Source organism: Streptomyces morookaense (genome assembly GCF_013030945.1).
Classification (GTDB): Bacteria; Actinomycetota; Actinomycetes; order Streptomycetales; family Streptomycetaceae; genus Streptomyces; species Streptomyces morookaensis.
The window spans coordinates 57672-113252 of the sequence record NZ_JABBXF010000046.1; the positions used below are offsets into that span (position 1 = coordinate 57672).

A 55581-nucleotide genomic window follows, 5' to 3' on the forward strand; every position below is an offset into this window, starting at 1 on the left:
CGGGAAACGCCCCCGAGTCGGACGTCTGCCAGAAGGCGTACGTGGACCAGCCGCTGGGCAGGGGGTGTGGAGTACCGGTCCAGCTGCCGATCCAGATCAGGTTGGTGGCGGCGAAGGCGGAGGAGTTGCCGGTGCACTGCGACCACCACGACGTGTTGGTGTTGATCACCGGGTGGCGGCCGGTGCGGCGCCGGTATTCGTTGTCGAACGAGGCGATCCAGCGCACTGTCGCACCCGGACTGACCCCGTAGCAGGTCGGCAGGCCCGGCGTCGCCTCGATGTCCAGGACACCGGGGAGGGTCCTGCCGTCGGGCTGCCAGGCGCCTCCGTGGTCGATGAAGTAGTCGGCTTGGGTGCGGCCGGAGGATGTGTCCGGCCTGGCGAAATGGTAGGCGCCGCGGATCAGGCCGGCCTCTGCTGCTCCGGCGTATTGCGCGGAGAACCGGGAGCTGGTGTACGAGGTGCCCTCGGTGGCCTTGATGTAGGCGAAGGAGGCTCCGTCGGCGGCGACGGAGGACCAGTCCACGGTTTCCTGGTAGGCGCTGACGTCGAGGCCGCGCACAGGGGTACCTGCAGCCTGCCGCGATGGCAGTCCTGGGGCCCGATCGGTGCCATGCGCTTGGCGGGCAGGGCCGTCGAGGCCGGTCTGTGCGGTCGGCGTAGCGAACGTCGCCGTCGCCGATGCCGAATCCGGGACGGTAAGCAGGGCGGCGGCGACGGCAGTTGCCGCGGTCAGTGCACCGCGCGCCGCCCGCCTTCCGCGTCGAGCACTGCAAGACGCTTCCTGAGGCTGTCGGGGATTTCTCGGTTTCCATGCCATCTGCGCAGATCCTTCCCTCGTCCGGCAATTGCGGGGGTGATGGTGAGCGGCACAGCGGGCCCGAAGCGCAACGGATACGGCCCGACCGTGCCCTCGCCGGGTGGGCCGGCGACACCCCCGTCGCCGCCGGTCCACCGCCTTTCTCCGCGGTCCGTGTGCACCGTCGGAGTGCTGACCGCCGTCACAGCGTCGTGGGCCCGCTCGTTGTTGCGCACCCCCGGGCCATGCCGTGCAACAAACCTCCCGGCAGCCGGTCGTGGGAGTCGGCTGGCCGAAAAAATGCTGTCCGGATATGCGACCGGTGCATGACGGTGCCAAGGTGTCCGTCCAAAAGCGTGCTGACCCTTGGGGGTTGGGATGGGACGTCGTGAGGGTCCGCTGGATCCGGGGGCCGGCCCCGTGCAACGCTTCGCGTTCGAGTTGCGCAAGCTGCGCCAGGAGGCGGGAGGGCCGACCTACCGGCTCATGGCGCAGCGCACCGAGTACTCGGTCGCCACCTTGTCGAGAGCGGCCGCAGGTGACCAATTTCCGTCCCTGGCCGTGGTATTGGCCTACGTGCGGGCATGCGGCGCAGACGCCGGGGAATGGGAGCAGCGCTGGCACGCGGTGGCCCGGGAAGTGGCCGGCGAGCCGGCGGATGCCGACGATGCGGACGCCCCCTACCGGGGCCTGGCCCGCTTCGAACCCGGTGACCGGGATCTGTTCTTCGGGCGCGACCAACTCGTGATGCAACTCGCCGAGCGCGTGCGCACCCACCGTATGGTCGCGGTGGTGGGAGCCTCCGGCAGCGGCAAGTCCTCCTTGCTGCGCGCGGGACTCATCCCCACCCTCCGGAGCCAAGCTTCCCCGGGGTGTCTGCTGGCGGCCATCCGCATCCTCACCCCCGGGCCGCGCCCGCTGACCACCCATGCCGACGCGATGACGTCAGGTGAAGGCCCCGGTGACACGGTCGTCATAGTGGACCAGTTCGAGGAGCTGTTCACGCTGTGCGCAGATCCGGCCGAGCGGGCGGCTTTCCTCGACCTGCTGATGACCGCGGTGAGACCGGACAGCAGACTGCGGGTGGTGATAGCGGTACGGGCGGACTTCTTCGGCCGCTGCGCCGAGCACCGTCCTCTCGCCACCGCGCTCAGGGACGCCACCTTCCTCCTCGACCCCATGGGGCCGGCCGAACTCCGCGAAGCAATCGTCAAGCCGGCCGCAGCCGCCGGCCTGATCGTCGAGCGCGCCTTGACCGCGCAGATCGTCGAAGACGTCGCCGAGGAACCCGGCGGGCTGCCGCTGATGTCCCACGCCCTGCTGGAAACCTGGCGCCGTCGCAAGGGCCGCACCCTCACCCTGGCCGCCTACCAGGCGGCAGGCGGTGTCCACGGTGCCCTCACCCGCACCGCCGAGGAGACGTACACCCGGCTCACCCCGGAGCAGGCCGAGGCCGCCCGGCGGATCCTGCTGCGACTGATCACCCCCGGCGAAGGCGCCCAGGACACCAGCCGTCCCGCCGACCGTGCCGAACTGCAGGCGCAGAACACCACCGACCAGCCCCCGGACGCGGCCTCGGTGCTGGAACAACTGGCCCGCGCACGGCTGATCACACTCGACGGCGACATGGTGCACCTGGCCCACGAAGCTCTGATCACCGCTTGGCCGCGACTCCAGTCCTGGATCGACGACGCCCGCGACCGCCTGCGTGCCCACCGTCAGCTCACCGAAGCCGCCCGCACCTGGAACGCTCTCGACCGGGACCCCGGGGCCCTGTACCGCGGCACACGACTGGCCGCGGCCGAGGAGTGCTTCACCGGGTACCGCGCGGACCTCATCCCGGTCGAGTGTTCGTTCCTCGATGCCAGCATTGCCGCCCGCGAGCAGGAACGACGGGCGGCGGCCCGCACCACCCGGCGTATCAGGGTGCTGCTGGCCGCGCTGTCCGCGCTGCTGCTGCTCGCGTCGACGGCCGCCGTCATCGCGTACCAGCAGCGCGGATTGGCGCGCGCCGACCGCGACCGGGCGGTGGCCGAGCAGATGGTGGCCGAGGCGGGCCAGCTCAATGCGACCGATCCGTCGCTGGCGGCCCGCATGTATGTGGCGGCTCACCGAATGCGCTCGGACCCCGCAGCCACCGCAGGTCTCTTGGACACCCAGAACAGCGCACTGTCCGCTCTCTTGTCCGGACACACCCAGGCTGTGTACGCAGTGGCGTTCTCGCCGGACGGCCACATCCTCGCCACGGGTGCCGGTGACGGCACGATCCGGTTGTGGAACCTGGCCGACCCCGGGCGTCCCGTCCCGCTGGGCAGGCCTCTGACCGGCCACACCGACTGGGTGTACTGGCTGCAGTTCTCGCCGGACGGCCGGACCTTGGCCAGCGCGAGCCGCGACCGCACGGCGCGACTGTGGGACGTCCGTGACCCGCTGTACCCGAGGGCCCTCGGCAGACCGCTGACCGGACACACCGACTTCGTGTTCTCCGTGTCGTACAGCCGTGACGGACGCACTCTGGCCACCGCGAGCCAGGACCGCACCGTGCGGCTGTGGGACGTCTCCGACCCCGCACACGCACAGGCGCTGGGCCGGCCACTCACCGGGGCGGGCGACCCCGTCTCCTCGGCCGCCGTCAGCCCCGACGGCCGGACCGTGGCGGCCCCCAGTCACGATCACACGATCCGTCTCTGGAACATCACCGACCGGACACACCCGGATTTGTGGCGACAGCCGCTGGACAACCCCGACGTCGTCTACGCGGTCGCGTTCCGCCCCGACAGCCGGCTCATGGCCAGCGTGGGCAACGACCAGAAGGTGCGGTTGTGGGACGTCTCCGACCCCGCACAGGCGAAGGCGCTGGGCGAGCCGTTGACCGGCCACAGCGGCACCCTGCTCGCGGTGGCCTTCTCACCGGACGGGCGGACTCTGGCCACCGGAGGCGCAGACCACACCATCCGCTTCTGGGACGTCTCCGACCCTTTGCATCCGGCCGCCCTCGGACAACCGCTCGTCGGCCACGCAGGGTTCATCAACTGGTTGGCATTCAGCCCGGACGGGGCGTCGCTGGCCAGTGTGAGCGACGACTACACCGTGCGCCTGTGGCATCTCCCGCGCACCGTTCTGGCCGGCCACCTCGGCCACCTCACCAGCATCGCTTTCAGCCCCGACAACCGGACGCTGGCCGGCGCCGGTGACGGGACGGTACGGCTGTGGGACGTCCGCGATCCCGCGCGCGCCAGGCAGTTGAGCCGGCTGCCGGACGAGCACGCCGTCCTCCGGGTTCTGTTCCGCCCGGACGGCCGCCTGCTGGCGAGCGCCGCCGGTGACGGCACCGTACGGCTGTGGGACGTCGCCGATGTGAACCGCCCGCGGCCGGACGGCGCGGTCCGCACCGGTGCCGCCGACCCGGTCGGTGTGCTGGCTTTCGCCGCAGGCGGGCGCGTGCTGGTCACCGGAGGCCCGGAGCACAGCCTGCGGCTGTGGAACGTCACCGATCCCACGCGCCCCGCCGCCCTCGGCCCGCCGCTGACCGGCCATATCAGCCTCGTCCACTGGGCGGGCGTCAGCCCGGACGGTCACACCCTGGCCAGCACCAGCGAGGACGACAAGGTACGTCTGTGGGACCTCCGCGACCCGGCGCATCCGAGGGCGCTGCCGGACATCCGCACTAGCGACACCGGCGGCACCCAGTGGGGCGCGTTCAGCCCCGACGGAAAGCTCCTGGCCACCGCCGGCATGGGCCACGACGTGCGTGTATGGAACATCTCCACCCCCACCCGCGCCACAGAGCTCGGTAAACCGCTGACCGGCCACACCACCGCAGTGACCTGGGTGGGCTTCAGCCCGGACGGCCGCACTCTGGCCGCCGCCGGCGACGACCGGAGCGTCCTGCTGTGGAACATGACCGACCCGGCCCGTCCGGCCCCGTGGGGCAAGGCACTTACCGCCGGACACACCGACAGCATCGAGACGGCCGCCTACCGCCCGGACGGACAACTCCTGGCCACCGCAGGCCCCGACGGCATGATCGGGCTCACCCCCCTGGAACCCGGCCAGGCAATCCAGCGGATCTGCACCAGCACCGCCGGCCTGCTCACCCGGGAGCGATGGCCCGACTACGTACCCGAACTCCCTTACGCCCCACCCTGTCGCGACTGATAAGGAAACCGCGCATCACCCCCCGGCCTGGCCATTCTTGAGAGCCCAGTCGGCAGCCGGTCAGCTCCCTGTGGCGTTCCGCTGGGCCGTTGGGGACGCCGACCGAGCCTTGGGCCCTCGGCCAATTCCGCGGGTCCCCGCGTGCTCGGGGGTTTTGTTGCACGCTGCTGAACGGGGGTGCGCAACAACGCGTCGGCTCGGAACCTGAGACCTGCCTCGCCGGACAGCTCACGGGGGACGGCGCAGGCCATCGGGATCACTTCCCGCATCCGGGCCCGACGCATGTTTCGCTCGGGCGCCGATCGTCTTCTACCGGAGGTAAGCGTGTCGTTGCTCTCCCGCGCCGCGGTGCTCACCGGCGCGGCCCTGATCGGTGGCGGACTGATCGCCGCCGCCCCGGCCGCCACCGCCGCCCCGGCCCAGGCCCAGCACTTCCACTGCAAGAGCTCTGACGAGCCCCAGATCTCGGTCGGTGCCACCGGGCCCGCCGTGGAGAAGGCCCAGTGCGAGCTCAACAGCGTCCTGGACCGGCACGTCACCGCCGACGGCAAATTCGGCCCGAAGACCGAGAGTGCCACCATCGCCTTCCAGGGGTGCGCCGGCCTCAGCACCGACGGCATCATCGGTCCCGACACCTGGGGCGCTCTCGACCTCTGGTGGTGGAACGACATCGACTGCCACAAGTGAGCGATCGGTGCCGGGGCCGAAGGCCAACCGTGCTTTCGGCCCCGGCACCGGCCACCTCCCTGTCGGAGCCGCCATGCCCTACGCACGGCTCATCACCACTCGTGCCCGAGGAGTCGGATCAAGACCTCACACCGACGCGCCCTGCTGCTTCTCCTCGGTGGAGTCGCCGATACACCGTCGTCGGCCGCCGCACCGGCCCCCATACCCGCTGCGGCAGTCACCCCCTACTCCACCTGCAACTTCTACTCCGGCGACGAACCAGTGAAGCCAGGAAAGACCTACAACGACGGGCGGGTGCTCGAAGCGCAGTGCCTGACCAACACGAAACCAGCTACTTCCCACTTCTCGCCATGGACGGTATCTACGGCCCCACAACCATCCACGCGGTGAAGGTGATCCAACAGCACGCCGATCTCCCCTCCACCGGAATCGTGGACCACAAAACCTGGGGGCCCTGCGAGTCGGCGTCGAGTGGTAGATCAATACGCCATCGGGCGCCTGGAGGCGAGGCGGCGCGGCACACGGCAAACCGCCCTCTCCGGCGAGGCGGACCGCCTCGCCTCGGCCCGTCCCCAAGACCGAGCGAATTACGGGAAGTTGCAGGGACCTCCTCCCTTATCGACTGTCATAATGCGCAACCGAATAAGGGGGTCGACCATGTCGATCGCGCTTGCGGAGTTGATCGGACAACTGCGTACGGAACTGACCGAGGCAATGCACGCCGGACAGGACACGGACCTCCGGTTCGAGGTGGGCCGCGTCGAACTCGAACTGACCGTCGCGGTGGACAAGGAAGCCGCACCCGGAGCGAAAGTCCGGTTCTGGGTCGTGGAGTTGGGCGCCGAGGCAAAGAGGTCCTCGAACACCACCCAGCGGATCACGCTCGAGCTGGTTCCCCGCAGCACCGACCGGCCCGGCCAGTCGCCGTTGATCTCCGGCGCGGGACTGCCCGGCGAGCGCTGAGCACCGCGCGGCGCACGGCAGGCGGCCCGCCCCGCATTCGCCTTCGCACCGCGAGGAGCCACCCATGCCCTGGCCGATGAGGGGCCTGCAGTGGAAGCAGGCCGTGGAAGTGATCGTCACCCGCGAGGACGGCGGCGACCGGCGCGGTTCCGGGTATCTCGTGCGCCCCGGCATGTTCCTCACCGCCGCCCATGTCGTGGCGGCGGCCCGCCGGGTCCGGGTCCGCTCCGAGGAGGGGGGAACCCTCCGGTGGGCCGCGGACACCGATGTCGCCTGGTCCGGCGAGGAGATCGACGTCGCCCTCCTCGTGCTGCGCGAAACACCCGAGGCGGCCGGGCGCCTGTGCCCCGCCGCCTTCGGTGCGGTACGCAAACGCGACGCGGGCCTGGCGTGCAGTGCCCTCGGCTTCCCGCTGTTCAAGGTCCGCCAGAGCCCCAGGGGCCCGTACCGGGACTCCTTCCACGCGATGGGCACCGTCGCCCTGCTCACCGGGCAGCGCGAGGGCGTCCTGGAACTGCGCGTCCAACAACCGGAACCGGCCGCGGACCCCCGGCGGATGCCCTGGCAGGGCATGTCCGGCGCGGCGGTCTGGGCACACAGACGGATCATCGGCGTCATCGTCGCGCACCACCAGGCCGAGGGTGTTGGCACCCTCACCGCCAGCCGAGCCGACCGGTGGGCGCAGCGGGTGGACGCGGCGGGGCTCGCCGCACTGCGCGCCGTGGGGCTGCGTCCCCGGCTGCGGCCGGCGGCCCCGGCCTGGCGGAACCGCACGGTGGCGATCGCCGCATCGGGTGCGGTGCTGGCCGCCGGGGTGGCGGTCAGCTGGCCGGAGAACAGACCCACACCGCTCCACTTCCGCATCACCGGCTCGTGCACCCGGACCGGTCAGGTGCTGACCAACCGCTCCAGCGGCTTCACCCCAGGCGGCGACTACACCGACGAGATCATCGGCCCCGACGGCAAAACACCACCGGGTGTCATCACCAAGGAGACCGCCAACGGCGACGGATCGCTGAAATGGTTCTGGCCCTGCTCCAGCACCGACCAGCAAGGCACCTACCGGGTACGGGTGACCGACAACACCACCCACCGACGCACCGACTGGGTCACCTTCCGGATCGGTGACGTGGCGCCGTACACCTGCCGCTTCCGGCACGACGGCGCCCTCTGGTACGCGGGGATCAGCGACACCCGCGACGCCGCCCTCGACATGGGATCCCGCGGCTCGGAGGTAGCCGAGGCCCAGTGCCTGCTCAAGCGCCTCGGGTACCAGCTGGGCCCCGGCGAGGTCGACGGCTGGTACGGCGCGCACACCCGACAGGCCGTCATGGCGGTGCAGCAGAAGGGCCGTCAGCCCGTCGACGGGCTGACCGGAGCAGCCACCTGGCACCTGCTACGCACGGCAGCACCGGACCGGGACCCATCAGCTACGCCGCCCGGAGACCGGGAGTGAGACCTCCTACCGCTCTTCCCGCCGAACGCTCGCCGCTTCACCACCGCGTTCCTGCAAGGGTGCGGATCCTCTCAAGGGAATCGTTGAGTCGGCGGAACGCTCATAGGGATGTGTTCGGGGCTGCTCATCTCTACCGTGGCGGTGGAGGAGAGGTGGCGGATGGGCTCGCTGTTCGAGGAGTTGGAGGCCCGGGAGGCGGCTGCCCGGGTGCGGGTGGAGGAGCTTGAGGGCGCGCTCGCTGAGTTGACCGGACTGTTGGAGGAGGCCCGGGCGGGCCTGGAGCGATTGCAGGTTGCCCGGGAGGCGGTCGCCGAGGTGATGGCCGAGATGTCGGCGGACGCAGCAGGGGCGCCGGAGGAGGAGCTCGGGGTGGCGAACGAGGCTCGCGAGCCGTCGCCGTACGCGGGTGCGGAACGGCGGGTGATAGGCGTGCTGGCCGTGCCGAAGTGGCAACCGGCATGGACGTAAGCGTGCTGCCTCGGGTGTACCAGGACATCGTGGAGGTCATCTCGGACGCCCCGGGGCCGGTACGGGCGAAGCAGATCGTGCCGAGGATCGGGCTTCCCGTACAGACCGGGAAGATTGAAAGTACGCGTTCGAAGCTGAAACGGCTGGTCGAGCGGGGCTGGCTGGACGAGGAGGGACCGGGGCTGTTCACTCCGGCTTGGCGCAGGACGCCCGCATCACCCAACTCCTCGTAGTGGAGGGGCTCTTCTCTCTACAGTCGTAGGTGCCAACCAAATCGACGCAGTACGAGAAGAGCCCCAGGGCTGGAACCGTACGCCGTCAATGACGATGCTGACCCCTTTGCCCGCTCCCTCAGTGCCTTCGAATCGCTGACTGCGTGTTTCTAATCCGTCGTGCGTCAGCCAGTGTTGGTGCGGGCATTCACGGTTGCGCGCGGTGCTGCTGAAGGCGTGAGCATCAGCAGCGAGCGCCCGGTAAGCGTCGAGCAGATTTGCGGGCTGCCCCACGATTGAGAGCGGACGTTCGGTGCTCCCCGCTACTGGCATCACAGTGTGTGGCGCCACCAGTAGCGCCCGACTATGAGTTCCTCAAGTGCCCGGAGCCTGTCCGTAGCCAGCTGCTGGAAGGCATCGGGGTTTTCGAGCGCGACACAGAGGTCGGAGGCGAGGTAGGTCGCTTCGCGAACCTCGCAATCTGCCCGGAGGGTTTCCAGAGAGGTCGTCGTCGCATGGGCGATGACGTCGAGAACGGTCTCCGTGTGCGGGCCGCTGAACCGGGTCAGGAAGAACCAGTCGTCGGCCGGTTCGCCAAAGCGGGCCCACTCGAAGTCCAGCAGGGCCGTCACGCTCAGATCCTGCACGAGCCAGTTGTCCCAGTGGCAGTCCGCGTGAACCGGGACGGCTGCTTGTGCGTGCAGCGGCGCGCGCTTCGCGATCGCCATCAGACCGTCGAGCAGACGGCGAGGTATGGATTCGTGCCGGTCGAGGACGGCGAGCCTGTCGATCTCAGCGAAGAGTGCAGCCTGGCTGGTGAACCCGCCGTGGTCGAGGGGTTCTCGCAGTGTCTGTTCGGTGGGGCCCGCAGGCATCCAGTTGTGCAGCCGGTCGAGCCATTGGACTGCTTCCTCCGCCAAGGAGCGTGCTGTCACGCTGTCCACGCCGGGCATGCCCATGCCGGGAGCCGTCCCCGGTATGCGGGTGTAGCAGGCGTAGCGAACGTCGCGCGTCCCCAGCTGGTAGAGCCCGCTGTCGAGCAGAGGGGCCGTGAGGCCGGTGGGCAGGTGGGGTGCGAGTGCGATCTCCCGGTTCAGCCGGGAGTGGTCGGCGGCATCAATGATCTTCACGACGACGTCCGAGCCGACGTAAACATGGTGGGAGCTGCTCTCAGCGGTGGCCATGGGGCCGGGGTCGCGGCCCAGGGCCGCAGCGGCGATCGCGCGAGTGGCATCGTGGGCCTGTCGCAAGTCGGTCATGGGTCCTCCAGGCGTAGACGGTGATCTTGCCGGTGGGGTCAGTCGACGCGGTTGCGGACACCGTTGGTATCGGCGTGCGAAGCCAGAAGATCACGCAGTGGCCGCAGGTCGCAGCGTAGTTTCTGCTCGTCGGCAGGATGCGTTCGAGGGCCTGATGGATCGGATTGCCGCCGCAGCGGACTTGTTCGGCGCCTTCCTTCGCTTCGCCATCGGCGACGCGGAGGAAGAGGAGGAGTGAGGGGTGGTCAGCCGTCGGCCGGTGCCGGTTTCCTCGGCCAGCTCGGGGTGACGCCTTTCCGGGCCAGGCGCCTGGTCATGAGGGTGATCGCGGCCCAGGTGATCAGGGTCTCGGAGTGCTGGACGAGGCGTTCGTAGTCCCGCGCGTGCCGGCGGGCGTGCATCATCCAGGCCAGCGACCTTTCGGCAACCCAACGGCGGGGCAGGATCACGAAGCCGGAGGCGTCCTTGGGCCGGGAGACGGTCTTCATGGTGAGGCGGAGGTGTTGCTTCGCCCAGGCGACGAGCTTCCCGGCGTATGCGGAGTCGGCCCAGACGATGGTGATTTCCGGGTGCATTATCCGGAGCCGGAAGAGGACTTCCTTGGCCGCGGCGGAGTCGTGCAGATCGGCGGGGGTGACCATGACCAGCAGCGGCAGCCCCCGGGTGTCCACCACGAGATGCCGTTTCCTCCCGTTGATCTTTTTCCCCGGATCGTAGCCCCGGGTGGCCCGGCTGACGGTCTCCGCAGCCTTCACCGACTGCGAGTCGATGATGGTGGCCACGGCCCTGGGGCCCTTGCCCATCTCGCGGCGGATCCGGCCAGCGAGGGCGTCGCGGATCTGCCCGACGATCCCGCGTGCGGCCCACCTCGCCATGAACCCCCAGACCGTCCGCCAGGGCGGGAAGTCCGCAGGCGGGCTCGCCATTTGCAGCCGGTGTCCAGGACGTAGCGGATCGCGTCGACGATCTCCCGGCGGGGGTGCTTCTCCGACCGTCCGCCGGTGGGCGTCTCGCAGGCTGGCGGCGGGAGGAGGGGCTCGATCAGCGCCCATTCGGTGTCGGTGGTGTCCGAGGGGTAGCGGCGGCGATCCCGTCGGTGACCTGCGGCGGGGGCAGCCCGGCGGCGCTGGGCGGCCCCCGCGGGGAGGGGAAGGGAGGAGTTCAGGAGCTGGCGATGAGGTCGAGGGTGGACTCGATGGAGTTGAGCTGGGCGACGATGTGCCGCACCCACTTGTCGTTCGGGTGGGCGGCGGCGTGCGGGGCGACGGTGCCGGTGATGAACCGGCGGAACTCGGTCAGCTTCTCGCCCACCACGGCCCGCTCGTAGGTCTCCAGGACATCGCGTTCGGCGCCGAGCAGATAGCCGGCCTCGCGGGACCAGGCCAGCGGCGGCCAGCCCTTCTCCGCGGCCTGGTCGCACAGGGCGGCGAGCCCGTCGCGGACCTGGCGGGCGGACAGGTGTCCCCGTACTCGTCCGAGTGCGCCATCAAGTACGGAGGTAAGTGCACCAGTCTCAGTAGGTGTTCTCTTCCTTGTCGTGACGACGGTCCAGCGACCCTGGGGCGTTCGTATTTCAGAGTGCGCCGGTGGTCGGGCGGATAGGCTCGGTCAGGTGATTGAGACTGAACGGCTCTTGCTGCGGCGTCTGCGGGCTGAGGACGTCGATGCGCTCGTCGCGCTCCATGGGGATAAGCGGGTGAACCGGTTCGTCAGCACCTATTCGCATCAACAGGCGTTGGAACGGCTGGCCTCGGACAAGCAGCAGTGGACGGAGCGCGGTCACGGGCTGTTCGCCGTCGAGCTGAAGTCCAGCGGTGAGTTCATCGGCCGGGTCGGGCTGAACTACTGGGAGATCCTCGGCGAAGTGGAACTCGGCTGGATTCTGAAGGCCGAGGCATGGGGCCACGGCTATGCGACCGAAGCGGCCGGTGCATGTCTGGAATGGGGTTTCGCGACCTTGGACGCGGACCACTTCATCGCCATGATCGGTCACGGGAACACCGCCTCGGTGCGGGTGGCGGAGCGGCTCGGCTTCACCCCTCTGCGCAAGGACGTGCTGTTCGGTCACCCGTGCACGGTGTACTCCGTGGATCAGCTGGCCTGAAAGGTCGTCCGCATCAGGTCAAAAGCAAGGTCAGGCCACGTCGGTGTCTCGTTCGATGGCCTGGAGTCGGTTCTTGAGGCGGTAGCTGTTGCCGTTGATCGGGACGACTTCGCAGTGGTGAAGGAGGCGATCGAGGATGGCGGTGGCCAGGACCTCGTCGCCGAAGACCTGGCCCCATTCACTGAAGGTTTTGTTCGAGGTCAGGATAATCGAGCCCTTTCCGTAGCGCTTGGAGATCACCTGGAAGACCAGGTTTGCTTCGGCTCGCTCGAGGGGCTGGTATCCCACTTCGTCGACCACAAGAACGCCCGGCCGAAGGTAGGTTGTGAGTTTGCTGGTCAGACGCCCAGCGCTTTCAGCGGCTTTGAGGTTGCGGACCATGTCGTGCGTGTCAGCGATTCGACCCCGGCCTCGGCGCTGCCGCCGGCGAGGTCACCGTCGGCAAGCGCCCGCAGAGCCTTCGCGCTGAGCTCGACGAAACGGACGCGTTTGGAGACGGAGAGAGGTTCGTGATTCATCGCGGAGATGTTCACCCCAGCACCGCAGGGCTGTCCATCGCTTTACGGCCTCGGCGGACGTGACGATCACCGTCGGGCAGTGACGTGAGCAGGGCCGCACGAATGCCGTGCCCGAACCTGTCCTCATCCGCGACACCGCTCGCCAATCCCCCACCAGCCGAGCCAGCAGATCAGCACGACTGAAACTCAAATTCCCCCGAGACCGTAAGCTGGACCCGAAGAGTCCATCTACTCATCCGGAGTGAACTTCCCGGTGATCTCCGTGAGCGTGATGGCCCCTGGCCCGATCGCCACTCCCAGGTACCGGCTGGACGTCCGCATGTACTCCTGGTGCCCACCTACGTGCACTGCCAACGTCCACAGGTAATCGCGCACGTCCTCACGCTCGCCCAAGGGTCCCTTAAGGATCTCCTCCCGCGCGGAGATGAACCGGCGGAGCCGTTCCACAGCCATAGCAGCCATGGAGTCGACCGCCTCTTGCACCCCGGCGCCTTCCCGCCGGAACAGCCAGAACGAGTTGAAGGAGTTCTGTCCATCCCCTCCGAGTGTGGAGGGGATGGACATCGGTGGGCCCCAGCCGGACCGCGTCCAGGACTTGTGTCCAGGACGTGCGGTCCGGGGTGAGCGCGGCGACGAATGAGTACGGCCAGCCCCACGTGGTCCGATGAGCGGCCGTTGCGGCCGTGGACCAGGCAGAACAGCCGATCCGGCGAGCAGGCGGCGTCCGAGCGCAGCCATGGGGAGACGTCGACCGTGAGCACGATCCGCCCGTCGAACCGCAGAAGCGGCAGGGATATCAGCAGGTCACGTAAGGCATCAGCGTCGAGCCGGCCGTGGTTCAAGGCCCCGTACAGAGAGCCATAACCGCGCTGATGCTCGGCAAGCAGCGACAGCTCCACCGGCGTCCGCGTCGGCCCGTCCGCGCATAGCAGCGTGTCGGCCAGCTCGAAGAACGCATCCGCCCGCGCGGACAGACACCCGTAGAAGGCCGTCCGAAAGCGTGACAGCTCTGCGAACGCATCCCGTCCACCGGGCTGCTGCAGCACACTCATCCCACGGCCTTCCTTGTGAACTCCTGTATCTCGTCGCAGAGTTCAGGATCACGAGGAAGGCCGCCCTCATACCCTGCAATCACACCAAAGAGTGACCACATGACCAGTGAAGGCTCTGGTTGTTTCGGCTGCGTGGGGCGAGTGGTTCGCAGGTGCCCACAAGGAGGCCCATACGGGTGAAATGCGTGCTTGACCGGTGTTGTGCGTTGACGAATGGTGCTCCTCTGGCTCTAGCAACGGCATATGTGGCCGTGCTGGAGAAAGGGGTCGTCATGCCTCGGACGCTGATGACGACAAGGGCCAGGATCGCCGTAGTAGCAGCAACGAGTATCGCCGGGCTGCTGTTCTCCCGAGGGGCCGCTTTCGCGGACAACCCAGGCGACTGGGGGTTCACCCTCAACGAGGAGGTCCAGCCGGGCAGCACAACCGAGTTCTACCCAACCCTCGCGTGTGACCCGGGGGACTCCTCCACGGCTGGGTGCACCTACAGCAAGGACATGCAGTTCACCGTGACGACGTCCCACGACGCGACGATGACCATGGTGTCCAACAGCTCCCCGCTGCTGGACCGCGGCACAGGTACACCGGTGGGAACTTGCACGGTGGCCAATGCCACGGAAATCGTATGCGTGCCCAACACCAGCGGCTCAGTCAACGACGGTGATGCGCTGATCACCGACGACGCCGTGGATCTCGATGTACCGGACTCCGACTGCAACGAAGACGTCGTCGCATTCGAGTGGCTCTACCAGGGCACTGACGAGGGCGATGACCCCTCGGCGGTCTACACGTCGGGGTGCTGAACCGGAGTCTCATGAGCCGGTCTTGTGCTGTCCGACGGGTCCATCACTCGACCCATCGGACAGACCTTAGTCGCGGTGGACAGCGGCCGACGCGTGCTTGAGGCCGGCGTCTTCCTCGGCGGCGATGTCCTCGCGGTAAGACGCGGGCGACCATCGCGGCCGCGAGCTTGGCGGCCTCCTTGACGATGCCGCACTGCTCGGCGCACCGTTCAGCCTGCGCCTTCATGCGGACCGCGGAGTCGGCCAGGTCCGCGATCAGGCCGGTGACCTCGGTGGAGATGTTGTGGTCGCCGACCAGGTCGGCGACCGACGTGGGTAATCCGTCAAGCGATCCGAGACGCTGATCGAACGCGACCGAAACAGACGGCAGCGATCACAACCCTCAATACAGAGAGTGACCACCCGGTGTTAAGGAACAAGCTAACTGATCGTTTCAAAATGAGTTCGGTGTGGCGGCTGGGAGTTGAGGGAGTCGTCCGGCAAGGTCTGCCGAATGGCTGACGCTCTTGTACCCGACGACCTGTGGGAGCGGATAGCGCCGCTGCTCCCGGCCCAGCCGCCGCGGCGGCACCGGTTCCCCGGCCGGAAGCCGGTGGATGACCGGGTCGCCCTGGCCGGCATCATGTACATACCGCGCAAAGGCGTGACCTGGGCGGACGTGCCTGCCGAACGGATCGGCTGCAGCGGGGTGACCTGCTGGCGGCGGCTGCGGGACTGGACCGAGGCAGGAGTCTGGCCCCGGCTCCACGAAGCCCTCCTGACCGAGCTCCGCAGAGCCGGGCTCCTCGACATGGACGACTGCTCGATCGACGGCTCCCACGTCAGGGCGCTCAAAGGGGGGCTCACACCGGCCCCTCGCCGGTCGACCGAGGCCGGCCCGGCTCCAAGCACCATGTGATCGTCGACCGGCACGGCACCCCGCTCTCCGTCACGTTGACCGCCGGGAACCGGCACGACGTCACCCAGCTCATGCCCCTGCTGGACGCCGTGCCCCGCATCCGCGGCAGGCGAGGCCGTCCCCGCCACCACCCCCAGCGCCTGTTCGCCGACCGCGGCTACGACTTCGACAAATACCGCCGCCTGATCCGCAAGCGCGGTATCACCCCGAAGATCGCTCGCCGCGGCATCGCACACGGCTCAGGTCTCGGCAAGACCCGCTGGGTGGTAGAGCGCGCCTTCGCCTGGCTGCACCAGTTCAAACGCCTGCGCATCCGCTACGAGATACGCGCCGACCTCCACCAAGGGCTTCTTCAACTCGCCTGCACCATCATCTGCTTGAGACGACTACGCACCGCATTCTGAAACGATCAGAAGGCTTGGACACAGCGACATCCTTTCCACCTGCCCTACAGGGCAAGCCAGTTCAGATGTCACCCGATCGTGCAGCAGACCCCTCAGTCAGTGTGCGCACCGCTTGGAGGGCACCGCTTGCTGCGCCCGGAACCGCGCCCGTCCTGATTGAAGTGCGTCACTGGAAACGCGTATCGGTGCGTGGGTCGGGGACGGCGACCATGGTGAGTCGGGCGGTACGGCCGGCTTGTCGGCAGGTGTGGCGCCGGAGTGCTGTGAGTGGTGCGAGGCGGCGGGCGAGTGACATTCGGGAGTCGGGGGTATGGTGGCGGGCGCCGATGGTGGCCGGGCGGGGCAGGAAGGCGTTGCCGAAGCGCACCAGGGCGGGGCGGTTCGCGCGGGCGAGGCCGGTGTGGAGTTCGTGCAGGATGTGTGCGGCGAGAGCACGCTGGGCGTCTGCGGCCTTGTGTGGTCCGTGGAGGTGAGCGTGCAGCCGGAGGGTGTTGAAGGAGTCGTCACGGACGTCCTGTTCGTAGCCGACGCAGTCCGCGACGACTTCGTCCCGCGCGAAGACGTGCCGGGCCAGGCTCATGAACTCCTCGTCGACTGACAGGTCTGCCAGACGCAGTGCGAAGCGCAGCAGCAGGCGGATGTGTGCCGAGCGGCTGTAGCAGGTCTCGCGGATGAGCTCGGCGGTCAGCGGCAGACGGCCCTGCATGATGCGGGTCTCGGTCTGTGCGTACCGGACGAGAGTGTCGAGTTCGGTATCGATGGCTGTGTCGTGGGACAGGCCGTAGGCGGCCAGGATGGCGTCGATCCCTTCCCGGCCGCCGCCTTTCGGGCCGGCTCCGCCGCGCTGGTGTTCCTCCAGGTCGCCGTCGGTGCGGTAGACCAGTGCCTCGAAGTGGTGGAGGACGGGAACAAGTTGGGCCGCAGCCCGCTGCGGGTAGCCGAGGCGTTCCAGCAGTTCCGTGCAGGCCCCTGCGACCCGGCAGGCTTTGAGCTGGTGCTGGAAGGTGACCGCGGTCTCGTTCCAGTGTTGCTGGTCCAGGTGTTCCAGCGGTGTCTGAGCTGTTGCACGGGCTTGCCTGATGAGGAGTCGGGTGCGCTGCGATGTCGGCGTGATGGTCACGTGAGTCTCCTCGGTGAGCGGGACTGTTCCGGTGAAGTCCGCGCCTGCGGCGCTGTGCGGGCGCTGTGGTGCCTGGTGTCCGTGTGACGCACCACGCCCTGGCATCGGCCCCCCAACCCCTTGAAGCTACACGGCAGTTAGCGGGAAAAGCGGCGGGAGGATGTACGGGTTTCCCCAGTAGTGGCCATGAAAATCTCGTCTCGAACGTCGCCACAACCGGCACTCAAAGTCCGGACGGGCAACCATGGATTCGAAAGGAGTTTCGCCAATGGAGCGGCGGGACAGCGAACAGAACGAGGCGTACGAGACGCCGCAGTTGGTGGAGGTCGGCGGGTTCGCCGACCTCACCCTGGGCAGCGGCCACCAGCACAGTGAGTCCTACGGCTACTACGACTGAGGATGCGCGTGCCCACCGACGTCTCGTTCGTAGTCTTCCCCGACAGTGACGGCAGCCAGGCCGCCGCGCGACGGTTGTGCGACGCGCCCGGCGTACAGCTGGTCAGCCACGCGTCGGGCAGACCGTGGATAGTCGGCCGCTGGCCGGTCGGCGGACTGACCGTCGCCGCCGCGGGACGGGCACGGGTGGCGCTGGCCGGGCACAGCCCGGCCGACGCCGACCACCTCGACCGGGTCGTACGGCAACGCCCGGACCTGTCCGCCGTGGATGCCCTGGCCCGGACGGTGCGCGGCAGCGCTCATCTCGCCGCCTCGGCCGGCGGGAAGGTGCGGGTGCAGGGCACGGCGTCCGGCGTGCGCCGTGTCTTCCACAGCCGCCTCGACGGCGTCACCGTCGCAGCGGACCGGCCCGATACGCTCGCCAGGCTGATCGGAGCGGACATCGACGACGAGCTGCTGGCCTTGCGCCTGCTCGCGCCTACGGCGTCCTACCTGCTGAACGAACGGCCCGTATGGCGCAAGGTGCACCAGGTGACCCCCGGCCACTGCCTCGTCCTCGATGCCGAAGGCCGCGCCCGTACCACCCGATGGTGGACACCACCCGCCGCCGACCGGTCGCTGGAAGACGGAGCCCCGGCCGTGCGGGACGCGCTGGTGGATGCCGTGCACTACAGGGTGAAGGACGCGGGCGCGGCCAGCACCGACCTGTCGGGCGGCATGGACTCGGGCGCCGTGGCCCACTTGGCCGCGGACAAGGCCGCATCGCTGACCACCATCCGCACCCCGCAGCTCGACCGCGGCGGTGACGACGCGCTGTGGGCCCGGCGCCTGACCGATCAACTGCCCGACGCGGAACACCTCCTGCTGGAGTACGAGCAGGCCCCCACCATGTTCGCCGGGCTCGACACCGGCGAAGGGATGACCGTCCCCGCCGGACCTCCGCACTGGGTACGCTCCGGGGCCCGGTTCGCCGACGTGTGCCGGCAGGCCGCGGACCGCGGATCGCGTCTGCATCTGTGCGGCCACGGCGGGGACGAGATCTTCGTCCCGCCCGCGAGCCACCTGCATTCGCTGGTGCGCTCACACCCCCGGCTGGCCGTGCGCGCGGTCCGGGGCCGCCGGGCGATGACCAGATGGCCTTTGGGCGCCACTTGGCGGGCGCTGGCCGATTCCCGCGACTTCCCGTCCTGGCTCGCCCACTGCGCGAACCGCCTCGACGCCCCGCCCGCCTCGCCGTTCGCTCCGCAGACCGGCTGGACACCCATGCTCCGCATACCCCCCTGGGCCACGCCCAAGGCGGCCGACGCGGCACGCGAGCTGCTGCTGCGCACGGCGGGGGAGCACCCGGAGCCCCTGGCCCCCGGGCGAGGCACACACGAGACCCTGGACAGGATCCATCTGGCGGGAGCCGCGGTCCACTACGCCGAACGGCTCATGGCCGCCCACGGCATCCGCTTCGCTGCGCCCTACCTCGACGACCGCGTGATCGAGGCCGCACTGGCAGTGCGGCCGCACGAACGCGGCACCCCCGACCGCTACAAGCCTCTGCTCGCCCACGCCATGCGCGGTCTGGTCCCCGACACGATGCTGCAACGAACCACCAAGGGCGCCTACGACGAGGACACCTATGACGGCCTTCGCCGCCACCGCCGCACACTGCTGAGCCTCTTCGAGGGCTCGCGGCTGGCCCGGCTCGGTCTGGTCGACGACGCGGCCGTACGGAACGTGCTGCGCACCTCCCACCCCACCGTCGTGCCACTCAGGGACCTGGAACCGACCCTGGCGTGCGAAGTCTGGCTGCGCTCCCGCGCCGCCCAGGAGCGATCCCCAGGAACCGCACCGGCCGCCGACGACCTCGAAGGAATCCTGTGACCTTCAGCTTGCACCCCCATGTCACCGCCACTGAAACCGAACACGGCACCGTGCTGCTCGACCAGCGCCGCGGCCGCTATTTCCAGCTCAACCCCACCGGAGCGCGAGTGCTGCAGCTGATGCTCAACGGCGCCTCCCACGAACACGCCGCCCGTGAACTGAGCGAGCAGTACGGCATCAGCGGGCAGCAGGCCCAGGCCGATGTGACCGCGCTGCTCACCGCCCTGCACACGGCAAAGCTGACCAAGCGATGAGCACGCCCGTCGCCCTGGGAAAGCGCGCCGCGCCTGCCTTGCGCCGCCGCCTCGCCGCGCACCTCGCCGTCGCTGCTGCCCGGCTGCTGGCCATGCTGCCGCCCGCACGCATCCGCACCGTCCTGCTCATCGCCCGCATGGGCGCCGCACCGGCACACACACGACAGGCACAGGCCGCCCGCGACGATGTCGTCGCTGTCAGCACGCTCTGCGCCGGGCAGGGCTGCCTGCAACGGTCCCTGGCCACCGCACTGCTGTGCAGGCTCGGTGGTACCTGGCCCACTTGGTGCACCGGGGTACGAACCGCTCCCTTCCGCGCCCACGCGTGGGTGGAGGCCGACGGACAGCCGGTCGGCGAGCCCGATCCGCCCGGCTACTACACGCCCACCCTCAGCGTCCCGCACCGGGCACACCGGTGACGGCCGTCACCGGCCGGCCACAGCCCGCACACCGCTGCGCGACCCGCGAACTCCCGCCGCCCGCACGCCCGCTGACCGGACCGGCACGTGAGGACTGATCCGACTGTGCAGCACCTTCGCATCGGCCAGGACCTTCTCCGAGGACGCAGGGCGCGGCGGAAATTCGCCGCAGCAGTGATCCTCGCTCTCGTGGCGACCGCGGCCGGCCTGGCCGCGCCGCTGCTCGTGAAGGAGGTCATCAGCTCCTACTCCCGGGGCGGTTCGATCACCGCCCCGGCGGTCCTGGTGGGCGGCGCCGCACTGGGAAGCACGGCCGGCTCAGCAGCATCCGGCTACCTGCTGGCCCGACTGGGCGAAGACATGCTCTTCCGGATCCGGCAGCGCGTCATGGCCCATGCCCTGCGCCTTCCGGTGAGTACCGTGCGGTCCTTGGGGACGGGAGACCTGGTGGCCAGGATCACCTCCGATGCCATGCTGCTGCGCGCGGTCGTCGACACCGGAGTGGTGCAACTGCCGCTGGCCGCCCTCACGGTGGCCTTCACGCTCCTGGTGATGGCGACACTCGACTGGATTCTGGTCCTGGTCACCGCCGGGTCCTTCGTCGTGGCCGGCATCGCCGTCGCGTTCGTCCTCAAAGGGGTCAGACGCAGCACCGCCGACCAGCAGGAGGCCGTCGGCGTCCTCGCCCAGCAGTTCACCGCCCACCTGTCCGCCCTGACCACCATCAAGGCACATCGATCGGAACAGCACGCGGCGGACCGCCTCGGCGATGAAGCGGCCGCTGTGCAAGCCACCTCGCTGCGCGCTGCCAGGCTCGAGTCCTTGATCGCCCCCGTCATGGGCCTGGGACAGCAGGTGGCCCTCGTATCGGTGATCACCAGCGGTGGCTTCCGGCTCGCCGGCACACAGCTGACCACTCCCGACTTCGCCGCGTTCCTGCTGTACTTGCTGCAACTCGTCCAGCCCGCCTTGGTCATCGCCACCGGGATGGGACGCCTGCAGGCCGGCCTGGCCGCCCGCGCCCGGCTCAATGATGTGCTCGCCCTGCCCCAGGAGGGCGACGGCGCGGTGACCGCGGCAGCCGTGCAGAGGCAGGACGAGGCGGCAATCGTCTTCGACAAGGTCGCCTTCGCCTATGCCGGCGAACCCGTCCTGCACCACCTGTCGTTCACCGTTCCGCGCACCGGCCTGACGGCGCTGGTCGGGCCGTCGGGCGCGGGAAAAAGCACCAGCCTCGCCCTCATCGTGCGGTTCATGCACCCCACCGAAGGCACCATCCGCGTACTCGGACGGGACGTCCGGGAGTGGACCCTTGATGAACTACGGCACCGCATCGCCTACGTGGACCAGCAGTTCGGTCTTCTGGAAGGCACCGTCCGCCACAACCTCCAGCTTGGCCGGCACCAGCCGTTCGACGACTCCTCACTGACCGCCGTGCTGGAGACCGTAGGGCTCCTGGAAGACATCCAGGCCCTGCCGCACGGGCTGGAAACCGTCCTGGGCCGCGACAACGACCTGTCCGGGGGCCAACGCCAGCGCATGGCCCTGGCGCGCGCCCTGCTCTCGGACGCCGAGATCATTCTTTTCGACGAGCCCACCTCGCAGTTGGACAGCATCAACGAAAAGCGTCTGCGCGCGGTCATGGACCGGCTTGCAGCCGACCGCACGGTGGTCATCGTTGCCCATCGGCTCTCGACCGTGCAGCACGCGCATCACATCGTGATGATCGCCGACGGCACAGCGACCGCCTCCGGCACCCACCGCGAACTCCTGGACCGGTCCCCCCTGTACCGGGAACTGGTGGCGAGCCAAGCCCTGGCGAGCGGATGAGACAACGGCCCCGGGGTCGACATGTCGGCGCCTGCCGGTGGTCGGTGCGTGGTCATCGCGGCCGCTCCTTCAGACGGGTTTGGCCCTCGCAGCCCGGTTCGTCCCATCCAGTGGAGAGGGGAGAAAACTCTGGTCTCTGCCCGCAGGCCCGGGCACTGCCGCCGCCCGGACGGTGGTCTACCCACAGGTTGAAGTGACCTAGGTCACTATGGCGGATTTCAGCAGGAATCCATTCCGCCGCCCTACGCTCATCGGGCGCACAGGAGATCCACAAATAACACAGAGTCAGCACAGAAGGCGGTCATGACCAGAACCACAAGAAGAGCCGCGAAAGCCCTCGCCGCACCGGCCATCGCCCTGAGCCTCTTAGCGGCCGCCCTGTCCGCCGCCCCGGCAAGCGCCGCAACCGACGACTACACCTTCACCAACCCCAACGGCACCCTCAACGCCACCGGCAACTACGACACGAACCAGATATCCGTCACCCCCGATGGCACCAACTACACCAACTGGCGCCTGATCAAACTCGACAAACCAGGCGAGTTCAACATCGCCAACACTTCCTCCGGCAAGTGCATATACGCCACCCAGCCCGCCACCCAGCAGTCCTGCGGCAAGGACGGCGAGCAATGGCACTTCCGCCCCATCGACGGCAAGCCCGACACCTTCGCCATCGCCCGCCGCGACGACGCCGCCGGCACCGAGTACTGCATGGACAACCGTGGCGGCCTGCACCTGTGGGGCATCCTCGCCCAGCCCAACACCTGCAACGGCGCCCCCACCCAGGAATGGAAACTTCCCGCGTCCAAGGCCACCGAGGCCCGCGCCCTGGCCACCGACTACTACGCGGCCCTGTGCGCCAGAGACACCTCCACCTGCTCATGGACCGAGAAGTCCGAGGGTGAGCCCCAAGCACTGCCCCGCGTCAAGGCCTCCTCGGTCTGGTACAACGGCACCGGAGACAGGGCCAGCCAGCTCTTCACCGTCATTTACCACTCCGGCTGGTCACAGACCCTCAGCTCCTCCATCGGCACGAGCGTCGGCGTCTCCGTACCCCTTCAGGCCATGGTCTCCGCCCAGCTGACGGCAGGCGTCACCTACACCTCCGACTCGACCACCGTCAACGGCATCGTCGCCACCGTCCCGGACAAGCACTACGCCTGGGTCGACTTCGCAGCCGTCGGCAAGAAGGTAACCGGCACCTGGACCTTCAACACCGGCAGTCAGCCCTGGACCACCGACGCAACGGTGACCGTTCCCGTCGTCGACTCGCAGGCGGGCTCCACCATGTACGCGATCAGCACCAGCGCCACCCCGCCCACCGGCAATACCAGTCCGGCACGCGAGCCCGCCGCGCAGACCCTGGCCACCACCACCAGCGCGAAGCTCAGCCTCCCGGCCGGAACCCACCTCACCACCACCGCGGACAGCGCCGTGGTCGCCGACGCCCAGGGCCGCCCCGTCATGCGGATGCACCCGGGCACCGTGACCGACACCCACGGCACCCGGCACGCCTACAAGCTCGAGCTGTCCGCCGACGGCAGCACCCTCACCCAGACCATCGAAGGCGCCACCGGCGAGACCCTCGAGGGAAGTGAGACACTCCCCACCGTCACCATGGGGCCCGGTACCTTCCCCGTTACCACCCGCTCGGCCATGCGACCCATGCGCTCCGACGGGGATCTGCGCAAGGACTGCGCCAAGGCCAACGGGCACACCTGCTCGGACAAGGAGTTCGACGACTTCAAGAAGTCCCGAGACTGGACGAAATGCGTGGGCCAGTGGACCATCGGCACCGGCATCGCCGGAGCGGTCACGGGTGGCCTGGGTGCCGGCGTCGGCGCGATCCCCGGAGGCATCCTCGGAGTGATCGGCGGAGGCACCGCTGGCCTGGTCGTGTGCAGCTTCTGACGTCAGCCTCTCCACCTTGAAGGACCGAGCCTGCGGATAACGCCCCCACCAGGTGCGGGGCATACAGGACGCGGCCCGCGCGCTCACCCCACCGTGGGAGTGAGTGCGCACCGATGCGATGGGACGGCGCGTTTCTCCTTGGCACGGGCCGTGGTCAAAGGGAAACCCAGATGCGCGGCATTGTCGCTGGCGATGCCGCGCACTCCCGCACGATGTCGGGCACTCCTACCCCGTGGAGTCCACGTGGATGCTGGGCATCGCCGGTGCGCACCACCGCATCGGGTGCGCGGCATCGGGTGCAGTCAGTGGCCGGCCTCCCGGCCACGGTGCGGTCCGGGCCCCTGCGGGCGGTACGCCTGCTGATCGTCCTGGCGCACCTGCACTCCATCGGCGTCGTCCTGCTCGGCGTAGCGGTCCGCGCTGGCACGTCCGCTGGACGCCGCCGCACGCCTCCTGGCTCAACCAGGCCGAGCTGTTCGTCTCCGCCCTGACCCGCCGGGCCGTGCGGCACGGCAACTTCGCCAACCGCGACGACCTGATCGGGAAGCTGGAGGCATACGTCATCGGGCACAACGAGACCGCCAAGCCCTACCGATGGACCTACGAAGGCACCCCGCTCAAGGCCGCCTGATCAACGCCCCTCCACGAACTTCCGCGGCGCAGCACTAGCTGTACTGACCGGGCACATCGATTGAGAACAGGGGACCTGATCGGCAATCACGATGCGGGGGTTGAGTGTCTGTCAGCCAGGTCCCTGGCGAGCTGACTGATGCGTGCGCGGGCCGTCTCAGGGGCGAGCACCTCGATGTGGTCGCCGAACTGAAGAAGCTGACGCACCGACTCGATGTCGGGGTAGCGCACGACGACGACGCACGAGCCATTTTCCGCGTCGGAGACATGGTGGATGCGGGTGCCGAGGATGCGCCGCGCCAGGTCCAGACCCTTTTCCGGCAGGCGGATGGTCACGCTCACGCGATCTTGCTCCTCAGTGCGTTTCTTCAACACGGCCCATCTGGTGCGGAGGGTTTCGCCTGGTTGGAGCACGGCTGGCGCGTCTAACTGTTCGAAGGCCGACAGTCGTTCCAGAGCGAGCAGCCGGCTGTCGCCCTGGTCATCGGCGACGAGATACCAACGACCTGATTTCGCCACGATCCCGTACGGGTCGACCACCCGTGTCGAAGCCTGCCTCTCGGCGCTGCGCCGGTACAGGATTCGAAGGCGTCGCCGGTGTCGCAGGGTCGCGGCCAGATCCGATACTTCGACCGCTGCCTCGGGGGCAGCAAACCACGCGGTGCTGTCGACAAGCACAAGGTCAGCCAGCCGCAGCGGGCTCGGCGACTCAGGTGCTACAGCCTGGCGGGCGGCGATCTTGCGCTCGGCCGACTCCCACGCCGCAGTGAGGCCCATTCGCTCACGTAGTGCGCTGTCCAAGCCGGCCACGGAAAGGGCCTCCAGTTCCGGTGGTTCCAGATGGGATGCGCTGAGCCGTGCACTGGGGAGCAGGACGATCCCGCCGTTCCGCCCACGTTCGGCATAGACGGGCACGCCCGCTGTCGATAGCGCCTCGACGTCCCGCAGCACAGTCCGCCGGGACACCTCAAGACGCGCGGCGAGCTCCGTGGTAGTGAGCCGCTGACGGGTCTGCAGGAGCAGCAGGAGATGCAGGAGCCTTGAAGCCTTCATGCTTACCCATGTTCTCAGAAAAGGTGACAGGTTCCGTCGCGATTGGGTGATCCACTGGGTGCTGGACCGAGAAATCAACGAGTTGAGGAGCACTCCATGCCCGCACCGAACCTGTTCCTGATCGGCGTCCGCGACGCCGAGGCCGCCACCGCCTTCTACAGCGACCTGTTCGAGATCGAACCGACCTTCACCAGTCCCCACTACGTAGCCTTCGAAGCTGCCCCCGGTGTCCTGTTCGCACTGTGGACGGGCTACAGCGAGCACGCGGTCCCGAGCCTCCCTCGTACGACAGAGATCGGACTCATGGTGCCGGGGCCATCGCAGGCGATTGACGAGATCTTCACGAGGTGGGCCTCGAAGGGGGTCCACGTTGTGCAGGAGCCGCATGATGCTGTCTTCGGCCGCACGTTCGTGATTACGGACCCTGACGGCAACCTCATCCGAGTCTCCCCGGTCGACTGACCTGCACTATCCCTCCTCGCATATCTCCAAGCTGAAGGGCCGGCCATATCGCCCTGGCGTACCGGGAGGTGGGCGTCACCGACCGGACGGTCCGCCGGCTGCGCATGGACGACGCGCAGTTCAACACTGCCGTGGTCACGGCCCTGGCCACACCGAAACCGAAGCGCGCCGCCCCTCTTTGCAGCACGCCGCGATGCGACAAACCCCAGAGCGCACGTGGTTTATGCATCACTCACTACGGCGCCGACTGGCGGAAACGCCAGAAGGGCGTCGGCCCGGAGGAACGTGCCCGCCGAGCCGACGAAGCCCTCCGAGTCGCCGAGCACGTGAAACGGGCCATCCTGGAAGCGCTCCGCTCCGGCAACTCACTCGACAAGGCATACCGGCAGACGGGGGTCAACCGCGGACGGGTTTGCCGACTCCGAGCGCAGGACCCGCAGTTCGACAAAGCCGTGGCGCAGGCCCTCTCCACAAAGAAGGCCAAGCCCCTGGAGCGCGAACAGCCCAGCACCGCAGACAGCGGCACGAGCCCGCTTCGGCCAGCCGCGACAACCAGCCATCAACCTCCCGGGAGATGCGAAGTCGACGACTGCCCGAACACCAAGATCAAGGCGAAGGGGTTGTGCCCCCGGCACTACTACCAGCAGTACCGCACCGGCCGCACCACCCCAGGGCCGCAGACCTACGGTCGGACGGCCTGCACTGTGCCCGGCTGCGGCCGACCACACCGGGCAAAGGGCTACTGCACCCGCTGCTACGAACAGCACGTCAGGAAGCGTCGTCATGCACGGAACGGCAACTGACCTTGGAATCAATCATCTAGGCGGCCTGGCCACCACCACCGCCACGGTTAGGGTACACAGGCAGTACTGCCGATCACCCAGGGACGTTCCATGACCACCCCGCCACCCCCATACGCCGGCCAGTCCTACGGGCAGCCGTACCCCCAGGGCAGCGCCTACCCAGCAGCTCCGGCCTGGGGGCAGCATCCGCCCTTCGGCGCAGCGCTGCAGTGCGAGATATGCGGCGGCATGCCGGCCGTCGGCGCCACGGTGCGGGGACATCAGGGAATGGTCGTCCTCATGCGCTTCCTGAGGCGATCGGGAACGTTCTGCCGCCCGTGCGGAACATCGCTGCACCGCCGGATGACCGCCGACACCCTCGCGCAGGGGTGGTGGGGCCCGCTCTCCATGGTGATCACTCCGTTCACCGTCCTGGCCAATGTGCTGGGGCCGCGTCGTGCGTTCCGTCGCCTCGGCCCGCCCTCCGCGGGCTGGCGACCACCGCTGGACCCTGGCAAGCGGGTGCTCCTGCGCCCGGCGGCTTTGGTGGTCACCCTCCCGTTCGCCCTGGTCCTCCTGGCCGTGCCGCTGCTGATCGTGATCGGCTTGCTGGCCGACGACTCGAAGCCGCCCAAGCTGTCCGTCGGCAACTGCGTTCGCAACAATGCCGCCTGGCCCCGCCAGGACCTCGAGGCGGTCGTCTGCGGCTCGTCTCCCGGCCAGTACCGGGTGTCACAGGAACTCACCAGCCCGGACGAGACCTGCACGGCGGACGGCCCGGAGATCCCGTACATCGCCTACCCCGAGTACAGCGCGACGGGTCACACGCTCTGTCTCGCTCCTGTCCGCTGAACGCGCGGCGACCAACTAGCACATAGGCCGGGCGTACCGGTAGCAATTCAGCACCGGAGCTGGGCCTTGCGGCGCGGAGCGCCGCAGCCTTCGGCTTCGCGTGACTGCGCTGTGGCGGAGGGGTGGGCGTCGTGCCGGGAAGGGGCGGGGCGGCCGGATTCGAACCGGCGTCCTCCGAGAGGACATCGCGGCGCATTACCTCTGTGCTACGACCCCGCCTTGCCGGTGATCGTACGTCCTTCAGCCGCACGGGTGGACAGGTCAAGCTGTGCCGAGCCGACCATCAGTCCTGGCTGTTGCTCCGGCGCCCAGCTCGTGCCCTCGGTGGCGTAGGCGTGCTGGCGCCGGCCCGGTCCCGGCTGACTACCCGGATCGAGGAACCACCACTTGGCCCTTTGGCACGAGGGGTCGGCACAGACGGCCCATGGACGCTGGCTGTGTCACAGCGTTCTGGGAGGCTACGGCCCATGTGATCGAACCCCCGCGTAACGGCATCAGCCCGGTGATTGCTTCGGTGACCGAGTCCTGGAACGTCATCGACGCCTGGCTGGCGAAGAACGCACCATCGAGCCTGGCCGAGCTCCGTCCGCCCGCATCGCCCGAGGCCATCAAGGAGGCGGAGACCGAGTTGGGATTCACACTTCCCGCCGATCTGCGCGAGTCGTTGCTGTGCCACGACGGGGACGATGCCTATACCGGAGTCCTACCGTGCGGCCCCCTGTACTCCACGGAGACGATCGTCGAGATCCGCAACATGCGGATGAGCATCTGGGACGCCGATGACCCAGATCAGCAAGACGACCCATGGTGGGGAACACTCTGGGTCCCGTTCGCCGGCAGCGACGGCGACGACCACTTCATCGACGCCGGACCCGGCCAGTGGCACAACCACCTCGGGCTGGCGGCCCACGACGACTCCGCCTGCTTCGTCGGTTGGCCGAGCCTGGCCGCATGGCTCCACTGCGTCGCTCAGGCAATGCTGCACCACAACGACCGCGGTCACATCGAGCCAGTCCATGCACCGATGCTCCCCGGCGATGGAACGGTCGACTGGTAGCACTTACGGGTTCGTGTTGCCGACGGCGCGCCAGGTGTGCTCTTCGTCGCCCGTTCCGCTGCCCTGGTAGCTGATGGTGGCGGGGCGGTCGCCCTTGGGGATCATGTGGATGGTGCACTGGGTCAGGGTGCCGCCGGGTTCGAGCCGTGTGCGCAGGGCGGGCCCGGGACACGGTTCGACGCCGGGCTCTCCGAACAGCAGGGTCATCTTCGGGATTTCGTGTCCGCCGGCGGTCTGCAGGGTGAGGTTGTCCTGGAGTACCGGCAGCAGCTTGGACTGCCCCATGTTGCGGTATTCGACGGTGACGTAGTAGGGGACGGTGTTGCGGTCGCGGTCGTCCAGCTTGACGTTGCTCAGGTCGTCGAGGCTGCCCTGGCGGATGCTCTTGGGGGTGACCTTGATGGGGACTTGGTGCTTGTCGAGGTCCTCGGCGAAGGCATCGACCGTGGTGCCCGGTGGCAGCAGGCCGCTATTGCTGCTGTTGCCGTCGCCGACGTTCCACAGGACGGTGTCGCTGCTGTCGTCGGCGTAGGCGACCGTTGCGGGCGTCAGCTTGGGGTCGAGCATGAGCACGGTGCACGCCTCGGCCGTGCCGCCGGCGGGAAGTGTGTCAGGGTCGCCGTTGGTGCACGGCAGCTCCTGGCCGGCAGTCCCCAGGGTCGGGTTGTTCATGACCATGACGCTCTTGGCGCGCGTGCCGCCGGCTGAGACCAGCGCCAGGTTCGTGGACATGCTGGGCTGGGCCAGCGTGTCCTTGCTGGTGTTGGTGTAGGTGACGGTGAGGTAGTACGGCGTTTTGCCCTTGAGATCGTCGTCGTCCAGCCGGACGTGGTCCAGGTCCGATGCGGCGGCACGGACCAGGCTCTTGGGGGTGACCGTGATCGTGTGGGCGTGCTTGTCGCGGTCGGTCCAGGTCGCCGCATGCCCCGTCGTCTGCACAGCCAGCGTCTGAGCCTTGCCCTTGGAGGCTGCCGCCGTGCTCGACGCCTTGGGCGCACTCTGGGTGACACCGTTGCATCCGGTGAGCAGCGTCAGGACTGCTCCGGCCCCCACGATTGCTGATGCCGGCCGATGCGCTCGCATCGCCACCCCGCCCTTCCCACCCAGATCTGACATGCACTCATCCAGCCTCACGGCCGGATCACCACCCTAAACGAGCCACCGGGACATCCCTGCAGCCCAACGATGTTCCCTGAGCAGGGCTTTCTAAGCGGGTTGATCGAAATCGAGTGCTGATCCTTCGGGCTGCCAAGGCGCCGGCCTGGGTGGCGCGGCAGGATCAGCACCGCACTTCACCGAGACCGCTCAGGGCACATCGGGCGGGCCGGGCTGGTCTGCGGAGGCGGGCTGTCAGAGGCTGCCTCTAGGGTTCAGCCGCCGAAAGTGAACGAAAATGGACGGTTGTGACATGAGTGCGAGTGCGGTAGAGGTCATGTACGGCGAGGGGTGGTGCGCCCGCAGCCGCGCGATCATCGGCCCGATGACCGAGGAGGAGGCCCTGCGACGCCACGTGGCCGGAGATCCGTACGCCGTCCTGCTGCGCGTGGCTGGCCGACCGCTGGCCGAGCTGCGGATCACCGGCCGTGCCGGATATGTGGGCCTGCTCCTGTTCGACGTGCACGGCAGGCGCCAACGGGAGTACGACTACGTGGAGCTGCGGCGCGGCCTGTTGCATCTGCGGCGCCACCGCCAGTGGCTGTACCGCGGGCCCGACGAGGCCGAACGTCCCGAACCGGCTGTGCACTTCACCCTCAACATCAAGCCGGACGGGCGTGCCCGGCGGCGCCTGGAGCACCACGGCATGTTCGAGACGATCGCGCACATACCCGAGGAGCACCGTACGCTCCTCCTTGCGGACTTCGGTGGCTGGACCCGCTACGCCGACGCCGGCCTGCTGGGCCTGCCCGGCCCCATCACGCTGGTGCCCGCCCCTGTGCCGGAGGCGGCGGGTTCGCCCGACGGCTCCCCGCTGTGGAGTGCGCCTGCGCCGCTGGCCCCGGGGGAGTTGGAGGCGCTGTTCGTCCCCGGCAGCCGCTTCGAGTCCTACGACGGCCCGGTGACGGTCGTCGAGCCCGAGGGGGCGGGGATCCTGCGGCTGCCCACGGGCCGGGTCATCGTGGCCGATCCGACCTCGCTCTCGGCGGACGACGAGCCCTTCACGGCGATGGTGCCGCCGGGCACGTACCCCTTGGTGCTGGGCAAGGTGGAGCGACGGGGCGAGTGGCACGGTGAGGAGCTGGCCTGGGAGGAGATCACGGCGGCGATGCTGCGCATCGGGGACCGACGGCCCACAATTGCCTGGGAGCAGGCGCTCCTCCCCGGTCAGGAGATCCGCCTGCTCGGCGAGGGCGAGTACTACGGATTCGGCGTCGACTCCGGCACCGCCGCCTTCCTGGACCTCGCCGCGCGCGACGCCCTGGCCGCTGACCCCGACGCCGCGATGGATCTTGCTGAGTCCATCGGTGACGAGGTCACCTGCCCACAGTTCCACGACCCCGTATCCGGCGCCAACGCGATCGCCTTCCCCAGCGGCGCAGGCGACGGCTCGTATCCGGTCTGGATCGGCCGCGACTGCGACGGCGAGGTCACCTGCCTCATCGCCGACATGCACACCGTCGACAGCACACGTCCCCTGCCGCCCACGCCCGTGTCCCCGACGGTGGTCCGCCTGCCACCGGTGCCGCCGGCCGAGGGCCCGCTGCCGAACCCCGCACCGCACGCGGAAACGGCCCACATCTTCGCGCAACTGCTCCTCCAGACCGTCACGATGGCGCGACGGCCACTGCCCGGCCAGGGATAAGCGGCCTCGGCGAAGTGCGGTGCTGATCCTGCCGCACCTCCCCAGGCAGGTGCCTTGGCAGCCCAAAGGGTCAGCACTCGACTTCGACCAAACCGCTTAGACCGCGGGGACGCGCATCTCGTCGCGCACCTTGGCGGTGGTCTTCGCGAGCGCATCGAGGCTGACGGGTGAGGGGGCGTCGGGGATGGACACGGTTACTACGGTGCTGTGGTCGGACCAGCCGCACACGGGTACAGAAACCGCCTGTGTCTGGCCGGGCCGGGTGTAGGCGAACTCCTCGCAGGCGACGGCTTCTTGAACGCCGGGAGGCGTGAGGTCCTCGGCGGGCGTGGTGACCTCCACGCCCGGGTTCTCGTTCATTCCCCGGAACATGCTCCGCATGGCTCGCTTGGGGTCGTCGATGGTGCCGTACAGGCCCGCGGCCTGGAGCGTTCCGGAAGCGCCGGAGGCGTCCGTGTACTGGCCCCCTGCACCGTGCATGTTGTGTTCGTTCGCGCCGTCACGCTCGGAGCTGATCCCGTCTTCCATGGTCTGGGTCATGTCCTTGTCCAGGGTGTACTGGCCGTCGATCAGAGTGTGCGGCACCGTGAGCTTGTAGCGCTGCGCGGCAGGGGAAGCCGGAGTGCTGGAGGTGCTGCCATCCGAGCGGTCGGAGGCGCCGGCCGCCGCATGGGAGCTTGAGCTTTCGTCGCTGTGGTTCATGGAGTTCACGTAGCGGCCCAGGGTCCCCAGGACAACGACCGTCACCGTGCAGCCGATCAGGATTTTCGCGCCACGCCCGCGCGGGGGCTGCGGCGGAGGCGGCGCCCACCCTGCATGCTGCTGCGGGTACCCCTGTTGCGGGTACCCCCACGGCTGCGGCGGCGCATACGGCGGGACCGGCCGCGGTGGCTGCTCGGGCGGCGGCATGGTCATATCTCGGGTTCCCCCTCGTACGGGACGGTCAGGCTCACGCGAACCGTTGGCGTGATCACGCAAATACCGTACGCCAGTACGACAATGACGGGATGAGTACGCGTACTCATCCCGTCTGAGCGAGCGGGCGCTCCCGGGCAGGTGCTGCCGCGCGATGTGATCACGGCATGAAGACCAAGCCCCCCGCCGACCTTCCCGCCCTGATGCCCAAGTCGCCCAATGGCGATGGAATGACGGCGCTGGTGCTGGCCTTGCTGGGCGTGATGATTGCCAGCACGCTCTGGGGCATTCCCCTGGCCATCGTGCTCGGCCTGGCTGCGACGGTCTACGGCGTGATCGGGCGGGGAAGGGTGAAGCGCGGGGAGACGGATGAACGCCTCCCGGCGCTCATCGGCCTCATTGTGGGCGCGACCGTGGCAGTGGTGAGCCTCGGCTTTACGGCGTGGTTCATCTACGGGCTGTCCCACGCTTACGACAGCGACCCGCGCCAGGAACTGGCTTCGCGGGGCGGCGTGTACGAGGCCCCGCTGGGCCCGGACGAGACGGCGCGCTACCGGGACGGCCTGACGGTGACGGTGGGCCAGGCCCGCCACGTGCCCAACCTGCCCGGCGACTGCGACCTGAGGAAGGGCGAGGAGACCTACGCGTTCACAGTGACGTACGTCAACGCGCAGAAGAAACCCGTTGACCTGGCCTGGAACGGCATCCACGACGATGAGAAGCTCCTGCCGAGCGGCAACCCTCCCCACGGACCCATGAGCCCGGAATGGGACCGCACCCACCCCTGGTTCCCAGACAGCCTCGCACCCCACCAGACGGTGACGGTGACGATGTACGCCAACGTGGTGCCGGGATCGACCGCCCTGGAATTCACCTGCTCCCCGACGGCTTACCGGGACGACGCCCACTGGCTGCTGCCACTCCGTTAGGGACTGCCCAAGGTGTTGTGCCCGGCACGCTCTCGGCCGGCAGGCGGACGAGCTGCTGCTGGCCCGGTGGGTCGGCTGCTCCAGAGGCCTGGACACGCTCACCATCGCGAACGGCCGGGCCACGGCCAAGGGCCCCAAGCTCTCGTGCACAGGCACCTTCGTGCCCGGCGAAAGAGACGGTCAGGAGTCCGCGACCATCACCTACACCTGCGAGGGCGGCGACGACAGCTTCGGCGGCCAGGACGGACTGCGCGGCCTCGGCCACCTGACGGTGGACCTCGACGGCTCAGCACTCGTACTCGACTTCGAGGGGCCCAAGGGCGGCTGGGGCGGCATGGTGGACAGTTACCGACGCACCTGACAACGTGACACTGCGGGCGTCCCCGGCGGGCTCGGTCGTGCAAGTTGACGGTGCGGGCACGGCGTTGTGTGCTCGCCCTTGGACACCCGCCCCAGTACCGTCTGACCGATACCGAACAGGACGCAACGCAGCGCTTCGCCGCCGCCGGATGGGAGACCCTGGGGCACCCCTGCGCGGCGGGATCAGCAAGCGGTACCCCATCCGCTGCCTGACCTGCGGCTACGAGACGAGTCGCGAGGCGATCAAGAAAATCCGCCCGTGCACCGGGCACACGCAGGCGCAAGCGTGAGCATGCGGACCGGGCACCCCCGACTGGACGACCGGGAAACGACGCACTGCACCGGCTGGGACGCTTCCAAGGGCCGCGCCCTCCCCCTGCCGTAGGCGCTGCACCCGGCGGCGACCGTCCTCACGATGGGTAGCCGGATCATCGGCCGCAAAAACAACGGATATGGCTGACCTGCGGCGATGCGCTACTCGGCCGGTTGCGCGGGCCTGGGAAGTCCTGGTGCGGCCGTGGCGGCGGCGAGCGCGATCCGTCCGCCCTTCAGCTCGGGTACGTACTTGTAGATCGTGTTCCGGCTGACGCCGAGGAACTTGGCGATCGAGGTGACGGTGTTCTCCGGGCGGGTGAGCAGGTCCCGTGCGTGCCGGATCTGCTCCTCGGTCATGGCCGGCGGGCGGCCGAGTCGGGCGCCGCGGGCGCGGGCGGCGTCGAGTCCTTCGTTGGTGCCCTGGACGAGGAGTTCGCGGATGAACTCGGCGAGGGCGGCGAAGACGTGGAAGACCAGGCGGCCGCCCGGGGTGGTGGTGTCGAGTGCCTCGTGGAGCGAGGTGCGGGTTCGGCCAAGGTGAGCGAGATGCCCGCCATGATCATGGCGGGCATCTCGCTCACCTTGGCCGAACCCGTGTGGGGCGCCGAGCTGCTCGTAGGACGCCGCGGTACTGACCCACTTGCCTCATGCGTCTCACCCGCATCTCGTATGCCCGGGGGTGTCGCACATCCGCACCCTCGCCCGCCTTACAAGGTGAAGGCCTCCGCATCCCGGTGGAGGCCCGGGCCGTCAAGGAGAACCTCCAGGTGAGCACCGCGACCCTGTCCCGCTCGAACACCCGGCTGCGCGAGGCCGCGCTGACGGTCTGCGGCCCCCGCGAGGGCAAGACGGCCGCCTGCGCCTCCTGTCTGCGCAAGGCCGACGCCGCCCTGCACCTGGCCGCGGGCCCCCGCCCTGAACACGGCTCTCCTGCCGCAGATCGCGGACATCATCTGCGGCTCCGTCAACGACGAGGCATGCGGCGACTGCTGGGACAAGGCCACGGGACTGCTGCTCCAACTGCGCTCATGACCGGCACCCTGGCGACTCCTCGGCCGGGGTGGGCCGTGATTCAGTGTGTCGGGGTCCGTGCAGCGTCGTCCCACGCGTGGGGGCTGCGGTAATGGTTGCCGTGCCCTGCGGTGAGTACTGACCGGAGTTCTGCGAGATGCGAGGTGTCCGCCGGGAGCTGCAGCCGGGTGAGGAGGGTCAGCGCGGCCGTCGGTTCGAGGTCGCCGTAGACATCGTGGTAGCCGGCCAGCAGGCCCTTGAACAGCGGTCCGTGCAGTGCGGGGAGCTGCGCGGCGGTGTCGTACGTCTTCTGCTTCACGGGCCAGGGCACACGGGGCCCGAGCAGGCCAGCACGCGGCCGGCGCGGCGGAGTGGGGCTTCCGCTCCCTGTGCCACGATGTGGTCGATGTCGTTGCCGAGCACCTCGGCGAAGGCCGTTCCGGCGGTGTCGTGGTCCTCGAACCAGTCGGTCCAGAGTGAGTAGGTGACGGCCTGGGCGTCCCGCTCCGCTTCGAGTCGTTGGCGATAGCCGTCCCACAGCGCGTCGGCGGGCAGGGGGGCCCTGCGGGCCTTGGTCGGCGAACCGGATCTCGCACGTCACCCAGTAGTCGTCGAGGAGGTCCAGCAGCCCGAAGGCCAGCTGCAGCTGCTCGGCGACGTCCAGGTCCTCGTCGGCGAACACCTCGCCGGCCCAGGAGTGCGCGACCTCGTTGGCGGTGAGCAGCCGGTCCGACGCTTCGGCGTTGCCCCACCCGCCACCGGTCTCGACAACGCCTCGCTCGGCGAGCCAACGCCGCGCGTCCTCCATGGCCTGCATTTCCATGCACAAAGTATGACAAGCTGCGGGGTGCTTCCTGGATATCACCAGGTCGGCGTTGGTTCCTGCGGCTCAGAGGGGTCAGGGGGCGGACCTTTTGAACCGGAACTTGGCCGCGGAGTCCTCGCTGATGGGGAGGTAGATGCCGTCCCGGCCTCCCTTGCCGTCGATCCGCATGTACGTGCCCTGCTTGGAACCGAATACCTCGCCGAGCGTGATATCGATCTGCTGGTCGAATCCGGACACGGGCTTCTTCTCCAGGCTCCACTGGCCGTTGCCGGTAAACCTCGGTTCGAGAGGGCGGTCGTCCGTAACCGAGAAGTCGGTGGGGAAGTTCACCGCGCTGAGCGAGCCGTCCTCGCGAAGGGTGAGCTGTGCTGCACCGGGACCGGTCCAGGACCCGGCGAGTTCGGCCGGCGTCGCCCGGCCGCCTTCCAGGCTGTCGCAGCCCGTGGCGGTCAATGCCAGGGTGGCGCAGAGGATGAAAGCGGGGATCGTCTTCTTCATCGCATGCCTCGCGCCTCGGTTTCCGTCATGATCTCCCCAATTGTCTCCTGGGCGGCCGGCCCAGGTGTCATCGGCCCCCGCGAACGGCCGGTGCGTGGGGGCGGTATGACAGCCAGCCGACCGGTTTGTGGCCTCGTCACGGTCGTGACGAGGCCACAAACCGGCACTTCCGGCCGACTCACGGCAGGCGGACGGCTTCGATCTCCGCGTCGGCGAGCAGGGCGTTGATCAGAGGTGCGGGTCCGGCGACCTTGGAGTGAGGCCCCTTCTGCTACGGGGGTGAACCGCGTTCAGGGCCAGCCGCGGCCACGGGGGTGGGGCGCATGGGCGGAGCGGCTACCGTCCCGCGGGCGTGGTGGCGGCTGCGGACATGCTCAGCGCCCACCTGAGTGCCGAGCGCGGCAACACCGCGGGCATCCGGCGGGACGTGGACCGTGCGGAGATGTCCGTCATCGAGGTCCTCGAAAGCATGCACGCCCTGCGGGTCGCGATCGGCGACGTCGAGGACGAGGAGTAGACGGAGGGTCAGGAGGCCCAGTTGGGCGCAGGGCTCCACGGGCACGCGCATCATCCTTGGCGGCGCGGATCCGGGCGGCGGCCCACTGGGCGGCGGCCTGCTCGACGTCGTGTCGGTAGGCGGCACGAGCGCCGGTGGAGGCCGGGCCGGGGGCGAAGAGGCCGCAGCCCCAGCAGCTGACCCGGTCGGCGCCGGCGGGGCAGGCGGTTCGGTCTCCGCACCGGGAGCAGGTGTGTTCACCGTCGCGGTCCACGATGTCGGAGCGGGTGATGAGGGAGTAGGTGTAGCAGGAGCTGCAGCTCACCTTCATCGGCTCGGCCCAGTCCACGTGCCTACGGTCGGCGGTGAGGTGGCACTCGACGGAGCCTGGTTCGCCGATCAGGCCGCAGGCGGGGCACTTGACGTACGGGCGGCTTTCCTCACGGGGCAGATCGGCCAGGCGGACTCCTGCGCGCATTCAGGCCTCTGCCACGAGTTTGTGGCTGAGTTCCATGAGCTGAGTGGGCGTCAGAAACGCGCTTCCCGAGTGGGCGGTGCCGCAGGTCAGGACGAACAACCGTCGCCCGGCCGCATCCCGCTGCGCCCGGGATGCGGCCTGCCACACCGGGGCGGCCGCGATGGCGCCGCCGGTACGGTGCTCGGCCACGGCCTGCAGCACAAGCCGCGCCTCCGGCGACGATGCGGTGCTGTCTGCCTGCCGCAGCGCGGCGGCTCCCGCAGGCCCGTGGGTGCCGTTGACGGGGTTGCGGGCGAGGAACTCCATGCACAGCAGCACGGCTTGCCACCATGTCTCGTCGCCGCGGCGGTCGAGCTCGTCGAAGAGCTGTTGCCCGAAAAGGGCATCGGCTTCCTCGACCGTGCCGTTGACCGCTCCCTGCACCAGGTCGGCGAGCGGCAGCTGCGCCAGCAGGTCCTGGTCAGGGTCTGCCAGGGTCCAGCGGTACTCGCCGAACGGGTTGGGCGCGTCCATGCGACGAGCGTACGAACGGCGGGTCCGCTCGGCGCCGCGCCACTCCTGCCCGATCCCTCGTACGAGGCACGCCGGTTTGCCGCTGTGTGGCGGCTCCCGTCACTTGGTCAAGGCCTTGATGCGCTTGCGGATGTTCTCCGGGTGCCTATTCGTCGCCTCGCCGAGCTGGTCCAGCTTCCACCCTTGGTGGCGGAAGAGTTCGGCGCAGGCCCGATCGACGTAGGGGGCCGCGGCCTTCTTTCGGGCGTCGGCCTTGGCGGCGGCCTCGGCGAGGTCCGGGAGGTGTTCGGCGGCGTCTTCGATCAGGTCGATGCCGGCGGCTTCCGCGGCCGCAGCTCGCTTTTCAGCCGGGGGGTGCGGCGGATACTTCCCGGGGTGGGCATCGGGGCCACGCACCGCGAGTTCCGGCGACCGCCAGGCCGGGCCGTAGGCTGTGGCGCCATGGACGCGCCGACCCGACCGGCTCGCATAGAGATCGCGGCACTGCTGAAGAAGCTGGCGCCCGGACCGGCGGACACCTACAACCAGCGCGCCTGCTACCTGAACGATTTCCTGAAGTTCCTCACCGAGGTACTGGAACTGCCCGAGGAGCGGATCCAGGCGGGTGACCTGATCGACCTGGACTACGCCGAGGTGTGGCTGCAGGCCGCGGGGAAGGGATACACACGGCAGCGCCGACGGCCGGGAGGACCCGAGGCGGCCGAGGCGTCCCAGGCTGCTCGGCGCGCGACGTTCAATGCCTTCGCCCAGCATCTGCGCATGCCGCAGCGCCTGCCGGTCGAGTGGCCCGACCGCAAGGGGCTCCCCGTCGAGGAGAGCCGACGTATCGTGACCGAGCTGGCGGACACTCGGCCGCCGGCCACGACCACCGCGGTGTGGGAACGGACGAGCGCCCTGGCCGCGATGCGTTTCTCCACCGGCCGTCCCGTATCGCAGCTCGCCGCCGTCCTCGTGACGGACCTGGACCTCGAGGCCGACATCCCGACCGTCGTGCTCGGGGGAAAGCCGTACCCGCTCGATGACCTGGCCGTGCGCACAGCCAGACGGTGGCTGGACAGGCACTCACGGCTGACCTCCGAGCTGGAAGGCGGGGAAGTCACGGCATTGTGGATCACCACCGGGCCCGGGCGGCCGCGGTTCGGCGAGCCTGCCCGGCATCCGTACCTGCCTTGCACCTTCCGCACTTTGTGGGCGGCGCACCACGCGCTGACGAGCCGTCTGCTGGCGATGCCGACCCGGATCGGGCAGCTCACCGCGCCCGCCCCGGAGGAGATCGTCGGGGTGCGGCGCAGACGTCGGCCTGCTCCGCCGGTGGCGCCGCCGCCGCTGTCGGCGGAGGAGCGACGGCGTGCGCTGGAGAAAGCCGGCGCGGTCCGGCGGGAGCGCGCGCAGTTGCTGAGCGACCTGAAGTCGGGCCGGGTGAAGATTGACGCCGTCCTCGCCCGCCAGGACCGCGTCGTGGCCATGACGCGGCTGCGTCGCCTGGTGGAGGCACTGCCGGGCACTAGCCCAGCGGGCGGGGCCAAGATCCTCAAGGCACTGGGGGTCGACGGCGACCGGCGTCTTCAGGTGTTGAGCAAGCAGCACCGCAACGAGCTGCTGCGGCTCTGCTCGCCCATCAGCTGCGGACTTGCCCAGTGATACCGGCCCGTCGCCGGGTAGCGGGCGCCGGACAGGGCACCGTGGCCTTCGCCGTGGCAGCGGGGCAAACTGAGCGGCGGCTGTTCCCTCCGCCCTTTCTTTGAACTGGAGTTTCCGCCATGGGCCCGCGACGCAGTCACATGATGAGCCAGAAGCCCAGCGCATAGGCAGTCAGGACGACAACAACCACCTGCACGGCCATCAGCGCGCCGAACTTCCTGTTCCCGGGCATCTCGCCGTTGCGTTCACCGTCCAGTGCCGCCCACCGCACCCTCTTCCGGTGCCCGACGAACATCATGGGTATCGCGAACAGGCCGACGGCATACGCGGGCAGTGAGGTGTCCAACGACCCGCCCGGAGCCACGGCGTCCGCCACAACATAAGCCGCTCCTGCCACAGGCACGACGCACACCGACCTCTTGCCCTTGGGCGTCGGCATCAGCGTGACCATGAAGACCAGGAAGAAGACGGTCACCGCGATGGCGACAACCCACCAGACGGTCACAGAGAAGTGAGGTGGTTGCACGGTATTTCCTATCCGGGCCCGCTTGATGGCGGGCCGCTCAAGAGTCGGGACCGGGCACCGTCAAATGGCGGCCGGCCCCAACCGGTTCATCTGGGGGCTACCTGGAATCCTCGCAGGTCAGCGGCCCCGGAAAGGACTGAGAGGCCGAAAACGCTTCCTGGACGCCCGTTCGACTTTCACGGGCGCAGCTGGAGCAGCAGTCCCGTGGCCTTGTCCCAGCAGTCGCCGCATGCCTCGTCGTTGACGGAGCCTCAGATGATGTCCGCGATCTGCGGCAGGAGCGCGGTGTTCAGGGCGGTTCCGGCGGCCAGGTGCAGGGCGGCGTCGGCCTTGCGGAGGCAGGGGCGCAGGCCTTCGTCTTGTCCTTACGGCGGCCGCAGACCGTCAGCGCGGCCTCGTGCAGCCGGGTGTTCGAGCGGAACAAGGTCGCGGTGCTCAACTCGGTGGTCCTTGGGGTTCCGGTGGAACTCGTCGAAAAAACAACGAAGTAGCCCCTGGCCTGTGTGGTTCGGCCCACCGTTACGTTGACGGTGCCGGTTGTCTTGAGCACCGCCGATTTTTGACATCGTTTCTCGGACGCGTTCCGGGCCGCGGTAGGTCCGCAACGGCCACTTACTGATCTTGTTCAGGAATCGGTGGCGATTGCTGAACAGCTGAATCCCCTGCCTTCCCCCGCCACCGGGCAAGGTTGTGGCGGGTGTTGAGGGTGTCGGGGTGGTCGGGGCCCAGCACCCGCACCCGGTCGTCCAGCAGTTCGGCCAAGGCGGTCGCAGCGCCGGATGCGAGGTCCTCGAGCCGGGCCCGCCCGCGCATCCCTGGACAGGGCGGCGCTTCACCGCATCGCGGGGGAACCGGGAGCCGCTGGCCGTTGCCCTGGCCACGCCCGAGCTGGTCGCTGAGGTCAGCGCCGACGCCGCGGCCGACCGCGGGAAATGGCGGCACCCCGTGAGGTGGGTTCGCCTCCGCGCTAACCTGTCTCCCGCCGATGCTCCGCGCTTCGGCCAGGGCAACCAGCCCAGCGCCGGGTGACCATGAAGGCCGTCCTGCGGGACTTGCCCCGCGCGGAAGGCCGACCCGCTGGACGCCGTGCCGCTGTACGGCCGCTTCGACCAGCAGGTGTCGACACTGGGCAGCTCGCCGCCGCTCAGAAGAACAGCCTGACGCGTGTCTCGATCAGCTGCGGCTCCCGGTCTTCCGCCGCGCATTGCAGCGCCTCCCGTACGGCGAGGGCTCCCAGGCGGATGAACACGTTCTCGCAGGATTCGGTCCAGTGCCAGGACAGGGCTCGTACGATGACGCGCGCATTCACCGGGGCGCCTCGGCGGGCTTCCGGGTCCTGGGTATCCTCGGCCGCCAGCTCTCGCAGCACACCCTGCGCGAGGGCCTGTTGGAATTCGGGGGCCGGTTCCGGGTGCGCGGTGCAGGCGAACTCGCAGGTCGACATCGCGCCCTCGGGTACCGGCTCGAAGTCCAGTTCCACCCGTCCGTACGTCGGCACGCACGCGCTGAGCGTCTGCCGGGAGTACACCTTCACCCCCCGTACCGCGCGCCCCAGCCCAACAGTCGGTGCAACCATGGCGAACACCGTACGGCGGTAAACCCAACAACGTCATCTGCGTTTTCCGAGGCCATCCGTCTTCAACGGCTCGGGCAGAACGCAGTGGGTGCAGCAGGCCGGCGTACCGGGAGACCACGCGAGGGCGACAACAACGCGCTCGGTGTGGTCCGGGCCTTCGTCGAAGTCTGTGCCCATGCCGGACGCCCTCCCCCGGCTCAGCCCCCGGACAGGACTCCGGAGTGCGTGGCGAGGGCCGCGGCCGCAGCCCGCACCGTTGTGGTCAGGGAGGCATGGACCTCAACGTCGGGGCGTGCGTGCCGGAGCTGTTCGACGATGTCCAAGTGGCTGGCGTAGTCGGGGTGCGCGCCGACCGCGATCGTGGCGCCGCGCGCGGCGTGGGCGCCGAGTTCGTACAGGGCGATCGGCTGGATGCTCTCCGCGCAGAACCAGAACAAGATCACGTCGGCTCGGGCCAGGTGCTCGTACTCCCAGGCGGTCTGCTCCCGGGCGGCGGTCGCCGGGTCCCCCTCGGGGAAGACGGCTTGCCGCGGGTTGAAGACGGTCGCCGGCACCCCGGCGGCGCACAGCTGCACGGCCGCCCGCGTCTGCCAGTCCGGGCAGTCGGTGATGCCGCCGGCGAGGAAGAGCGCGGGCTCCCGGCCGGCATCGGCGCATCGGTCCGGTGCCTGCACGTACCGTCCTGCGGCAGGAGTGTGCACGCTGGCCACCGCGTCCAGGAGGTCACGGCGGACTGCCTGCGCTCGGCGTCCCGCTCCGCCGCACTTTGGATGCTTTCGACCTCACCCTGGTGACCCGGGCCGCTGGTCCCGGCCTCGTCGGCTCCGTCCCTGCCCCCATATGCAGTGGACGGAGACCGGCAAGGGGTGCGTGGCCGCGTACCCACGGGCGGCTCCGCACCGTGCTGATCAACGAGCCCGGTGTCCGCGGCGTCACCGGGGTCACCCGGGCCCTGCGGCCTGAGCATCACCTCGGGCGAGCTCTCGGCCGCGCTACGGCGCCGGGCGCATCAGCCTGTCGGCGGCAGCGAGACCTTGATCTCGGGTATATCGATCTTCGGTGTTTCGACCTTGAGGTTCCTGCCGTACGTCTCGGTGATGCCGCCGTCCCAACGCACGGTCAGGGCCTTGCCGTCGTCTTCGAGGGTCGCGGCGCCCTTGGCGCGAGGATTGTCACTGGTAGGGCACTTGAGGGCGAAAGTGGTGGTGGGGCCGGAAGCCTTCCCCTGGCCACTGCATACACCCTTCGGTGAGTCGGCTATGACATGGTCGTAGAAGAAGCTCACCCGGAAGATCTCACTACCCTCCTGGTGATACCACATACCGTACGGTGCACGGCTGGCACTGCTAGCGGAGGTGCTGCTCGCCGAGGGCTTGGCGCTCGCATCGGCGCTCGTGCCGCCCGCCTTGGCTCCGCCGTCGTGCGAGCCGCTGGCGCATCCCGCTGCCAGCATCATGGCCGCAAAGGCCATACCCGTGATCCGCGCTGCCTTCCGCACGTCATACCTCCACCACATCGATCATGAGCAGATCAAGGTAACAGGCCGCCTCCAAGGACTGCGGTCACGATGGTGTCGGCAGCCGTCTCGCGGGGCCACTCGCCGGGCTCGAGCGCGGCGAGCGGGACCGGAGGCCAGGATGCGGAGCGCGCGGACGGCCGGCCTGCCCGCGGCGTGGTTCGCGTCGCGGATGATGCGGGCCTGCTCCAGGCGGGCCTCGGCCGCCCAGGCCGCCGACTCCGGACACAGCGTCAGCTGCCCGCTCTCCGCGTCGAAACCGACTGCGGCGACGTGCCCGGCCCGGCCTGGGGCGATAGCGGCCCACCGCTCGCGCAGCGTGCCGCCGAGGACCGGGAAGTCTCAGGCCCGCTCGGTGACCGGCGGGTGAACACCTCGCCCAAGCCCGTCAGCTCCCGGCCGCCATGCCGCACGGCGCGGACACCTCCCCCGGCCGAGCCGCGCCGCTGTCCCGCGCCATGCGCCTTTAGCGACATGTGGCCGCGGTGTCACGATTTACCCGAAACGTAGGGTAGAGGCGTGCAAAGGATCGATTTTCATGCCGTGCCCCGTCGGTGGTTCTGGCTGACCGCCGCCGTTTTTCTCCTCACCGGTGTGGCCTTCCCGTGCTTCATCACGGCCGGCATGGGCTGGGAGGAGTTCGCCCGGCGCTTCCATGAGTCGCCGCGCGGCAGGGGGCTGGGCTTCGTGTCCACCGGGCTCTTCCTGACCGCGGCGCTCTCCCTCACCGGGTGCTACTTCTTCGCCGGGCGCACGTACATCGAGGCCGGCGGCATACGCATCAGGACCCCTCTGCGGCGGCGGTTCATCGCCTGGGGTGACATCAAGTACATCGACGTGGACAGCGGAATCGACGAGCTCTTCGGCCGCAAGGCAGGCCCTCTCTACCGGATCCGGCTGGACCTGATGACCGGCGAGAGTCTCTGTCTGCCTGCCCCGATGAGCGGTGAGTTCGGCCCCGCCATGGAGACAGCCAAGAGCGCGATCATCCGCCGCCGAACGGCCTGGACGGATCAGCCCCACAGCGGAGTGCCGGAGTCATCGGCCAAACCCTGAGCAGGTGCGGCGAAGCGCACGACGACGCCACTGGTGAACTCGGCCCGCCGCCGGTCCGACCGCCCGAAGGGGAATCGGTTCGCAGATGTCCGGCTTGCTGGCATATCGTCTGGCGGATGTCGTCTTCTCTCCCAGACCAGCACGCCACCGCCACGGGTACGCGGACCGAGCCGTACATGAAGCTGGACACCAACCCCGACGAGATCATGCACCTGGTGTGCTGCCGCGCCCTGTCCTGGCGCACGGCGTTCTGCGGGGCGGAAGGGGAGGCCGTCGGTGTGAACACCGAGATGCTGTGCACGATGTGCGTGGAGCAGGCCGAGGCGATGTGGCCGGGCTGGTGGGCGGATCCGAAGACGTTCTGCCCCGTCGACGGGCAGTCGTGCCCGGACGATCACGAGATCGACCTGCGCATCGCGTGGGAGAGCGGTCCCCCGATCCGGTAGCCCGGGTGCGGACAACTCCCCTTGTGCGGCGGGGCGCTGCTACTGTCGGTGCATGGATCCCGACGAGGAGCTGTCCGTCGGCTTCGGGCCGCAGGAACGCGGGCAGGTCGTACGCGCCGCAGCGGAGCGCGGCGTGACGCTGGCGGAGTTCGTCCACGACGCAGCGTTGAACGCCGCGGCGGACCCCTTCGCCAAGGCGCTCGCCAACACCCTGCGCGTACCGCATGCTTCTGACCTATCGCAGGGATCAAGACCTGTCAGCCACTACGACACCACGAGTTCAGGCTCAGTAACACTCTGAAAAGCCCTCCGCAGACGATGGATGGTGTGCCGGCTCTCCGGTCGGACACCACACTCACGGAGGTCTTGATGAACACGAAGGACCCGGGTTTCGGGCGCCGTTGGCTCTACAGCTTTCTGGACGGCAACCGCCCGGTCACCAGCAACCTGGTGCTCGGCGACGACGAGGCGATCCGGTTGGCGGCCGGACTACGCGAGGAGGGGTCGGCGTCACGCGGGTCCTGCGCCGCGGCGGCAACGGCCGCTGGACCGTGGTCTGGGACGAGGAGTGGACGAACACCCCGGCGCGTGAGCGGGAAACGCCCCGTCGGGCCGCCGCGCGCGGCATGGGTGAAGTTCCCTCATTTCCTTCCGCCCGCGAGGCAGCGGCTGAGTATGCGTACTCATGTGCGTATCCTGCTGCGGGCAGCAGGATACGCACATGACAGAACGACAGCACCCCTTGCGTCGGATAGCCATTGCCGTGTCGGTCGCGGGGCTGGTCTCGGGCATGGTGGCGGGTGCCTGGTGGTGCGCACGGCTCTGGGCCGGTGCCCCTTACCCTGTGGCGGACCCGGCCGCGACAGCTCGGCAGGTCGACAGCCGCACGCAGGTGGTCTACGACGTACTCGGCCTGCCCCGGGCCGAACTGGACACGACCTGGCCTGGCCGTGGCCTGGATGCCGACGGCTCCAGCTGCTACCGCCGGGGCCTGCGCCACTGGGGCGACCAGCTCAGCGACAGCCCGCCGAGCGAGCCGCACACGGTCATGATCTACGACACCTGGGCGCTCAAGGGTGTCTCTCCCGCTCAGGCCGAGTCCGCTCTGGAGCGGGCGCGCCACGCCCTGACTCAGCGGGGCTGGACCGTCACCGCCTACGAGCACTCCCGTCAGCGCCTGCGGCTGACCCTCACGCCTCCCCGCACCGACATCACCGTCAGGCTGGAGGCCTACCCCGGTGACCGACTCCAGGTTGCCGCGCACGCCGACTGCACCCGCTACCCGTCCCACACCCCGCTCGGCAACCGGGACGTGCCGCTCGTGCCGCCCCAGCACGCGCCGGCCCAGCTGCGTGGATGAGGCGCTGGCGGAGGAGGACCGCCTTCACTCGGGACATGCCTGTTCCAGCCTGGATGCGCCGCGAGTTCGACGGGCGAAGCACCGTCCCTCCTGTCGCGTCAGGTCTGCAGCCGTCCGGCTCCGCACGCCTCGCACGGTTCGGCGCCTGGCCTGCGCAGGGCCTCGACGGCTTGCTCGGTGGTGAGGTCCGCCGGCCCCCGCTCCATCCAACAGTCCTGGTGGTGGACGACGGTGCGGCGCGGGCCGGTGGAGTCGTAGGCGCGGCGCATCTGCTGGATCTTCCAGCGGTCGGTGTCTGCTGCGGGGGCGTCGGGCGCTTGGCTGGCGCCGGAGGCCGGTGCAGCCGGTTGCGGTGTCGGCGGTGGGGCAGGGTGGCTGCGGCCGGTCCGGGCGCGGGCGATTGCTTTGAGGTGCCGGCGGATGGGCACGCCTCGGTAGGAGGTGCCCTCCAGTGGCTCGACGTGGGTGGACGGGACAGTGAAATGGACGTCGGAGGGCTCGCACAGATCGCGTCCCGCGATGAACTGGTGCGCGACCACAGCGGCAGCGTTACGTCGTACCACCAGCGGCCGTCGGCGCTCTGCCAGCGTCCTTTGAGTCGGCCGACGATTTCCTGTCCGTCCGGCAGTCTGATCCACACGGGCGGGCCCGGCGCCTGCTCCGGGACCTGGCTGTCGCCACTCAGGCCGTGCTCGCCGTGCTCCTCCACCGCAGCCGGTCCTGCTACGCGGCCGTGGAGAAGCCGTGCCCGCTGTCCGCGCGTTCCTCGCTGCTGGCGGCGCTGTCCTCGTCGTCGATGTGCTTGAGCGCCGAGCGGGCCGCGACCGTCCTCCCCGTGCTGGCGTATGCGGCCCAGTGGGGGTGGCACACGATGTCGGCCGCCAGGTTCCGCTCGCGCTCGCGCAGCGCGCTGACGGTCTGCTGCTGCTCCTCGGTCCAGCTGGACGTGGGCGGGTGCTGGACGGGGTACCAGTGGCCTTCCGGCCGCGTGTAGCCGTCGTGCGCCTCCACCGACCACGGAAGCTGTCTGAGCAGGGCGGTCAGTTCGGCGCGGACCTGGTGCAGTTCGCGCTGCGCTGCGCGCAGCTCGTCGGGGAACGGGAAATCAGATTCAGCCATGACGGCTGAGGCAATACCTCAGCCTGTTCGATATTGTTCGAACGACGGACACGGGACCGCAAAGCCCTTCCCCCGGGCACCCGTCCACTCGGACGGGATGAGTGCGCACGTTCACCCCGTCGGCGTCGTACTGGCGTACGGTATTTACATGATCACGCCACGGGTTGGCGTGAGCCTGACCGTCCTGCATGAGGGGGAATCCGAAAGATGACCATGCCGCCGCCCGAGCAGCCGCCGCGGCCCCCGGCCCCGCCCTATGCGCCGCAGCAGCAGCCGTGGGGATACCCGCAACAGGCCTACCCGCAACAGGGGTGGGGGCCGCCTCCGGCACAGCCCCAGCGCGGTCGTGGCTCGAAGATACTGATGGTCTGCGGGGTGACGGTCGTTGTCCTGGGGGCCCTGGGGCGGTACGTGAACTCCACCGTGAACCACAGCCACAGTGACGGAGGTTCTCATGCGGCAGCCGGCGCCTCCGGACACTCGGATAACAGCACCTCCGGCGCTCCGGCCTCCCCCGCCGCGCAGCGCTACAAGCTGACGGTGCCGCGCACCCTGCTGGGAGGCCGGTACACGCTGGACAACGACATGACTCACACCATGGAGGACGGGCTCAGCTCCGAGCATGAGGGTCCGAACGAGCACAACATGCACGGGGCGGGCGGTCAGTACACGGATGCCTCCGGCGCTTCCGGAACGCTCCAGGCCGCGGGCATGTACGGCACCATCGACGACCCCAAGACCGCCATGCGGAGCATGTTCCGGGGGATGAACGAGAACCCGGGCGTGGAGGTCACCACGCCGGCCAAGGACTTCACGCCTCCCGGCGTCCAAGAGGCCGTCAGCTGCGAGGAGTTCGCCTACACCCGGCCCGGCCAGACACAGGCGGTATCGATACCGGTGTGCGACTGGTCCGACCACAGCACCGTAGTAACCGTGACCATCCCCGACGCCCCCTCCCCCGTCGGCCTTGAAGCGCTCGCGAAGACCACTGCCCAGGTGCGGGATGCCATGCGCGTCCCCGCGAGCTAGAAGACCCGCCAGTAGCGGCCCAGGGCGTTGAGGTTTTGTGCTTGAGCGGCGAGAGCCGGGCGACGTCCTCGTCCCGGATCTCGTGGTCCTGGGCGCACAGCTCGGCGACGGCGGCGGCCGTCCAGAGCACCACGGCGTTGAGCATGAGGCTGAGGGAGGACGAGCTGGTCCTATCCGAACCAGCCCAGCTGACCGTCCGACAGGGCCGAGCGCAGTTTGAGTCCCTGAGGGTAGCGGTCCGACTGTTCTCGAGTTAGCTCGGGGAGAGTTGACGAGATCCCGTCTGATCTGATTGATCGGGCGGGATCTTGGCGTTTCTGGGGTTTGTTCGAGGTGGTTTGCGAACTCGGCGGCTCTGGTGGGTGGTGGCTGGGCTGGCTGTGAGGCGAGTTCGGGGGTGATTCCGGGTGCGGAGGGCATGCCGGTGTCGCCGCTGGGCGGGTGGACCGCTGCGGTCGTGCGGGGTGCTCTTCGTTGATCGTGCGGTGTGGTGCTCATCACGGTGGCGGGATCCCGGTGTTGGCGGGTGCGGTCGTCATGGCGGGGTTGCCGTTGCCGGGGTCGCTGCTGGCGGTTTCCGGTGTGGGTGTGGTGCCGGTGGTCAGGTGCCAGTCGTGGAGGATCTGCAGGTTGAGAGTGCAGATCATCAGGGCGACGAGGATGGTCTGGGCGACGCGTCCGTGGGCGAGGCGTTTCCTGGGGTTGCCGATGTCGACGCGGTGGCTCTTGGCGCGCCCGTTGAGCCCTTCGTTGTTGGCCCGGATGGGTTTGTAGGCGTCGTGCCAGGCCGGGCCGAGGTAGTGGAAGTCCTGCCGGAATTTGTCGTGCGGGCCGAGGCCGCCTGGGTGGAGGGTGATGGTCGGCTTCCGGCAGATCCGCGGCAGTTCATCCTCCGGAGGGGGACGCAGACGCTCGGCTGTGGGGATCGGAACGGTGGGTTTGGCCGCCGTGTGAGCGGAAGTTGCCCGGATGTTGGTGAGGTCCACGGTCTTCGGCTGTGCGCTGGCGGTGCCGTGGACGTACTGGAAGCGGGGGCAGTTGACCGAGGGCGAGGGCCCGGCTGCGGGGCACTGAAGCCGGATGGTGCCGCGTGCGTCGGCGGCCTGCTTGGTTTTGAGGAAGAAAGGCTGACGCTGGGCGATGAGCTCGGCGAGCTGAGCGTCCATGTCGCGGACAGCGCCGTCGTCCAGGCCCGTGGTGGCGTGCGCGAAGCGGGTCGGCATGGCAGGGCAGGCGAGGGAGCCGTCGACCAGGAGGGCTCCGGAGGGCGCGCTGCCCTGGACACCGCGTTGTGCTCGTTTGTAGTCGAGGACGAGACGGTAGCCCAGGCGGCGGGCAGGCTCGGCGAAGTGAGGGGTGGTCTGGTCGGTGTAGGCGCGGTCGACGGCCAGAACCCCGGCCGGAAAACCGAACGGGGCCAGGGCCCCCAGAGCGTGGATAGCGTTGGGGCCGAGGCGTTTGCCAGGACTGTCCAGCACCAGCCCCAGGGCGAGTTGAGGATGCTCGGTGATCCGATGGCCCGCGCGTGGATGGCCTGCTGGATGGCGACGGCTGCCGGCGACGAGCAGGGTCGCGCTGTGACCGAAGATTCCCTCGGTGGAGCCCGCGCAGTAGTGCCATCCGGCCGTGATCTCGATGGAGGCCAGGCCCTTGTGGGTCTGTGGCTCGTCGTGCCAGGCGGGGACCGGCGTGGTGTCGATGCCGATGTCGCCCTTCCAGCCCTTGAACAGGCCGCGCTTGCGGGCCAGGCGGACAGTGACCAGGACCAGCCGATCGCTGATCTCCTGCAGAAGCTGGCGTCGCCGGAGGTGCTCCGCGTCCTCGTCCTCCCAGGCCGCGGCGTGCTCGGCGGCTTCGTCGGCGGGCAGATGGCGGCGCCGGTCGCACCGGTGCGGGTCGAGCGCGCTGGTCAGCCGGTCCAAGGCGCGGTAGACGCGGCGGGAGAACGCGATCCGGAAGTGCGAGTCGCGCCGGTCCCCCTCCGCGACGCCGAGCCAGCCCCGTGCGGTGGGGCGGAGCTCGTCGAGCAGGACCCGGCAGGCATCGGCCAGTGTCGCGCTCTGGTGGTAGTGCAGGGACAGCAGCAGGCCCACCAGCACCGTCCGCACCGGCAGCCCCTCCGGCCCGGGACGGCCGGCCAGTTCGGCATCGATGAGGCCGAGCACTCCGCTGTCGTGCAGGAGTGCATCGAGCTGGCCGACCTTGGAATCGGGTATCTCGGAGGGTGCGTCGGTGACCGGACGGGGCCGGCATGCCTGATCTTCTTACTGTCCCGCCAGGAACGGGGGACGGTCACGGCCTGGCGCCCCGCAGAAGCCGGGCTGCGGTGTCGTCGTCGAGGGGCGGCACGTGATGCTGGTAGCGGGCCAGCGAGGCGGCCGAGGCGAGACCCGCGGCCTTGGCGATCAGATCGTGGCCGAGCCCGGTGGCCATCAGTTGCACGATCCACGTGGCCCGCAGCCGCCCCACCGACACTCGCGGCAGACCCTCCGGGGGCTGGTGCACGAGCGACCAGGAGCCGATCAGGTTCTTGGCGTACCCGACCGTGCGGCCAGGACGGAACAGGTAACCCCGCCCGGCTTGCCAGGCCAGCTCCTCGAGGATCTCCTCCCAGCCGGACCGGGCGGCCAGCGGATACTCGCGCGTGACGCCGGTGTGCACCAACGGACCGTCTGCGTCACCGCGGCGCTGAAGATGACTCCCGAGGGTGGCGGCGACCTCTCGGGGCTGGAGCCCGTATCCTGCCCCGAGACCCAACAGCGCCTGAGCGTCGCTGCGTTGCTGGCCGCGCAGATGCTCCGCCCAGTGCTTCAGGCCCGACAGGTCGGCCCGCTCATAGGGAGGATGGGACGCGGGCTCGGCGTGCAGACGTGCCGGGGCGGCCTCGCCGCGCTCGCTCCAGGCCAGCGCGTCCCGCACCCGCAGCAGCCACGTGCGGTAGGTCCGCACCGACGACGGCTCCAGACCGGCAGCGCGCGAGAGCACGTACGCGTCGATGACCTCGTTCCGCAGCCAGGCATCCGGATCCAGAGGATGTCCGGCCTTGACGGCCCAGACGGCCAGGGACGCGGTGACGTGCAGCAGTCGTTCCACTTCGTAGGGAACCGCGCTCACCGTGGCGGCCACCACCGATCTCACCAGCGGCGCGACCTCCTCCCAGACGGGCGGGGCCATGCGCGGCCGGTAGCGGGCGATCTTCGCAGAAGTCTGTGGATCAAGGATCACGGTCCACGAATAGCGGCTGGACAAGCAGCCGTCCGGAGATTGATCGACTTCGACAGAGAGGACGGTGCGCGCATGGTCGGCGGACGCGCCCGCGCACACCCCCCGCGGGAGATGACCGATGATCCGGAAGCCTGGCCCGAGGCGCCCAGCCCGGATGCCGGGGCCGAAACCGTGCGCCAGATCGCCCGCCGTCTCGCGCGGGCGATGCGGGACCGGGGGCTGAGCCTGCGTGCGGTGGCTGTCGGCTCCGGAGTCAACCGGCAGGCCATCGCTGATCTGCTCGCCGGGAAATCCTGGCCGGACGTGGCGACCGTCGCCCGGCTGGCCGCCTTCACCGGTTTGCCGTTGTGGCCGGACGGGCCCGTTCGTGCTCGGAGAAGCAAACAATGAGCCTCGATTCGTGCCCGGAATCGCACGGCTGCGACCGGGCATGACGATTTCGCGGCTCCGCACCCAACACCGGGATGATCTCCACTAGTGTCAGGACATGCGAGAGCCACCTTGGTAGGGACTCAAGCAACCGGCACCGCCGAGGTCAGATCTCGGCGGTGCCAGCCTCATCCGCCGCAGCGGGCCGAAGCCGCACCCGGCGGACGCCTCGTCAGACCACCCGGGCCTCCTCCGGAGTTTCAGCGGCAACGGGAGGCTTGAGCGCGAACCAGGCCACAGGGTCCTCGACCACCAGCCCCTGCTTCGCCATGGCCTTCAGCCGCGAGCGCGTCGTCTCCACCCGCTTCTCGCCGATCGCCGACACCAGGTGCTGCAACTTCACCGACCTGCCCCTCTGCGCGAGCAGAGCCAGAATCCGCTCACGGGCCACTTCCAGCGACAACTCCTGGGGCGCTGACCCCGAATCCTCATCCGCAGAGCCGGCGGCCTCGTCGGACCCCGGCCCGCTGGCGTCGTGCCCGGTCTCGTCACCGGTGGGGCTGCCGTCTGAAGGCCCCGGGCGCGGGTCACTGGCACTGCCTTCAGCGCCAGTGGCCCCCAGGGAAGCGAGCGTCGCGCGAGTGATCGCCAGATGAGCCAGGCGCTCCTCCACCTGCAAAACCTTCTCGCTCAGGGCTGCCATCTTCTCGCGCAAGCCCGTCAGCTCTCCCCGAGCAGCGGTCTCTTCCTCGTCCAGCAGGCCGAACAGTGACGTCATTGCCAGCCCTTGCGATCGTCCTTGGCAGCATCTGGGATCCGGCCCCAGAGCAGCCAGAACCCCGCCCACACCGTAGGGGAGCCCGCACAAGATCGCAGAAGGTGATCGCCAAAGATCCCAAACGACAACTGCCGCCCAGATCAAGCCAGATAGCGGTCACCAGGCGACAAGTGAAGATCACACCTGGTGGGCCGATGGTGATGGCTCAAGGGGATGCGGCCAGGCAGAAGCCGGGGGAGGTGGAAGTCCTGGCTCAGCTCGTGGTGCGGTGAGCCGTGACATCCCTGCCTTCCACCGTCAGTGGCTGTTGTTGTTCCGGTCTCGAGCGGTGTCGCTCGAGCGGGAGTCTCAGTATCGGGTGATCGCGGTGGGTGCCGGGCATGAGAAGGCGGCGTACATGGCCGTCTCGGCGCAGGCCGTCGGGTGGGGCTCGCCGTGGTCCCCAAGGAGGACCGTCGCCCCTACTCGGGTCGCCGACGCGCGAGATGAACAATGATGTCGGCGGCGATCTCGACTGTCTCGGGCAGGACCCGCGTGATCGCGTCGTACGCCTGCTGTCGCCATCCGGAGCAGTCCCGTCGGGAGACGGAACCTCATCGGTTTCCAGGAACGGCGCCCGTGCCGCGCGCACAGAATCCTCGACAGTTGGGTCAGCCACCTGAACCGGGCCACCGAACGAGGCGAACACACCCTCCGGCTCCAGCAGCGCGGCCACTCGTGACCACCGATCCTCCGGGCGTGTCCAATGCAGGGCTGCCGCCGCATAGACCAACCCATAGGTTTCACCTGGCCGCAAGTCCTCGAACGCGACCCGCACGGTCGTCACGTTCTCGGACACGGTCTTGTTCAGCTCAGCGAGCATGGCGGCGTCGGGCTCCGTCGCCGTGACCGTGACCCCGTGCTCAGCGAACAGGCGGGTTGCTTTGCCTGTCCCCGCACCGATCTCCAGGGCCGTCCGAACCGGTCGGCCCGCGTACGTCATCACCAAGTCGAAGAGCTCTTCGGGATACCCCGGCCGGAACCTTTCGTAGGCTTCCGCGATCGCGCCGAAGCTCAGTGCACGAGCAGACATGCCGAGCATCCTGGCACGATCGGGGCAAACAGCGCTTGGCAATACTCAGTGGCTTGGCCTTCCGATCTCGAGCGGTGCCGGTCGAGCGGGAGTCTCGGTCGGATGACTCCGGCAGATGCCTGGCATGAAAGCAGGGCCTCTTGGTAGCTCGAAGGGTGTCTACGCCAGCAAGCAGTCCAGGAGGCCCTGTTGTCGCAGGGCGGACAGTGGCCGGCAGACCAACGCCAAGGCATCGATGCCAGTCGTAGCTCGGGTCAGGCCGCCGCCCGAAGCGGTACCTGATCATCCTCACAGTCGTAGCTGGCCGCGGGGTCTGTCGTCTCTGTCAGCTCCCAATTTGGGACCTAAGCGGCTACGACGAAGTCGAGTGCTGATCCTTTTTGGTCCCCAGGTCCTCGGCGAGGCCGTACGGAGAGGGAATGGTGGTGCACCTCTCCGTGCCCGTCTGGAGGGCGATCCCCGCTCAGGATGAGCTGTGCTCCTCGGAGTCATTCGGGGCCGTGGGTGGTGCGGCGAGTCTGCGGTATCCGACGAACGCGAGCATGAGAACGGTCATGCCGACCACACCGGCGAGGGCGGTCAGGAATCGGGTCCACCATGTGGCGCTGTTGTTCGGGGCAAGGGCCCAGAGCACAGCCACGGGGCTGCCGACGAGCAGCAGGAGGCGTCTGGGATCCCACCGCTTGTGTTCCCTGGTGCCGTCAAGGCTGATCGGGAAGAACCAGGGCGCCAGGAACTCTGTCCACGCAAGGCGCGACAGCCAGGGGAGGCTCTTCGGCATGACAACCACACTTCATCAGACAGCTGGATCAGCACAACCGTAACCGAGACGATCAAATAGACATGTTCTACTCAAGTGTCGCCTCTGAAGGAGGGGCGGGCAGAATGCGATCGCATCCAGGGATCAGCAGCAGACTTCACCAAAGCTGCTTAGTAATCGTCAGACGTGATGGCCTGATCGGGGGGTCCGGGCTCACCGCAGCGTATGTTGAGCCCTCATCCGCTCTACGGCGCAGGCTGACCGGATCGGCTGGAGCGCCACCACTCGTTTACCAGGATGACGCGCCTGGAACCCCGGCGCGACTCAAGCATCCGGCAGACTTGAGCGGCCCCTGAGCCGCTTCTGGAAGCGTCGCTGACTGGGGAACTGGGCCGCACTCGACGCCCGGCTGAACTGTCGCCTGCCGGACGTGCGTCGGACCACGCTTCAACGCCTGTCGACCCGGCGCATGGCCCCGGGTTCCTACCGTCCGCACTGGCCGTCGCCTGGTTCCAGGTCGCCCCCTGCCGTCCAGCAGGCGCCAGCGCTGACACAGCCTTACCCAGCACGGCGTGGGAAGGCTCGCCCGGGGCTTAGAACTCCGAGCCTCCCGCAAGCACGGTTCGGGAAACGATCAACAAGCAGATGGGGAGTGATCTCCGACACACTCGCGACGCTGCAGGCCCACGCCACTCGTGAACACCCGCGGTCAGACGTTTCGGAGCTTCGGAGTGTCCGGGCGTGTCGCGCCGCTGCGTCTTACGTAGTCACCTGTGACAAGGCGCCCGAGACCGGGCGACAATCCAGCACATGGATGACGCGTTCACACTCCTGCGGCGAGCCACCGATCTCCTGCCCGCAGGCGCGGTGGCAGAGAACGGCCAGACGGTCGGAGATGTTCGCGAGGACATCGAGCGCCAGGAATGGGAGATGGCGCTCGATGTCCTCATCGAGATCGCGGATGTCCACCCGGCTTCCGTCACCTTCTGGGAGATGCTCTCTGAGGCTGCTCGGCAGATGATGCTCGAGCGCAGCCGCCGTTGGTGCGAGTGGCGGGGCTGGGAGGTCCAGCACGGCACGATCCGTGCGACCCTGACCCTGCTGGGTGCGGAGGAGGGCGGACGCCAGAGCGCCTTCTCAGGCGACGGCCGGCTCAGGCCTCAGTGGGACATCGGTCACCGCACCGCAGCCGGACAGCAGGATCTGAACATCGCGCGGCTCTGGGTGGAGTTCGCGACGCAGCTCGGTCCGGGAGAGACAGCCGATGTTCGCCTGGCTCCCCTGCAGCCCGAGCAGTGGCAGCATCTGAAGCCCGGTGACGTGATCACCATGCACGAGGCCCGACCTGCCGTTGGCATTGCGGAAGTCATCGAGGTCTCGCAGCCCCGTGTCTGAGACCACTGGTCGGCCGGGCGCGAAGAGGCCGCGGTCGGATGGCACTCAGTCGCCGTCCTGGGTCTCTGTGAGTCGGCCGGCGCTGGTGCGGAAGTCGGGCATGCCGAGGTGGACGGTCCTGTGCCGAGCCGCGAGGTCGCGCATGGTGGCGAG

60 protein-coding genes, 1 tRNA gene and 6 pseudogenes (2 of these 67 running past the window's edge) are annotated in these 55581 nt (G+C 68.9%); 34 read left to right on the plus strand and 33 right to left on the minus strand.

What is annotated here, in order from left to right; all coding sequences use genetic code 11:
* A protein-coding gene (locus HG542_RS20510; protein ID WP_229922806.1) for a GH25 family lysozyme crosses the window boundary here: on the minus strand, nucleotides 1–562 show its 5' portion. The gene continues 488 nt to the left of window position 1, outside the view; only the first 562 of its 1050 coding nucleotides appear in the window; it begins with the start codon at nucleotides 560–562; its stop codon lies beyond the left edge, outside the window.
* Between the two features lie 657 nt (nucleotides 563–1219).
* Between HG542_RS20510 and HG542_RS20515 the strand changes: the two genes are divergently transcribed.
* The 7 genes and pseudogenes from HG542_RS20515 (at nucleotide 1220) to HG542_RS35255 (ending at nucleotide 8764) form a co-directional block, all read left to right on the plus strand.
* Complete coding sequence (locus HG542_RS20515) at nucleotides 1220–4957, plus strand: nSTAND1 domain-containing NTPase (RefSeq protein ID WP_229922807.1); 3738 nt, start codon at nucleotides 1220–1222, stop codon at nucleotides 4955–4957.
* A gap of 324 nt (nucleotides 4958–5281) precedes the next feature.
* On the plus strand, nucleotides 5282–5644 hold the full coding sequence (locus HG542_RS20520; RefSeq protein ID WP_229922808.1) for a peptidoglycan-binding domain-containing protein: 363 nt from the start codon (nucleotides 5282–5284) through the stop codon (nucleotides 5642–5644).
* 350 nt (nucleotides 5645–5994) lie between these two features.
* Nucleotides 5995–6081, plus strand: a pseudogene (locus HG542_RS36065) (peptidoglycan-binding domain-containing protein); the annotation flags it as partial.
* Nucleotides 6082–6301: 220 nt separating this feature from the next.
* Nucleotides 6302–6607 (plus strand): trypco2 family protein, encoded by a 306-nt coding sequence (locus HG542_RS35245; protein ID WP_229922809.1) that lies wholly within the window; start codon nucleotides 6302–6304, stop codon nucleotides 6605–6607.
* 64 nt (nucleotides 6608–6671) lie between these two features.
* Nucleotides 6672–8063 (plus strand): peptidoglycan-binding domain-containing protein, encoded by a 1392-nt coding sequence (locus tag HG542_RS20530; protein ID WP_171083544.1) that lies wholly within the window; start codon nucleotides 6672–6674, stop codon nucleotides 8061–8063.
* 159 nt (nucleotides 8064–8222) lie between these two features.
* Nucleotides 8223–8531: a hypothetical protein gene (locus HG542_RS35250; protein WP_229922810.1), complete on the plus strand. Its 309-nt coding sequence runs from the start codon at nucleotides 8223–8225 to the stop codon at nucleotides 8529–8531.
* Nucleotides 8522–8764 carry a type IV toxin-antitoxin system AbiEi family antitoxin domain-containing protein gene (locus HG542_RS35255; protein ID WP_255316042.1) on the plus strand — a complete coding sequence of 81 codons (243 nt, stop codon included), beginning with the start codon at nucleotides 8522–8524 and terminating at the stop codon, nucleotides 8762–8764. The genes HG542_RS35250 and HG542_RS35255 overlap by 10 nt, the downstream gene beginning before the upstream one ends.
* A gap of 311 nt (nucleotides 8765–9075) precedes the next feature.
* Here the strand turns inward: HG542_RS35255 and HG542_RS20540 are convergent, their stop codons facing one another.
* Entirely contained in the window at nucleotides 9076–10002 is a 927-nt protein-coding gene (locus tag HG542_RS20540) for a phosphotransferase family protein (RefSeq protein ID WP_171083545.1), read from the minus strand.
* A gap of 97 nt (nucleotides 10003–10099) precedes the next feature.
* Between HG542_RS20540 and HG542_RS36285 the strand changes: the two genes are divergently transcribed.
* Nucleotides 10100–10240, plus strand: coding sequence for a hypothetical protein (locus HG542_RS36285; protein ID WP_171083547.1), 141 nt, complete (start codon nucleotides 10100–10102; stop codon nucleotides 10238–10240).
* 7 nt (nucleotides 10241–10247) lie between these two features.
* On the opposite strand, the pseudogene HG542_RS20550 reads toward HG542_RS36285, so the two are convergent.
* Both HG542_RS20550 and HG542_RS20555 read right to left on the minus strand, forming a co-directional pair.
* Nucleotides 10248–11047: pseudogene (locus HG542_RS20550) on the minus strand (IS5 family transposase).
* A gap of 116 nt (nucleotides 11048–11163) precedes the next feature.
* Nucleotides 11164–11460, minus strand: coding sequence for a RacP protein (locus HG542_RS20555; protein ID WP_229922819.1), 297 nt, complete (start codon nucleotides 11458–11460; stop codon nucleotides 11164–11166).
* A gap of 175 nt (nucleotides 11461–11635) precedes the next feature.
* On the opposite strand from HG542_RS20555, the gene HG542_RS20560 reads away from it, so the two are divergent.
* Nucleotides 11636–12106, plus strand: a complete 471-nt coding sequence (locus HG542_RS20560; RefSeq protein WP_176606786.1) for a GNAT family N-acetyltransferase — start codon at nucleotides 11636–11638, stop codon at nucleotides 12104–12106.
* Nucleotides 12107–12136: 30 nt separating this feature from the next.
* Here HG542_RS20560 and HG542_RS20565 read toward each other — a convergent pair.
* From HG542_RS20565 to HG542_RS34550, 4 genes and pseudogenes are all read right to left on the minus strand, one after another.
* Nucleotides 12137–12490: pseudogene (locus HG542_RS20565) on the minus strand (ATP-binding protein); the annotation flags it as partial.
* Entirely contained in the window at nucleotides 12445–12639 is a 195-nt protein-coding gene (locus HG542_RS20570; RefSeq protein ID WP_176606780.1) for a hypothetical protein, read from the minus strand. The gene HG542_RS20570 and the pseudogene HG542_RS20565, both read right to left, overlap by 46 nt.
* 213 nt (nucleotides 12640–12852) lie before the next feature.
* The gene (locus tag HG542_RS35260) at nucleotides 12853–13188 is read right to left on the minus strand and encodes a hypothetical protein (RefSeq protein WP_171083466.1); all 336 of its coding nucleotides are present in this window, start codon (nucleotides 13186–13188) and stop codon (nucleotides 12853–12855) included.
* 125 nt (nucleotides 13189–13313) lie between these two features.
* Nucleotides 13314–13676 (minus strand): annotated as a pseudogene (locus HG542_RS34550) (transposase); the annotation flags it as partial.
* Nucleotides 13677–13921: 245 nt separating this feature from the next.
* On the opposite strand from HG542_RS34550, the gene HG542_RS20585 reads away from it, so the two are divergent.
* Both HG542_RS20585 and HG542_RS20590 read left to right on the plus strand, forming a co-directional pair.
* Nucleotides 13922–14479, plus strand: coding sequence for a hypothetical protein (locus HG542_RS20585; RefSeq protein WP_171083548.1), 558 nt, complete (start codon nucleotides 13922–13924; stop codon nucleotides 14477–14479).
* Between the two features lie 493 nt (nucleotides 14480–14972).
* Nucleotides 14973–15781 (plus strand): IS5 family transposase gene (locus HG542_RS20590; protein WP_171083549.1). Its coding sequence is split into 2 segments (ribosomal slippage): nucleotides 14973–15312 and nucleotides 15312–15781, totalling 810 coding nucleotides; the frame shifts between segments, so codons are not numbered across the junction.
* Nucleotides 15782–15947: 166 nt separating this feature from the next.
* Here the strand turns inward: HG542_RS20590 and HG542_RS20595 are convergent.
* Nucleotides 15948–16901, minus strand: a complete 954-nt coding sequence (locus HG542_RS20595; RefSeq protein WP_171083552.1) for a hypothetical protein — start codon at nucleotides 16899–16901, stop codon at nucleotides 15948–15950.
* Nucleotides 16902–17169: 268 nt separating this feature from the next.
* Here HG542_RS20595 and HG542_RS20600 point away from each other — a divergent pair, with 268 nt between their 5' ends.
* From HG542_RS20600 to HG542_RS20630, 7 genes are all read left to right on the plus strand, one after another.
* Nucleotides 17170–17298, plus strand: a complete 129-nt coding sequence (locus HG542_RS20600) for an albusnodin family lasso peptide (RefSeq protein ID WP_171083553.1) — start codon at nucleotides 17170–17172, stop codon at nucleotides 17296–17298.
* 8 nt (nucleotides 17299–17306) lie between these two features.
* Complete coding sequence (locus HG542_RS20605; protein WP_171083556.1) at nucleotides 17307–19169, plus strand: asparagine synthase-related protein; 1863 nt, start codon at nucleotides 17307–17309, stop codon at nucleotides 19167–19169.
* Nucleotides 19166–19423 carry a lasso peptide biosynthesis PqqD family chaperone gene (locus HG542_RS20610; RefSeq protein WP_171083557.1) on the plus strand — a complete coding sequence of 86 codons (258 nt, stop codon included), beginning with the start codon at nucleotides 19166–19168 and terminating at the stop codon, nucleotides 19421–19423. Before HG542_RS20605 ends, HG542_RS20610 begins: the two co-directional genes overlap by 4 nt.
* Nucleotides 19420–19842, plus strand: a complete 423-nt coding sequence (locus HG542_RS20615) for a lasso peptide biosynthesis B2 protein (protein ID WP_171083559.1) — start codon at nucleotides 19420–19422, stop codon at nucleotides 19840–19842. The genes HG542_RS20610 and HG542_RS20615 overlap by 4 nt, the downstream gene beginning before the upstream one ends.
* 105 nt (nucleotides 19843–19947) lie before the next feature.
* Nucleotides 19948–21672: an ABC transporter ATP-binding protein gene (locus HG542_RS35970; RefSeq protein WP_268256429.1), complete on the plus strand. Its 1725-nt coding sequence runs from the start codon at nucleotides 19948–19950 to the stop codon at nucleotides 21670–21672.
* 303 nt (nucleotides 21673–21975) lie between these two features.
* Entirely contained in the window at nucleotides 21976–23583 is a 1608-nt protein-coding gene (locus HG542_RS20625; RefSeq protein WP_171083563.1) for an RICIN domain-containing protein, read from the plus strand.
* A gap of 232 nt (nucleotides 23584–23815) precedes the next feature.
* Nucleotides 23816–24214: a hypothetical protein gene (locus HG542_RS20630; RefSeq protein ID WP_171083565.1), complete on the plus strand. Its 399-nt coding sequence runs from the start codon at nucleotides 23816–23818 to the stop codon at nucleotides 24212–24214.
* A gap of 86 nt (nucleotides 24215–24300) precedes the next feature.
* Here the strand turns inward: HG542_RS20630 and HG542_RS20635 are convergent, their stop codons facing one another.
* Nucleotides 24301–25266, minus strand: coding sequence for a helix-turn-helix transcriptional regulator (locus HG542_RS20635; RefSeq protein ID WP_171083567.1), 966 nt, complete (start codon nucleotides 25264–25266; stop codon nucleotides 24301–24303).
* A gap of 96 nt (nucleotides 25267–25362) precedes the next feature.
* Here HG542_RS20635 and HG542_RS20640 point away from each other — a divergent pair, with 96 nt between their 5' ends.
* The 3 genes from HG542_RS20640 (at nucleotide 25363) to HG542_RS20650 (ending at nucleotide 27362) form a co-directional block, all read left to right on the plus strand.
* Complete coding sequence (locus HG542_RS20640) at nucleotides 25363–25728, plus strand: VOC family protein (RefSeq protein ID WP_046929261.1); 366 nt, start codon at nucleotides 25363–25365, stop codon at nucleotides 25726–25728.
* Nucleotides 25729–25796: 68 nt separating this feature from the next.
* A complete protein-coding gene (locus tag HG542_RS34555; protein WP_218039062.1) occupies nucleotides 25797–26531 on the plus strand; it encodes a hypothetical protein in 735 nt (244 codons plus the stop codon).
* Between the two features lie 90 nt (nucleotides 26532–26621).
* Nucleotides 26622–27362 (plus strand): LppU/SCO3897 family protein, encoded by a 741-nt coding sequence (locus HG542_RS20650; protein ID WP_227728315.1) that lies wholly within the window; start codon nucleotides 26622–26624, stop codon nucleotides 27360–27362.
* Nucleotides 27363–27505: 143 nt separating this feature from the next.
* Here the strand turns inward: HG542_RS20650 and HG542_RS20655 are convergent.
* Nucleotides 27506–27580 (minus strand) — tRNA-Asp (locus HG542_RS20655).
* Between the two features lie 251 nt (nucleotides 27581–27831).
* Here HG542_RS20655 and HG542_RS20660 point away from each other — a divergent pair.
* Entirely contained in the window at nucleotides 27832–28419 is a 588-nt protein-coding gene (locus tag HG542_RS20660) for an SMI1/KNR4 family protein (protein WP_171083569.1), read from the plus strand.
* Between the two features lie 3 nt (nucleotides 28420–28422).
* Here the strand turns inward: HG542_RS20660 and HG542_RS20665 are convergent, their stop codons facing one another.
* Nucleotides 28423–29472 carry a hypothetical protein gene (locus HG542_RS20665; protein WP_171083571.1) on the minus strand — a complete coding sequence of 350 codons (1050 nt, stop codon included), beginning with the start codon at nucleotides 29470–29472 and terminating at the stop codon, nucleotides 28423–28425.
* 355 nt (nucleotides 29473–29827) lie between these two features.
* Here HG542_RS20665 and HG542_RS20670 point away from each other — a divergent pair, with 355 nt between their 5' ends.
* The gene (locus tag HG542_RS20670) at nucleotides 29828–31219 is read left to right on the plus strand and encodes a DUF4241 domain-containing protein (RefSeq protein WP_171083573.1); all 1392 of its coding nucleotides are present in this window, start codon (nucleotides 29828–29830) and stop codon (nucleotides 31217–31219) included.
* Between the two features lie 96 nt (nucleotides 31220–31315).
* Here the strand turns inward: HG542_RS20670 and HG542_RS20675 are convergent, their stop codons facing one another.
* Complete coding sequence (locus HG542_RS20675; protein WP_171083576.1) at nucleotides 31316–31966, minus strand: hypothetical protein; 651 nt, start codon at nucleotides 31964–31966, stop codon at nucleotides 31316–31318.
* 335 nt (nucleotides 31967–32301) lie between these two features.
* Between HG542_RS20675 and HG542_RS20680 the strand changes: the two genes are divergently transcribed.
* Nucleotides 32302–33063, plus strand: coding sequence for a DUF4190 domain-containing protein (locus tag HG542_RS20680; RefSeq protein WP_171083578.1), 762 nt, complete (start codon nucleotides 32302–32304; stop codon nucleotides 33061–33063).
* Nucleotides 33064–33223: 160 nt separating this feature from the next.
* Nucleotides 33224–33424 carry a hypothetical protein gene (locus tag HG542_RS20685; protein WP_171083580.1) on the plus strand — a complete coding sequence of 67 codons (201 nt, stop codon included), beginning with the start codon at nucleotides 33224–33226 and terminating at the stop codon, nucleotides 33422–33424.
* A 473-nt stretch (nucleotides 33425–33897) separates the two neighbouring features.
* On the opposite strand, the pseudogene HG542_RS20690 reads toward HG542_RS20685, so the two are convergent.
* The 3 genes and pseudogenes from HG542_RS20690 to HG542_RS20700 all read right to left on the minus strand — a co-directional run.
* A pseudogene (locus HG542_RS20690) lies at nucleotides 33898–34245 on the minus strand (helix-turn-helix domain-containing protein); the annotation flags it as partial.
* A 565-nt stretch (nucleotides 34246–34810) separates the two neighbouring features.
* Entirely contained in the window at nucleotides 34811–35068 is a 258-nt protein-coding gene (locus HG542_RS35275) for a hypothetical protein (RefSeq protein WP_229922847.1), read from the minus strand.
* 579 nt (nucleotides 35069–35647) lie between these two features.
* Complete coding sequence (locus HG542_RS20700) at nucleotides 35648–36073, minus strand: hypothetical protein (RefSeq protein WP_171083582.1); 426 nt, start codon at nucleotides 36071–36073, stop codon at nucleotides 35648–35650.
* 352 nt (nucleotides 36074–36425) lie between these two features.
* On the opposite strand from HG542_RS20700, the gene HG542_RS20705 reads away from it, so the two are divergent.
* A complete protein-coding gene (locus tag HG542_RS20705; RefSeq protein WP_171083584.1) occupies nucleotides 36426–36590 on the plus strand; it encodes a hypothetical protein in 165 nt (54 codons plus the stop codon).
* A gap of 457 nt (nucleotides 36591–37047) precedes the next feature.
* Here HG542_RS20705 and HG542_RS20710 read toward each other — a convergent pair whose 3' ends face one another.
* A complete protein-coding gene (locus tag HG542_RS20710) occupies nucleotides 37048–37560 on the minus strand; it encodes a hypothetical protein (protein WP_171083585.1) in 513 nt (170 codons plus the stop codon).
* Nucleotides 37561–37659: 99 nt separating this feature from the next.
* Entirely contained in the window at nucleotides 37660–37956 is a 297-nt protein-coding gene (locus HG542_RS20715; RefSeq protein ID WP_171083587.1) for a hypothetical protein, read from the minus strand.
* A gap of 45 nt (nucleotides 37957–38001) precedes the next feature.
* On the opposite strand from HG542_RS20715, the gene mihF reads away from it, so the two are divergent.
* The gene (gene mihF, locus HG542_RS20720; RefSeq protein ID WP_171083589.1) at nucleotides 38002–39201 is read left to right on the plus strand and encodes an integration host factor, actinobacterial type; all 1200 of its coding nucleotides are present in this window, start codon (nucleotides 38002–38004) and stop codon (nucleotides 39199–39201) included.
* Between the two features lie 136 nt (nucleotides 39202–39337).
* Here the strand turns inward: mihF and HG542_RS20725 are convergent, their stop codons facing one another.
* The 6 genes from HG542_RS20725 to HG542_RS34405 all read right to left on the minus strand — a co-directional run bounded on the left by HG542_RS20725 (nucleotide 39338) and on the right by HG542_RS34405 (nucleotide 43137).
* Nucleotides 39338–39727 (minus strand): hypothetical protein, encoded by a 390-nt coding sequence (locus HG542_RS20725; RefSeq protein WP_171083591.1) that lies wholly within the window; start codon nucleotides 39725–39727, stop codon nucleotides 39338–39340.
* Between the two features lie 289 nt (nucleotides 39728–40016).
* Nucleotides 40017–40166 (minus strand): hypothetical protein, encoded by a 150-nt coding sequence (locus HG542_RS20730; protein WP_171083594.1) that lies wholly within the window; start codon nucleotides 40164–40166, stop codon nucleotides 40017–40019.
* 705 nt (nucleotides 40167–40871) lie between these two features.
* Entirely contained in the window at nucleotides 40872–41303 is a 432-nt protein-coding gene (locus HG542_RS20735) for a hypothetical protein (protein ID WP_171083595.1), read from the minus strand.
* 197 nt (nucleotides 41304–41500) lie between these two features.
* A complete protein-coding gene (locus tag HG542_RS20740; protein ID WP_171083597.1) occupies nucleotides 41501–41977 on the minus strand; it encodes a nucleoside 2-deoxyribosyltransferase domain-containing protein in 477 nt (158 codons plus the stop codon).
* Nucleotides 41978–42312: 335 nt separating this feature from the next.
* Nucleotides 42313–42801: a hypothetical protein gene (locus HG542_RS20745; protein WP_171083600.1), complete on the minus strand. Its 489-nt coding sequence runs from the start codon at nucleotides 42799–42801 to the stop codon at nucleotides 42313–42315.
* 21 nt (nucleotides 42802–42822) lie between these two features.
* The gene (locus HG542_RS34405; RefSeq protein WP_176606789.1) at nucleotides 42823–43137 is read right to left on the minus strand and encodes a DciA family protein; all 315 of its coding nucleotides are present in this window, start codon (nucleotides 43135–43137) and stop codon (nucleotides 42823–42825) included.
* Between the two features lie 225 nt (nucleotides 43138–43362).
* On the opposite strand from HG542_RS34405, the gene HG542_RS20755 reads away from it, so the two are divergent.
* The 4 genes from HG542_RS20755 to HG542_RS20770 all read left to right on the plus strand — a co-directional run bounded on the left by HG542_RS20755 (nucleotide 43363) and on the right by HG542_RS20770 (nucleotide 45681).
* Nucleotides 43363–43875, plus strand: a complete 513-nt coding sequence (locus HG542_RS20755) for a PH domain-containing protein (protein ID WP_171083602.1) — start codon at nucleotides 43363–43365, stop codon at nucleotides 43873–43875.
* Between the two features lie 116 nt (nucleotides 43876–43991).
* Nucleotides 43992–44321 carry a hypothetical protein gene (locus tag HG542_RS20760; RefSeq protein ID WP_171083605.1) on the plus strand — a complete coding sequence of 110 codons (330 nt, stop codon included), beginning with the start codon at nucleotides 43992–43994 and terminating at the stop codon, nucleotides 44319–44321.
* A 52-nt stretch (nucleotides 44322–44373) separates the two neighbouring features.
* On the plus strand, nucleotides 44374–44622 hold the full coding sequence (locus HG542_RS20765) for a hypothetical protein (RefSeq protein WP_171083607.1): 249 nt from the start codon (nucleotides 44374–44376) through the stop codon (nucleotides 44620–44622).
* Between the two features lie 420 nt (nucleotides 44623–45042).
* On the plus strand, nucleotides 45043–45681 hold the full coding sequence (locus HG542_RS20770) for a hypothetical protein (RefSeq protein WP_171083609.1): 639 nt from the start codon (nucleotides 45043–45045) through the stop codon (nucleotides 45679–45681).
* A gap of 98 nt (nucleotides 45682–45779) precedes the next feature.
* Here HG542_RS20770 and HG542_RS20775 read toward each other — a convergent pair whose 3' ends face one another.
* Together HG542_RS20775 and HG542_RS20780 are read right to left on the minus strand one after the other, a co-directional pair.
* Nucleotides 45780–46220, minus strand: coding sequence for a DUF6233 domain-containing protein (locus tag HG542_RS20775; RefSeq protein ID WP_171083611.1), 441 nt, complete (start codon nucleotides 46218–46220; stop codon nucleotides 45780–45782).
* 184 nt (nucleotides 46221–46404) lie between these two features.
* Nucleotides 46405–46800 carry a DUF8825 domain-containing protein gene (locus tag HG542_RS20780; RefSeq protein ID WP_176606781.1) on the minus strand — a complete coding sequence of 132 codons (396 nt, stop codon included), beginning with the start codon at nucleotides 46798–46800 and terminating at the stop codon, nucleotides 46405–46407.
* Between the two features lie 207 nt (nucleotides 46801–47007).
* On the opposite strand from HG542_RS20780, the gene HG542_RS20785 reads away from it, so the two are divergent.
* Entirely contained in the window at nucleotides 47008–47829 is an 822-nt protein-coding gene (locus tag HG542_RS20785) for a hypothetical protein (RefSeq protein ID WP_171083613.1), read from the plus strand.
* A gap of 11 nt (nucleotides 47830–47840) precedes the next feature.
* Here HG542_RS20785 and HG542_RS36070 read toward each other — a convergent pair.
* The 3 genes and pseudogenes from HG542_RS36070 to HG542_RS20795 all read right to left on the minus strand — a co-directional run.
* Nucleotides 47841–47986, minus strand: a pseudogene (locus HG542_RS36070) (Tn3 family transposase); the annotation flags it as partial.
* A 340-nt stretch (nucleotides 47987–48326) separates the two neighbouring features.
* Nucleotides 48327–49994 carry a hypothetical protein gene (locus HG542_RS20790; protein WP_171083614.1) on the minus strand — a complete coding sequence of 556 codons (1668 nt, stop codon included), beginning with the start codon at nucleotides 49992–49994 and terminating at the stop codon, nucleotides 48327–48329.
* A 127-nt stretch (nucleotides 49995–50121) separates the two neighbouring features.
* Nucleotides 50122–51054, minus strand: coding sequence for a hypothetical protein (locus HG542_RS20795; RefSeq protein ID WP_171083616.1), 933 nt, complete (start codon nucleotides 51052–51054; stop codon nucleotides 50122–50124).
* A 39-nt stretch (nucleotides 51055–51093) separates the two neighbouring features.
* Between HG542_RS20795 and HG542_RS20800 the strand changes: the two genes are divergently transcribed.
* Complete coding sequence (locus HG542_RS20800) at nucleotides 51094–51444, plus strand: helix-turn-helix domain-containing protein (protein WP_229922848.1); 351 nt, start codon at nucleotides 51094–51096, stop codon at nucleotides 51442–51444.
* Nucleotides 51445–51655: 211 nt separating this feature from the next.
* Here the strand turns inward: HG542_RS20800 and HG542_RS20805 are convergent, their stop codons facing one another.
* The 3 genes from HG542_RS20805 to HG542_RS20815 all read right to left on the minus strand — a co-directional run bounded on the left by HG542_RS20805 (nucleotide 51656) and on the right by HG542_RS20815 (nucleotide 54054).
* Complete coding sequence (locus HG542_RS20805; protein WP_171083618.1) at nucleotides 51656–52201, minus strand: hypothetical protein; 546 nt, start codon at nucleotides 52199–52201, stop codon at nucleotides 51656–51658.
* 253 nt (nucleotides 52202–52454) lie between these two features.
* The gene (locus tag HG542_RS20810) at nucleotides 52455–53282 is read right to left on the minus strand and encodes a class I SAM-dependent methyltransferase (RefSeq protein WP_306665325.1); all 828 of its coding nucleotides are present in this window, start codon (nucleotides 53280–53282) and stop codon (nucleotides 52455–52457) included.
* Nucleotides 53283–53736: 454 nt separating this feature from the next.
* Nucleotides 53737–54054 carry a hypothetical protein gene (locus tag HG542_RS20815; protein WP_171083620.1) on the minus strand — a complete coding sequence of 106 codons (318 nt, stop codon included), beginning with the start codon at nucleotides 54052–54054 and terminating at the stop codon, nucleotides 53737–53739.
* 789 nt (nucleotides 54055–54843) lie between these two features.
* On the opposite strand from HG542_RS20815, the gene HG542_RS20820 reads away from it, so the two are divergent.
* Entirely contained in the window at nucleotides 54844–55428 is a 585-nt protein-coding gene (locus HG542_RS20820; RefSeq protein WP_176606782.1) for a hypothetical protein, read from the plus strand.
* 45 nt (nucleotides 55429–55473) lie between these two features.
* Here the strand turns inward: HG542_RS20820 and HG542_RS20825 are convergent, their stop codons facing one another.
* A protein-coding gene (locus HG542_RS20825; protein WP_171083622.1) for a hypothetical protein crosses the window boundary here: on the minus strand, nucleotides 55474–55581 show its final stretch. 120 nt of this gene lie beyond the right edge of the window; 108 of the gene's 228 nt are visible here — the last part of the coding sequence; its start codon lies beyond the right edge, outside the window; the stop codon is at nucleotides 55474–55476.

Coding starts and splice junctions, on each gene's coding strand:
- HG542_RS20770 (WP_171083609.1), top strand. CDS start 45,043: ATGACAGAACGACAGCACCCCTTGCGTCGGATAGCCATTGCCGTGTCG.
- HG542_RS20735 (WP_171083595.1), bottom strand. CDS start 41,303: ATGGTTGCACCGACTGTTGGGCTGGGGCGCGCGGTACGGGGGGTGAAG.
- mihF (WP_171083589.1), top strand. CDS start 38,002: ATGGACGCGCCGACCCGACCGGCTCGCATAGAGATCGCGGCACTGCTG.
- HG542_RS20780 (WP_176606781.1), bottom strand. CDS start 46,800: ATGGCTGAATCTGATTTCCCGTTCCCCGACGAGCTGCGCGCAGCGCAG.
- HG542_RS20540 (WP_171083545.1), bottom strand. CDS start 10,002: ATGACCGACTTGCGACAGGCCCACGATGCCACTCGCGCGATCGCCGCT.
- HG542_RS20805 (WP_171083618.1), bottom strand. CDS start 52,201: ATGACGTCACTGTTCGGCCTGCTGGACGAGGAAGAGACCGCTGCTCGG.
- HG542_RS20680 (WP_171083578.1), top strand. CDS start 32,302: ATGAAGACCAAGCCCCCCGCCGACCTTCCCGCCCTGATGCCCAAGTCG.
- HG542_RS20785 (WP_171083613.1), top strand. CDS start 47,008: ATGACCATGCCGCCGCCCGAGCAGCCGCCGCGGCCCCCGGCCCCGCCC.
- HG542_RS20650 (WP_227728315.1), top strand. CDS start 26,622: ATGACCACCCCGCCACCCCCATACGCCGGCCAGTCCTACGGGCAGCCG.
- HG542_RS20670 (WP_171083573.1), top strand. CDS start 29,828: ATGAGTGCGAGTGCGGTAGAGGTCATGTACGGCGAGGGGTGGTGCGCC.
- HG542_RS20820 (WP_176606782.1), top strand. CDS start 54,844: ATGGATGACGCGTTCACACTCCTGCGGCGAGCCACCGATCTCCTGCCC.
- HG542_RS20815 (WP_171083620.1), bottom strand. CDS start 54,054: ATGCCGAAGAGCCTCCCCTGGCTGTCGCGCCTTGCGTGGACAGAGTTC.
- HG542_RS20600 (WP_171083553.1), top strand. CDS start 17,170: ATGGAGCGGCGGGACAGCGAACAGAACGAGGCGTACGAGACGCCGCAG.
- HG542_RS20700 (WP_171083582.1), bottom strand. CDS start 36,073: ATGAAGAAGACGATCCCCGCTTTCATCCTCTGCGCCACCCTGGCATTG.
- HG542_RS35245 (WP_229922809.1), top strand. CDS start 6,302: ATGTCGATCGCGCTTGCGGAGTTGATCGGACAACTGCGTACGGAACTG.
- HG542_RS20710 (WP_171083585.1), bottom strand. CDS start 37,560: ATGGACGCGCCCAACCCGTTCGGCGAGTACCGCTGGACCCTGGCAGAC.
- HG542_RS35250 (WP_229922810.1), top strand. CDS start 8,223: ATGGGCTCGCTGTTCGAGGAGTTGGAGGCCCGGGAGGCGGCTGCCCGG.
- HG542_RS20625 (WP_171083563.1), top strand. CDS start 21,976: ATGACCAGAACCACAAGAAGAGCCGCGAAAGCCCTCGCCGCACCGGCC.
- HG542_RS20530 (WP_171083544.1), top strand. CDS start 6,672: ATGCCCTGGCCGATGAGGGGCCTGCAGTGGAAGCAGGCCGTGGAAGTG.
- HG542_RS20760 (WP_171083605.1), top strand. CDS start 43,992: ATGTCGTCTTCTCTCCCAGACCAGCACGCCACCGCCACGGGTACGCGG.
- HG542_RS20635 (WP_171083567.1), bottom strand. CDS start 25,266: ATGAAGGCTTCAAGGCTCCTGCATCTCCTGCTGCTCCTGCAGACCCGT.
- HG542_RS35255 (WP_255316042.1), top strand. CDS start 8,522: ATGGACGTAAGCGTGCTGCCTCGGGTGTACCAGGACATCGTGGAGGTC.
- HG542_RS35260 (WP_171083466.1), bottom strand. CDS start 13,188: ATGTCCATCCCCTCCACACTCGGAGGGGATGGACAGAACTCCTTCAAC.
- HG542_RS20810 (WP_306665325.1), bottom strand. CDS start 53,282: ATGCTCGGCATGTCTGCTCGTGCACTGAGCTTCGGCGCGATCGCGGAA.
- HG542_RS20640 (WP_046929261.1), top strand. CDS start 25,363: ATGCCCGCACCGAACCTGTTCCTGATCGGCGTCCGCGACGCCGAGGCC.
- HG542_RS20765 (WP_171083607.1), top strand. CDS start 44,374: ATGGATCCCGACGAGGAGCTGTCCGTCGGCTTCGGGCCGCAGGAACGC.
- HG542_RS20615 (WP_171083559.1), top strand. CDS start 19,420: ATGAGCACGCCCGTCGCCCTGGGAAAGCGCGCCGCGCCTGCCTTGCGC.